The organism is Nocardia cyriacigeorgica, from assembly GCF_010868145.1.
GTDB classification, from domain to species: Bacteria; Actinomycetota; Actinomycetes; order Mycobacteriales; family Mycobacteriaceae; genus Nocardia; species Nocardia cyriacigeorgica_D.
The window spans coordinates 1-55726 of the sequence record NZ_JAAGUY010000031.1; the positions used below are offsets into that span (position 1 = coordinate 1).

Genomic DNA, 55726 nt, shown 5'->3' on the forward strand with positions numbered 1-55726 from the left:
TGCGTTGTTCGACCACGTCCTGGGTGGGGTTCATGATGCGGGTGTAGATGTTGCCGGGCTCGGCCAGCCCGAACAGCGCCGCCGCGTGATCGGTATCGCGGAAGGCATACGAGGTGGTCTGATAGATCGGCAACGCACGCGCGCCGGTGCTGTCGTCGGGCGCCTGACCGGCATGAATCTGCTTGGTCTCGAAAGACCAGGCTGCGGTCGGATCGGGCACTGTGGCGTCGGTCAAGGAAGGCTCCAAAGGTTGTTCGCCGGGATTACTTGGCTATCTGTGCGCGAGCGACAAACAACAACAACACATCTCGGTGACCTCCTACGTGCGCGCTTGCTCCCGGCTCTCGGGAGCCCGGTCCTCACCCGGAGCACCCCACCGCTGCAGGAGGGTTGCCGTCCAGCTAGCCGGGGCTTGGCACTGGCTCTCATGACCTGACCGACATCGTAACCGGCGAGCCCGTCCGGCCCGAACCCCGGCTTCCCATGCCCGGGGTCGGCGGCGGGTGACCTGCGGCGGAATCGGCGGTCGACCGTAATCCGTCTCACACCCGGACCTACCCGCACGGTGAGATCGCCACCAGCAGTACGCTTGTCTTGTTTGCACCAGACGTCTCGCGGACAACACGAGGCGTATACGTTGTCTGTTGAACAGCTGGGGTCCGCTCACAAGCGTGTTCGCCTGGCCGTGCAATGAGGGCACCATCCTAGGAGGACACGAAGATCCATGTCCAAGATCAAGGTTGAAGGCACCGTCGTAGAACTCGACGGCGACGAGATGACCCGGATCATCTGGCAGTTCATCAAGGACAAGCTGATCCACCCGTACCTCGATGTGAACCTCGAGTACTACGACCTCGGCATCGAGTACCGCGACAAGACCGACGACCAGGTCACTGTCGACGCCGCGAACGCCATCAAGAAGCATGGTGTCGGCGTGAAATGTGCCACCATCACCCCCGATGAGGCCCGTGTCGAAGAGTTCGGCCTCAAGAAGATGTGGCGCTCGCCCAACGGCACCATCCGCAACATTCTCGGCGGCACCATCTTCCGCGCGCCGATCATCATCTCCAACGTTCCGCGCCTGGTTCCCGGCTGGACCAAGCCGATCATCATCGGCCGTCACGCCTTCGGTGACCAGTACCGCGCCACCGACTTCAAGGTGTTCCAGGGCGGCACCGTCACGCTGACCTTCACCCCCGAAGACGGCAGCGAGCCGATCGTGCACGAGGTCGTGAAGATGCCCGAGGACGGCGGCGTCGTCATGGGTATGTACAACTTCAAGAAGTCGATCGAGGACTTCGCGCGGGCATCGTTCAACTACGGCCTGCAGCAGAACTACCCGGTCTACATGTCGACGAAGAACACCATCCTGAAGGCCTACGACGGCATGTTCAAGGACACCTTCCAGGAGGTCTTCGACGCCGAGTTCAAGAGCCAGTTCGACGCCGCGGGCCTGACCTACGAGCACCGCCTGATCGACGATATGGTCGCCTCCTCCATGAAGTGGGAGGGCGGCTATGTCTGGGCCTGCAAGAACTATGACGGTGACGTGCAGTCCGACACGGTGGCGCAGGGCTTCGGTTCGCTGGGGCTGATGACCTCGGTGCTGCTGACCCCGGACGGCCGGACCTGTGAGGCCGAGGCCGCGCACGGGACGGTCACCCGGCACTACCGCCAGCACCAGCAGGGCAAGCCGACCTCGACCAACCCGATCGCGTCGATCTTCGCCTGGACCCGCGGCCTCGAGCACCGCGGCAAGCTGGACAACACACCCGAGGTGATCGGTTTCGCGCAGACCCTCGAGGATGTCGTCATCAAGACCGTCGAGGGTGGTCAGATGACCAAGGACCTCGCGCTGCTCGTCGGCGGTGACCAGGGCTACCTGAGCACCGAAGAGTTCCTGGCCGCGCTCGACGCCAACCTGGCGCGCGCCATCCGCTGAGCCGATCCGCTGAGCTGATCTGCCTCGGCAGGACCGCTGCCGGCCGCTGGACGCCCCTACCGAGGCGCCGCGGCCGGCGGACAAGGGTCCGGCTGGATACGGGCACCCCGCACATCACGCGGGGTGCCCGACGTGTTTCTGGGACTCCTTCAGTGAACGCCGACCGGGCGACCGGATGTGAGCAGGCCGGAGACGGCGGTGGTGAAGCTGTCCGCACCGTGACCGAGCTCGGCCTGCTTGTCGAACAGGCGTTGCAGCGGGTCGATGAGTTCGCTGGAGACGCCCTGGTTGTGCGCGGCGGTGCGGATGTTGTCGAGCCCGACACGGTTGGCGGCGAGGTCGGAGAAGTTCACCGGGAACTCCCGTGAGTCGATTTCGGCAGCCAGCGTCGGCAGCAGATCCAGCAGCGAGCGCAGCCACGGGATCAGGTAGTCGGTGGTGAACGTGGTGGCGCCGACGCCCTCGCTGTCCACCATGGCCACCGCTTGGAAGAAGCCACCGAACAGGCCGTACATCCCCGCCAGCACGGCCATATCGTGCAGCCCGGCCAGGCCGGCGTCGGCGCCGAGAAAGTTCACGGTGCCGAGTTCGGCGAGAGTCTCCGAGTGCCGTTGCTCGGCCTCGGGGGAGCCGCTGTAGAGGAAGAGCGTGTCGGTGGTGCCCAGGGTTTGCGGGACGCCGAGGATCGCACCGTCGAGGAAACGCCCGCCGAGTTCGGTGACCAGGCTCGCCAGTTCGCGGGCCTGATCGGGGCGGCCGGTGGCGACATTGAGGATGTCGCGTCCGGCCACCACCTCACCCACTTCGCTCACCAGCGCCGCCGCCGTCGCGGTATCGACGCCGGCGATCACGATCAGCTCGCTCGCGCTGATCGCCTCCTCCGCGGAATTCGCTCGCTGCGCCCCTAGCCCGTCGAGCTGGTCCGCCTTGCCCGGCGTGCGGTTCCACACCGTGGTCGGATGGCCGTTGCGCAGGAACAGCTCGGCGAGCGCGGCGCCGATCCGGCCCAGTCCGAGCACGGTCACCGAAGTGCTGTTGATCGTCATGATGTGACTCCTGTTGCTGGTGATGTCTGTGGGTGGGCCCGACGATGAGTCTTCCGGACTCGGCGGCGTGGGTGTGAGTGGCAGGACTGACGGCCAACGAACGATTACTGCCATAGGCTGATCTCATGACCGCACATGTCGTGGCATTGGCCGTCTCGCCCGGCGAGCTGCACCCCTGGGATCTGTACGAACTCGGCGTGGTTGCCTCGATCTTCGGCACGCCACAACCCGACCTCGCCGACCCTTGGTACGAACTGCGCGTCTGCACGGTGGAATCGCGGCCACGGACCCAGCCGCTCGGCTTCGGTACCTATCTGCGGGCCGAACACGGACGGGAGGAGCTGCTGGCCGCCGACACCGTGATCGTGCCGTCGGTGGCGCACGACTACCTGCGCGACGGCGGCAAGGTCCCGGAGGCGCTGGTCGAGGTGATCGCCGCCGCCCATGACGGGGGAGCGCGCATCGTCGCCCTCTGTGACGGGATCTTCGCGCTGGCCGAGGCGGGCATCCTCACCGGCAGGCGGGTCACCGCGCACTGGGAGCACGCCGCCGCGCTGGCCGAGAGGTATCCGCGGATCGAGGTCGACGATTCGGTGCTGTACGTCGACGATGGCGACGTGCTCACCAGCGCGGGCATGTCGGCGGCGCTGGACCTGTGCCTGCATCTGGTGCGCCGCGACTTCGGCGCGCTGGTCGCCAACCGGCTCGCCCGGCGGATGGTGATCCCGCCGCATCGCTCCGGTGGGCAGGCGCAGTTCGTCGAGTTGTCGGTGCCTCCGTCGGAGTCCGACGACCTCGGTCCGGTACTGCAATGGGCGATGGCCAATCTCGATCAGCCGCTGACGGTCGACACGCTGGCCGCCCGCGCGAATATGAGTCCAAGGACCTTCCATCGGCGGCTCCATCAGTCCAAGGGCGTCACGCCGATGCGCTGGCTGCTCAACCAGCGACTGGCACACGCGCAATCGCTGCTGGAGTCAACGGATTTCGGGATGGAGCGAATCGGCCGGATGTGCGGGCTCGGCACCGCGACGAATCTGCGCAGGCACTTCGTGGCCGTCGTCGGGGTGACCCCTGGCGAGTATCGCCGTACCTTCCGCCGGCGAGATCCGCACGTCGTGGCCGCCTCGTGAACATACCGACCTGAATGTAAAGGTAGAATCGTCCGAATGGCCAGAACCGCACTCTCCAAGCCCGCGCGCCGCACCCAGGAGCAGCGCAGTAGCGAGATGCGGGTCCGGCTGCTCGACGCCACCATCGACTGCCTGGTCGAGTACGGCTATGCGGGCACGACCACGCCGCGTGTCGCCGAACGTGCGGGCGTCACCCGCGGGGCGCAAGTGCACCACTTCGGGTCCAAGAACGACCTGGTTGTCGCGGCCATCAGCCACCTCGCGCAGCGTCGCGCCGAAACCGCGATGCGCGATATGGGCCGGGTGGAGGATGTCGACGATCCGGTCGACGCGGCGCTGGAGTTCCTCTGGGAGCTGCATCAGGGGCCGCTGTTCATCGCCACCGTCGAACTGTGGGTGGCGGGCCGCACCGACCCGGTGCTCGCGGCTGCCATGGAGAAGGTGGAGCCGTTCGTCAACAATGCCGTGCTGCTCGCGGTGGCGCGGTTCGTCCCGGATGAGGTGCGCCGCAAGGATGCCCGCGATTTCGTCTACACCGCGATGGATGCCCTGCGCGGCATCCTGATCTCGAACTTCATCGACCCGGATCCGGATCGGGCGCGCCGCCGCTGGACTCGCGCGAGTGCCCATCTGGGCACGATCGCCGAGGCCGCACTCACCCCGAAGGCGGCTTCGGAGTCGTGAAACGCTGACGCTGCTCTCGGCGGCGGAAGTCGAATGTTATCCGCGGTTGAGCGCGAGCGCTGCCGGCGATTGCGGCTGTCTCGACACCGAGGCAGCTGATTCGCCCTCGGGGTTGGTCCCGGCGGTGTCGGCTGCCGAGATTCGCGCCTGGGCCATTGATGCTCAACGTGGTGGGCGAGCGTGGCGTTGCCTCCGTGTACGTACGTCAGCAGCGCGGTAGTCGGCCTATGTGCCGTCCCGGCGGCGCGGTGGGAATGTTCGGGCACTGCCCTCTACCGGGACCGACGGGCGTTCTTCGGTGGAAAATCAATCGCACCCTTGCGTGCTTACATACACACTCGTATGTTTGTAACTGGTTGAGCCGCGCGGCTGACGCGGTTACCTGCGAGCGGCTCCGAGGACTTCGGGGCGGCACAAGGTGAGGAGTTCGATGGCGAACAAGGTCTACGTCGTCGGTGTCGGGATGACGAAGTTCGAGAAGCCCGGCCGGCGCAAGAACGAAGACGGCAGCGACTGGGATTACCCGGACATGGCACGGGAGTCGGGGACCAAGGCCCTCGCCGACGCCGGAATCGACTACCGCGAAGTGGAACAGGCCTACGTGGGCTACGTCTACGGCGAGTCGACCTCCGGTCAGCGGGCGGTCTATGAGCTGGGCATGACCGGCATCCCGGTGGTGAATGTCAATAACAACTGCTCCACCGGCTCGACAGCGCTCTACCTTGCGGCACAGGCGATTCGGGGCGGCCTGGCCGAGTGCACCCTCGCGCTCGGATTCGAGAAGATGAAGCCGGGTTCGCTGGAATCCACCTGGGACGACCGGGAACAGCCCATGGGCAAGCACATCCTGGCGCTCGCCGAGATCTCCGAAGTGCTGTTTCCGGTGGCGCCGTGGATGTTCGGTGCGGCCGGTCGCGAGCATATGAAGCAGTACGGCAGCACGCCGGAGCATTTCGCGAAGATCGGCTACAAGAACCACAAGCATTCGGTGAACAACCCGTACTCGCAGTTCCAGGACGAGTACACGATGGACGACATCCTCGGCGCGCGGATGATCTACGACCCGCTCACCAAGTTGCAGTGCTCGCCGACCTCCGACGGTTCCGGCGCGGTGATCTTGGCCAGTGAGGCATTCGTGGATTCGCACGATCTGGCCGGACAGGCGGTGGAGATCGTCGGACAATCGATGACCACCGACTACGCCTCGACCTTCGACGGTTCGGCGAAGAACATCATCGGCTACGACATGAACGTGCAGGCCGCGCGCAAGGTCTACGACCAGGCCGGACTGGGCCCGGAGGACTTCCAGGTCATCGAGCTGCACGACTGCTTCTCCGCCAATGAGCTGCTGCTCTACGAGGCGCTGGGCCTGTGCGGTGAGGGTGAGGCCGCCCAGCTGCTCGACGCCGACCAGACCACCTACGGCGGCAAGTGGGTCGTCAACCCGTCGGGCGGACTGATCTCCAAGGGACATCCGCTCGGCGCGACCGGTCTGGCGCAGTGCTCGGAGCTCACCTGGCAGCTGCGCGGCGCGGCCGACAAGCGTCAGGTCGACAACGTCACCGCCGCCTTGCAACACAACATCGGTCTCGGCGGGGCCGCCGTCGTCACCGCCTACCAGCGCGCAGTGCGCTGAAATCCCTGAACCATCCACGAATTCGGACTCGACGAGGAGCACGACCATGGGTCATATCGACGCCACAAAGAATCTGAACGCCGCCCCCGACGCCGTCTGGGCCGTTGTCTCCGATACCGCCACCTGGGACAAGTGGTTCACCATCCACGAGCGCTGGATGGAGGAGCCGCCTGCCGCTCTGACCGCCGGATCCAAGCTGGTCGCCAAGATCTTCATGCTCGGCATGGCCAACAAGATCGAATGGGTGGTCGAGAGCGTCGACGCCCCGAACAAACTGGTGCTCAGCGGTACCGGTATGGCCGGTGTCAAGGTGCGGTTCTCCTTCGAGATCCAGCCGGAGGGCGCGGGCAGCAAGTTCTCCGTCGACGGTGATTTCGAGGGCGCACTGATCAAGGGCGCGCTCGGCAAGGCGGTCGAAAAGGACGGCGCCAAGCAGCTGGACAAGACCCTCGAGCAGCTCGACGCACTGGCGTCGGTCTGAATCCGGGCGCGCACATGACGACCGAAACAGCGGGCAAAAGCGTCGAATTCGACGACTCCGGTCTGAACGTCTGGTCCGATGATGAGCGTTTCGAGGTCACCGCTGAGCGGATCGCCGAATACGCGGCCGCGACCAACGATCCGATCCCCGCCCATCTCGCCGGTGAGGTCGCCTCGCCGGTGTTCGGCATCGTTCCGGTCTTCGAGGCCATGATGATGCCGGTCATCGACGTGGTCCCGATGGACATCTTCGGCCGGGTCGTGCACGGCGAGCAGGATTTCCATTTCCATCGCCCGATCCGTCCCGGTGACAAGCTGGTCTCGCGGGCCAAGGCGATCGGTTACGAGGGGCGCGAGAACGGCACCTCGATCACCATCGTCATCGAATGCCGCACCGAGGATGGTGAACTGGTCAACGAGCAGTACCTGACCGCGTTCTTCCGCAATATCGATGTCGGCGCCAAGGTCGGCGAGTCGGCACCTGCGCACAAGTTCGATCCGGCACTGGCCGAGCAGCCGCCGCTGGTGACGGTCGCCCACCATGTGGATCACGACCAGACCTACCGCTACGCGCCCGCCTCCGGTGACCCGGTCCCGCTGCACCTCGACGAACAGGTGGCCAAGGACGCGGGCCTGCCCGGCATCATCGCGCACGGTCTGTGCACCATGGCGATGTCGTCCTGGGGTGTGCTCACCGAGGTCGCGGGATCGGATGTGCATCGGCTGAAACGGTTCGCGGTGCGGTTCTCGAAGATGGTGTTCCCCGACGACGATCTGGAGACCCAGATCTGGCGGGTAGGTGCCGAGGACGGCGTCACCACCTACGCGTTCCGGACCGCGCGCGGTGCGGATCTGGTGCTCACCGACGGGCTCGCGGTCGTCGCCGACTGATCCGGTCATGGTCGGTGGTCCAGCGACATTACGCGGGGCCTCCGGATCAGGCTCATCGAACACCGACTGATCACTTCGCTGCGGCGCCGGCGCCGACAGTCCGGCGCCGCGGCGTTTCCCCTCAGCTGTGAAGGAGTTTCGAAACATGGGTGCACTCGAAGGACGGGTTGCCGTGATCACCGGCGCGGGCCGGGGGATCGGCCGCGAACACGCACTGCTGTTCGCCGCCGAAGGCGCCGCGGTGGTCGTCAACGACCTCGGTGGAAGCAATGCCGGTGAGGGCTCCGATGTGGGCCCAGCGCAAGAGGTGGCCGACGAGATCGTGGCCGCGGGCGGTCGCGCGGTGGCCAATACCGAGAACATCGCCACCTGGAACGGGGCGAAGAACCTGGTCGATCAGGCAGTCGCCGAGTTCGGCACGCTCGACATCGTCGTCAACAACGCGGGTATCCTGCGCGACGGTTTCGTCGCAGGCCTCGAGGAATCCCAGTGGGACGCCGTGATCGCGGTCCATCTCAAGGGCCACGCCGCGGTGCTGCATCACGCCGCCGCGTACTGGAAGGACCAGAGCAAAGCGGGCAATCAGCCCGATGCCGCGGTGATCAATACGGCCTCCGCGTCCGGTGTCACCATCCCCAACCCTGGCCAGGCCAATTACGGCGCAGCGAAGGCGGGCATCGCGGCATTGACGCTGGTCGCCGCTGACGAGCTCGAACGCTACGGCGTCCGTGTCAACGCCATCGCCCCCATGGCGCGCACCCGACTCACCCTCGCCACCCCTGGCATGGGCGCCATCTTCGCCGCAGAGGTCGAGGAGGGCGAGTTCGATGCGTTCAGCCCGGCCAATATCTCCCCGCTCGTGGCCTATCTGGCCTCGGAGAAATGCCCGATCACGGGGAAGGTGTTCGCGGTCCAGGGCGGCGCCATCTCCGAGCTGGCAGGCTGGCATGACGTGAAGACCATCGAGGCCGACGGGCCGTGGCTGATCGACGATATCGCCGCCCGGCTGCCCTGATATCACCACCGAGCACAGGAGAACGACGATGTTCGAATGGTCCGAGACCGACGAGATGATCCGCGAGGCGGTGCGGACCTTCATCGACAAGGAGGTCCGCCCCAACCTCGATGCCCTCGACAGCGGTGAGATGACGCCCTACCCGATCCTGCGGAAGTTGTTCGCGGACTTCGGGATCGAGGCGATGGGTGCCGAGGCCGTCGGCAAGCTGCTGGCCAAACAGCGCACACGCGAGGAAGCCCTGGCGGCGGGGGAGGAGCTGCCGGAGAAGAAGTCCTCGGGCGGTTCGAGTCCGTTCGCCGGCCAGGAATCGCTGATGGCGGTGCTGATCGGGGAGCTGTCCGGGGTGTGTATGGGTCTGGTGACGGCGCTCGGTGTGAGCATCGGGCTCGGCGCGACCACGATCATGTCCCGCGGCACGCTCGCGCAGAAGGAGCGCTGGCTCGCCGATATCGTCACCTTGAAGAAGGTGGCCTCCTGGGCGATCACCGAGCCGGATTCCGGGTCCGACGCGTTCGGCGGGATGAAGACCTACGTCAAACGCGACGGGGAGGACTACATCCTCAACGGCCAGAAGACCTTCATCACCAACGGCCCCTTCGCCGACGTGATGATCGTCTACGCCAAGCTCGACGAGGGCGACGCGAACATCGACAAGCGCGATCGCAAGGTGCTCACCTTCGTGCTCGACAAGGGTATGGAGGGCCTCACCCAGGGCAAACCCTTCAAGAAGATGGGTCTGCATTCCTCGCCGACCGGTGAGCTGTTCTTCGACAACGTCCGAGTGGGTCGCGACCGGCTGCTGGGTGAGACCGAAGAACACAAGGGTGGCGACGGACGCGACAGCGCACGTTCCAGCTTCACCGCCGAACGCGTCGGGGTGGCGTTCATGGCGCTCGGCATCATCAACGAATGCCATCGGCTCTGCATCGACTACGCCAAGAACCGCAAGCTGTGGGGTCAGGAGATCGGCCGCTTCCAGCTGGTCCAGCTCAAGCTGGCCACGATGGAGGTCGCGCGGATCAACGTGCAGAACATGGTGTTCAGCATCCTCGAGCGCGGTCGCGCCGGTAAGCCGCCGACGCTGGCGGAGGCCTCGGCGATGAAGCTGTACGCGTCCGAGGCCGCTACCGAGGTCGCGATGGAGGCGGTGCAGTTGTTCGGCGGCAACGGCTATATGACCGAGTATCGAGTCGAACAGCTGGCGCGGGATGCCAAGTCGCTGATGATCTATGCGGGCAGCAACGAGATTCAGGTGACGCATGTCGCCAAGGGGCTGCTGGCATAAGACGGTGGTGTGAACGCCGCCCACCCGCAGCAGGTGGGCGGCGTTTCGGCTCTCTCAGCTGAGAGCGCCGTCGTAATCGGGAAGCTTGAAGGTCGTCTCGGCATGTCCACCCGCGAGGTCGGAGGGGCTGTTGCCGATATTGGCGACGATCGTGTAGCCGTCGGACTCGATATCTCTGCGGGCGCCGGTCTTGTACTGCTCCAGCCCTGTGGATCCGGCTGAGAGCGTAGTCAGCGGACTGCCGTAGAGACCGTCGACCGGGTAACCGACGGCGGAGAGGTTGTGCTGGGTGTAGATGTTCACCAGTTCGGGCCGCCCGGTGACGAATATGATCGCCGCGCCCTGCCCCTTGGCCCAGGTGGCCAGCCGCAGGATCGGGTCCATGGCGGGGATGATGACGCCCGGGTTGTATTGAGTCTCCAGCGAGGTGTTGTCGATATCGAGAACGATGGCGGGGCGGGTGGCGCCGGGTAGCCGCTGCGCGAGCTCGGCCTGTGCCTGGTCGGCCACCGTCTGTACCTCGCCGATCCACTGCTCATATGAGGGGAGCGCGCCGCCGGAGCCGGAGGGTGTGCCGGAATCGGCGGAGTCCGTGGGGGTTTCGGTACCACCGGAGTGTGGGCGGGAATTGGGAGTGCGCGAGGGCGATTCGGTGTCGTCATCGGTCCTCGACGACGATCCGGTGTCGTCGTCGGAGCGCGAGGATGAACCGGTGTCGTCGTCCGACGATGAGCCGGAATCGCGGGATCCCGATGACGAGCCGGATTTACCCGATCCCGACGCGGAACCGGACTTCCCCGAACCCGACGATGATCCGGACTTTGCCGACCCTGACGCCGACCCCGACTTCGCCGACCCCGTGGCCGACCCGGATTTCGCGGACCCCGACGACGAACCGGTATCACCGGGCAGAATGGACGAACCGGTATCGGCCAGTGCAGGCAGCGGAATGATGAGAGTGACGGCGACGCCGAGAGCAACGCCTGCGATGGAGCGCTTCATGATCGGAAGTTAGCGCCCGGCTAGCATGAAGCGTGGGCGTTTCACAATGCTGAGACGAGCCCGTGATCTCGCGCCCCGCGCCGTCGAGCGCCATCACTGGCTCGGGCGAGCGCGGCAACCGCAGGCCGACCCCGGTGACGAGTCGCACACCGTGGCACTGCTCGGCTCGGCTGATCGGCCGAATGGCCGGGCAGACGCCTTCGCCGCGCCGGCCCGCAGCTCAGCGGGCTATCAGGGTCGGCCGTTAAGCTCGGGCGAATGACGGCACTACCCGGCACGTTGATCACGGTTGTCGATGATCTGGACGCGGTGACCACGCGTGGACCCGAGGACGAACCGACGGCGGCGGGGCTGACGCGCGGGGACGTCGAGACGGTCTGGGCGTCGGTGCAGGACTGGTATCGGATGGGGACCACGCCCGCGATTCAGGTCTGCGTGCGGCGGCACGGTGCGATCGTGTTGAACCGGACCATCGGGCACGGCTGGGGGAACGGGCCGGGTGACGGTCCTGATGCGGAGAAGGTCCTCGCCACACCGGATACGCCGTTCTGCGGGTTCTCCACCGCCAAAGGTGTCGCCGGAACCCTCATGTTCATGCTCGTCGAGCAGGGTGCGTTCGGTGTGAACGACCCTGTCTGCGAGTACATTCCGGAGTTCGCGGCCCATGGCAAAGAATCGATCACCATCGGCGATGTGCTGTCGCATTCGGCGGGCGTGCCGTTCATGACGCCGCCGTACCGTGCCATCGACGTGGTGGTCGACGAGGATCTCGCGGTGCAGGCGCTCGCGGACCTCGTGCCGAGCTGGCGGCCGGGCCGTTTCCGGGTGTATCACGCGCTGACCGGAGGTTTGATCCAACGCCTGCTGGTGCGCCGGGCGACCGGAAAACCGATGCGTGAACATCTTGCCGAGCAGGTCCTCGATCCGCTCGGCTTCCGATGGAACAACTTCGGCGTGCGCCCCGAGGACGTCGACAAGGTCGTGCCGAGTGTGAAAACCGGGCCAGGACCGTCGCGGGTCTCGAAGTTTCTCGCGCGCAAGGCACTCGGCGGCGGAATGGGTGGCGCGGCAGTGTCCAAGGAGGCCAACGCGGCCTTCCTCACCGCCGAACTCCCCTCCGGCAACCTCGTCACCACCGCCTTCGAACTGTCGCGTTTCTACGAAATCCTCGCCCGCGGCGGTGAACTCGACGGCATCCGCATCATCGACCCCGCCACCCTGCACGCTGCCGTCCGGCCCGCCTACCGCATGCCGGGAGCCGCGGGCCGAGTCTCCTGCGCTGGATTCGAACTGGGCGCTGGCCGCTCCAAATTCGGCCGCAACACCCAGTCCCATTTCGGCCGTAGTGGTTTGACCACCCAATACGGCTGGGCCGACCCCGCCCGCGCCCTCTCCGGCGCCATCCTCACCAGCGGCAAAGCCACCACCGACACGACCCGCCCCTGGCAGCTGGTCGCCCAGATCTCCGACCTCACCGGTTAGCCGCAGCCAACCCGGGGCGGAGGTTGCGCCGATGAACTGTAAGGTCAGCGGCGTGGGGTGGAATTCACATGGCTCGGCGGCGAAGCTCGTCATGGTGATCGCGGCTGCCGCGATGATCGCCGCATCGCTGACCGGCTGCGCACAACGAATCACCGGTGACGCGAACGCCGCCGGAACCGCGGCGACCTACCGTCAAGGTCTGTCCGCAGAGCAGCGAGCGGCACTGCGAGTGTCCGATCAGATCAGGCGCCTCGATCCGTGCGGGTTCATCAACGATGCGGCGATCGCAACCCTCGGCACACCTGCGTACTTCGGTGGCAGTCAAGGGTTCGACGAATGTCATATCGCGTTTCGGCCGAAAATCGGAGCCGCCGGGATCACCGGGGTGGGGTCGACCTGAGCCATCACTCCGTGAATGCGCCGAACGACACGATCGACGGAACGCCGGTTCACTTCGAGCGGGGATCCATTAACTCGACACAGAAAACGCTCGGTCTGCTCGACTACGCCCAGTCCGAGGGTGAAGCCGTCACTGTCTCAGGGGTCCGTGCGGTGCGCAAGTCCAACAGCTGCACCATGGACCTGTACCTGGGTGAAAATGATCCGCGGACAGTGGACATAGGTGCCGACGGCCCTCCGCCCGCGAACCAAGGGCGAGCCGATACCTGGGCCGATGTCGTCGAACTCACCGGCAGCCGTGGGTGCCCAGGCCTGATGCGGGTTGCCGAGGCCGTGGTCTCCGCGTACAAATCCGCCTGAGCAGCCGCCGACTCACACCGCGCGTAGGTGATTGCGGCTGGCGTAGATGTGTTCGGCGATGAGGGTGGCGATACGGTCGGGGGCTTCGAGCATGGGGACGTGGCCGACGCCGTTGACCAGGATGCGGTCGGCGGATTCGGGGAGTTCGCGCAGGTAGCGGCGGGCGTAGACGCGGTTGGGGATGATGCGGTCGGTTTCGGCGAGCAACAGGCGTACCGGGGTCGTCAGGTCCGACACGTTGTCCATGACCGATGCCCGCAGGCTGCCGAGGATCATCGGAACCATCGCCGGGCAGTGCAGTGCCGCTGTGATCTGGGCAGCGAGGTCGCGGCGGGGTACCGCGCTGATGTTCTTGCTCAGCAGGAGCCCGACGGCCAGCTGGATGATCCGGTTGTTCGCCGGGAATCCGCCCAGCCGCTTGCCCAGCTGTACCAGCGGAATCAGCGACGCGAACTTCATGCCCACCCGGATCTGGGTGAACGAGGGCGAATTCCAGCCACCGGCCGGTGCGATCGCGGTCAGGGTGCGGGCTCGGCCGCGGCGCGCCAGTTCGAAACCGACCCAGGCGCCCAGCGAATTGCCGGCGATATGGCAGGTGCGCCAACCGAGTTCGTCCAGCTGCGCCTCGATCTGATCGGCGAAATCGCGGAACTCGAGGGTCCGCCCGGTGAACTCGGGTCCGCCCCAGTGTCCGATGAACGCGGGGGCGAATACTTCGCAGTGCGAGGACAATCGGGTCGCGACCTGCTCCCAGCAATGCGGTGAGAGCATGAATCCGTGCAACAGCAGCACCGGGTCACCGGACCCGACGTGCAGCGCCTTGATCGGCACGAGTGGGGAAGTGGGCTTGGAGGTGCCTGACGTCATCGTCATCACCCCTTCCTGGCGCGATGGTCCTCGGGGAGTGTCGGTGCATTGCATTGTACGGTCGTCGGGTGCCCCACATCATCTCGACAGTGAACGTCAACGGCGTGCGCGCGGCTGCGGGCAAAGGGATGCTCGCCTGGCTCGCCGCCACCGAAGCCGACATCATCTGTCTACAGGAGACCCGCGCGACCGACGAGCAGGTCGCGGCCGCGCTGGCGCCCGCGCTGGAGCGGGGCTGGCAACTCTCGCACGCAGAACCGGACGCCAAGGGCAGGGCAGGGGTGGGGGTGCTGTCGCGGCGGGCGCCGCTGTCGGTACGCACCGCGATCACCCCGGACAGCGAATTCGCGGCGACCGGCCGTTTCATCGAGGTCGAGTTCGATGAGGTGACGGTGGCGAGTGTGTACGTGCACACCGGCGAGGCTGGCACCGAGCGTCAGGAGGCGAAGTACCGGTTCCTGGCCGAGATCGGTGCGCATCTGAGCACCGTGACCGGCGACTACGTCATCGCGGGAGACTGGAACATCGCCCACACCGAGCGTGACATCAGGAACTGGAAGGGCAACCTGAAGAAGTCGGGCTTCCTCCCGGAGGAGCGCGCCTGGCTCGACGTGCAGCTGGCGGCGGGTTATGTCGACGTGGTGCGGTCACTGCATCCCGAGGACGACGGACCGTACAGCTGGTGGTCCTACCGTGGCCGCGCCTTCGACAACGACGCGGGCTGGCGCATCGACTATCACCTGGCCACCCCCGGACTGGCCGAGCGGGCAAAGCAGGCGATCGTCGAACGCGCCGACGACTACCACCAGCGCTGGTCCGACCACGCGCCGGTCACCGTGCAGTACCGCTGACCCCGCGGTCGCGAGCAACACCGCCGAACGTGCAGTAACGAAGAAAGCAGGAGCTGTGAAAGCCAAGGTCATCCGTGTCCTGTCGGCGGTGGGCACGGTGGTGCTCGCCGTACTCGTCGCGCTGCTGGCGACCAAGGGCGGTGACGATACGAGCACCGACGCGTCGACCACGTCTACCCGGACGGCCGTCACCAGCGCCGCGTCACCAGCCGACATGCCGCGCGACACCGGGAAGGGCTCCACAGCACCGGTGGCGTCCAAGGCGCCCGGCGTCCCCGACCGCGCGTATACGACGTTGCGGGAGATCGACGCGGGTCGCTGGCCCGGCTCGGCGAACTCGCCGGGCACCAAGGGCGGCGACCGGTTCTACAACCGTGGTGGCGACCTGCCTGCCAAGGACTCCGACGGTAAGGCGATCACATATCAGGAATGGGACGTCAATCCCAAGCAACCCGGACGCTCACGCGACGCCGAACGCATCGTTACCGGAAGTGACGGTTCGGCGTGGTACACCGGTGACCACTACGAAACCTTCACGAGGATGCGCTGATGACCATCGCGTTATCGCAGTTCCTGACCCCGGACCTGTCGTCGGCTCCGGTCGCACGCAAGCCGGCGCCGGTCTTCGGGGTGCTCGATGTGGGGGCGCCCGAGTTCAGTGGCGTCCGGTATCAGGCGCCGTCGGGATACCGGGTGCGCGAACTCCGCGGAAAGAAGATGCGCACGGTGGCGGGCGTCCTCGACGAGTTCGCGGCCGCGCTCCAGTTCCCCTACTACTTCGGCAACAACAAAGACGCCTTCGACGACTGCCTTCGTGACCTCGACGACTGGCTCGGATCGGCCGAGGGATATGTCGTCGTGGTGCGTGACGGTGGTCAGCTCCTTGCCGACGCCCCGGCCGACCGTGCGTGGCTCGCCTCGGCGCTGCACGCCGGGGCGGACTATTGGGCGCACCGGGAGGTCGTGTTCCGGGTGGTCGTGCAGGGTGAGCCGGCGGGGTTGCCCGCGGTCGGGCTACACCTCTGAGCCGGGCTCGTCCTGCTGCTCGACGCTGCCCCGCAGCGCCGATTCGCCGAGCCTGTGGGCCAGATCCTCGCCGAGCAGCACGAACACATCGGTGGTGTAGTCGATCAGTTCGTCCCGGCTGATCGGCAGATCGCCGCGCAGCCAGCCGGTCAACGTCTGGACCAGGCCACCGACCAGGTAGGTGGCCCGGAAATCGATCACCGGATCCGGCTCGGGGTCGGTGATGCCGTAGAACTCGACACCCTCCGTGGCGACCAGGCGCGCGAATACCCGCACCGTTTCGGTGGTGCGCGCCCGCAGCTCGGGGGTCGCCATGCCGGCAACCAACGCCACCTCCGCCTTACGCGGGTCGTCGGTGAGCAGGTGGATCCCCGCGGTGATCGCCGCATGCGCTTTCGCCCTGGTATCCGCTGGCGCGGTGTGTAGTGACGCGACGATCACCGTGGCCAGTTCCTCGGCGATGCCGTCGATCAGTGCGGTCAGCACGGCGTCGCGGCTGTCGAAGCTTTCGTAGTAGTACCGTTCGTTGAGCCCGGCACGGGTGCACAGCCCGGAGACGGTGAGCTTGGCCAAGCCCTGGGTGCCGATGATCTCGAGCGCCGCCTCCAGCAGCGCGCGACGCCGCTGCGCCCGGCGCGCGTCGGCAGAGATCCCCCCATAGGTCCGCTGCGCAGTCACGGGTTCGATTCTGACACGGATGCCATGCGAAGATCGGGGGCATGTCCAGTCCTGCCTCCAGCCCGGTCGCCGCCGGTGAACGCAAACAGCGGGTCCTGTCCGGGATCCAGCCGACCAGCTCCTCGTTCCATCTCGGCAACTACCTCGGTGCGCTTCAGTACTGGGTGACCATGCAGGACGACTACGACGCGCTGTACTTCATCCCGAACATGCATGCCATCACTGTGCCGCAGGAGCCCAAGGAGCTGCGCCTGCGTACGCGCAGGTCGGTCGCCCAGCTGCTGGCCATCGGCATCGATCCCGAGCGGTCGACGCTGTTCGTGCAGAGCCAGGTGCCCGAGCACGCCGAGCTGACCTGGGTCCTGAGCTGCCTCACCGGATTCGGCGAGGCGAGCCGGATGACGCAGTTCAAGGACAAGTCGGTCAAACAGGGAGCGGAGAACGCGACCGTCGGCCTGTTCACCTATCCGGTGCTGATGGCCGCCGACATCCTGCTCTACCGGCCGCATCAGGTGCCCGTCGGTGAGGATCAGCGTCAGCATCTGGAACTGACCCGGAATCTGGCCCAGCGGTTCAACACTCGGTTCAAGAAGACCTTCGTCGTGCCGGAGCCGCATATCGTCAAGGGCACCGCCAAGATCTACGACCTGCAGGATCCGACGGCGAAGATGAGCAAATCGGCCAATACCGACGCCGGTCTGATCAACCTGCTCGACGATCCGAAGGTGACGGCCAAGAAGATTCGCTCCGCGGTCACCGACACCGAACGCGAGATCCGCTACGACCCCGACGCCAAGCCTGGTGTCAGCAATCTGCTGGTGATCCTCGGCTCGCTCACCGACACCCCGATCGTCACTCTGGAAAAGGAGTACGAGGGCAAGGGCTACGGCGATCTGAAATCCGACGTCGCCGACGCGCTGGTCGAATTTGTCACGCCCTTGCAGGCGAAGGTGGAAGAGTACATGGCGGATCAGGGCGAACTCGACCGCATCCTCGCCGCGGGCGCGGAGCGTGCACGAGAGATCGCCGGCAACACCCTCGCACAGGTTTATGACCGGGTGGGTTTCCTGACCCGCTAGACCCGTTCTCGCCGGCTGCGAGGTCCGTCTGAGGGGCTGACAGTGCAGTTGATCGACAACGTCAAAGCGGCGGTCTCACGGAAGGTCGGGGCGCGGCCGTGGCTCGACCATCTGGTGCGCGCCGGTGGCCGGTATCATGGTCAGCGCGGTGACTATTTCGCCGCCGGAATCACCTACTTCACGGTGCTGTCGCTGTTTCCGCTGCTGATGGTGGCTTTCGCGGCAGCCGGTTTCGTGCTGGCGGGTAATCCGGAGCTGCTCCAAGAGATCCAGGATCGGGTGGTCGAGAACATTCCCGGTGAATTGGGCACCCAGCTCAACGATCTGATCGACCAGGCCATCAGATCCCGCACCGCCGTCGGTGTCCTCGGACTGCTGACCGGTCTGTACACCGGCCTCGGCTGGATGGCGAATCTGCGTGCCGCGCTGACCGAACAGTGGGAGCAGAAGACCGAGGACGGCAACTGGATCATCACCAAGATCAACGATCTCGGTGCGCTGATCGGTCTCGCCCTGGCTTTCGTGGTGTCGCTTGGCTTGTCGGGTCTGGCCTCCAGCGGTGTCGGTGCGCCGCTGCTGGAACAGCTCGGTCTGCGTGATGCGCCCGGTGCGCGAATCGTGTTGTGGGCGTTGTCGACTCTGCTGGCACTGCTCGCATCCTGGGCGGTGTTCGCGTGGATGATCGCGCGGTTGCCGAGGGAGCCGGTCACTCTGGCCAGTGCGGCCAAGGCAGCCGCGTTGGCCGCCATCGCCTTCGAAGTGTTCAAGGTGATCGGCTCGGTGTATCTGCAATCGGTGATGAGCAGCCCGGCCGGTGCCGCATTCGGTTCGGTGATCGGTCTGATGGTGTTCAGCTACATCACCTACCGGATCATCTTGTTCGCCACCGCGTGGGCCGCGACGGCCGCGGAGAACGAGCAGGAAGCCGAGGTCCCGGTGCCAGGGCCCGCGGTGATCCGCCCGCGCATGCAGGACGCCGGGCGCTTCGGGAGTGGGGCGACCTACTTCGGGGCGGGTGCTGTTGCCGCATTGGGTCTTTCGCTGCTGCGGCGACGGAGGGACTGATCAGCGCCGCTTGACGATTCGCCGGGCGCCGGCGAGCAGCACGAGCACCATGATGCCGCCGCCGGCCACCAGTACCCACCGCAGATCATCCCGGTCCGGGCCGCCCTGCGATTGCGCCAGATGTCCGACCTCCGAACCCTGTGGCGGCGCCGCCAGCGCGACCGCGGTGGGCTCGGCCTCGGTGTCCGGGCCGGGTAGTGCGCCGACCGAGGCGTCGGCGTCGAGGGCGAACCCGTAGTCCAGCAGCCGCGCCGCCTGCTCCCACGGCCGGATCGGCAGCACGTCCGCCTTGAGCAGGGTGACGATGAGCGTGCGACCGCCGCGCTCGGCCGCCGCGACGAAGGTTTGCCTGGCATCATCGGTGAACCCGGTCTTGCCACCCAGCGCGCCTTCGTAGTTGTAGAGCAGGTGATTGTCGTTGCCCACCGGGAAACCGGGATGGTCCTTGTCGTCCGGAATCCGCGGATCGGCCGGGTAGCCGGGAAAATCGATCTGTTCGGTGTGGATCAGCTCGGCGAACAGCGGGATCGTCATCGCCTCGCGGAACAGCAGTGAGAGGTCGTAGGCCGACGTGCTCATTCCTGGGCCGTCGAGACCGGACGGCGTCGCCGCGCGGGTGTCGAGCGCGTGCAACGACCGCGCCAGCTCGTTCATCTTCGCCACAGCGCCGTCGTCCCCACCGAGCTGGGCGGCGATCGCGTGCGCGGCATCGTTGCCGGAGGCCATGATCAGCGCCTGCATCAGCTGGCGGTTGGTATAGCGACCACCGGGGCCGATACCGACCCGGGTGCCGTCCACGTCGGCGTCGGTCTGGGTGCCGGTCACCACCGTGTCCAGGTTCAGGGTGCGCAATGCCACCGTCGCCAGCAGCACCTTGATCGTGCTCGCCGGCCGATAACGCCCATGCGGATCCTTCGCGGCCAGCACCTGGCCGGTCGCCATATCCGAGACCATCCACGACGTCGCCGAGATCTCCTCAGGCACCGGCGGCGCCCCCTTCGGCACGACCACCCCGCACTCGCCCAACCGCTTCCCGCCGATCGGCGGATCCGGCACCGGCAGCGGCTTGGGCGTCGGCTGGCCGGGCTTCGGCACCTCCGATAGGTCGATCGGCGGCGGCGGCAACGTCTGCTGCGGGCAGCGATCGGTATTCGGCGTGGTGAAAGGCGTCGTCGTCGGGCCCGTACTCGCAGGCTCGGCGATCGCGGGCGCGCCGGCCGCGACCGTGCCGATAGCCAGCAGTGCCGCCAGCGCCACCGCGGCCCGGCAGCGAAGATCCCGGATATTCATCGGGCGTGAGCCTAGCGGGCGCGGTGGGGTTCGCCGCGGTTGGCGGGTCAGCGAGCTGTGGCCAACCGCATCGGTGTCTCGTCGTCCATGTCGGCGAAGAATCCGCCGATCACGTCTTCGATCTCACCGATCGACTCCGCGCAGTACAGAATCGGCTGGTAGTGGGTGATGTCGTAGGCGGCAGTGCCCATGGCGGCGACGTCGAGTGGGCGCAGTTCCGCATGCCGGAACTCGTCGATCTCGCCGTAGGAAGACAGCAGACCCGCGCCGTAGCAACGGATTTCGCCGTGCTCACGGACCACGCCGAACTCCATCGAGAACCAGAAAACATCGGCGAGGAACTTCAGCGCGTGCTCGGTCTCCAATCGTGCGACCGCCGCGCCGACCGTCTCGTAGACAGCGGCGAAGCGCGGGCTGGCGACCTGGTTGGCATGCCCGATCACCTCGTGGATGGCATCGGGCTCCGGGGTGTAGAGCGGTGCCGAATGATGCCGGATGTATTGGGTGGCATGGAAGATCCGGTCGGCGAAAGAACCGAAGAACTCGCGCAACGGCACCAGGCCGGCCGCGGGGACGTAGCGGAATCCGGTCAGCGGTTCGAGCGCCGCCGACACCTCGTCGAGCTGCGGGATGTGGTCGGTGGGCAGTGCCAGCCGCGCCGCGGCTTCCAACACCTCGGTGCAGGCGTAGGTGCGGTGTTTGCGGGCCAGCTCCGCCGAGACGATCCGCCAGACCTGCTGCTCCTCATCGGTGTAGTCGACCCGGGGTAGGGGGCCGCCGGGACGGTAGTCGAGTGCGAGCGCCGCAATGGCATTGCGTCGGGCCCGGTAGTCCGGGTCGTGCACGCCGGGGTGCTCATCGCTCAGATGCACCGTCACGTCACCGTCATCGGTGCGCGTCACCGGCGAATAGAGCTGTGCTTCGGTGAACATACTTCGATGCAAGCACCGCGATGGCAAACTGACAACAAACACACGCTCAACTGCGCAAACTGTCTACTATTCGTGCGTATCGAGAGGTTGCGCGGTCGTCTGAGGCCGCGTGCCCGCTGTCTCGGCGGCGCCATTCACCGCACATCGGCGCGGTTCATGGCGCAAGATGGCGAAAGTACGAAGGAGGACGCATGCGGACCGTGCGAATCGATCTCGACCAGAAACTGCTCGCCGCGGCGGGGACCATCATGGGTACCTCGACGAGCGCGGCGACCATCAACGAGGCGCTGCGCCGCATAGTCGTGCACGAACGACAGCTTCGGCACCTCGAGAAGCTCGCTTCCGGTGTTCGTGCGCGCGGCGAGCTGGCAGTGGTCGACGGATAGGCCCACTTTCCAGGGCAGTCCGATAGGTCGGCGCGGGTGCCGATGACGCACGCCGTTGCGCGGACGCGACATTCGACGCGCTGATCTGTCGGTGGGTGCTGGCATCATCCGAGCTGTCCAACAATCGCGGCAGGGCCGCACCGAGGGGGGAACGATGTCGGTACCCATCGCCGATCTGCCCGATAGCCAGCGTCCACGGGAACGGTTGGCCGCGCTCGGTCCGGCCGCCCTCACCGATGGCGAACTCTTGGCGCTGCTGTTGCGTCACGGCAGGCGTGGCGAGAGTGCGCTGGAAATGGCGGCGGAACTGCTTGCCGAACACGGCGGTCTCGCCGGGCTGGCGGTGGCGCGCCCGGAGGAGCTCGCCATGCGTTCTGGTGTCGGTGCCGCCAAGGCGGCCTCGATCATCGCCGCATTCCATCTGGCCACCCGGGCCCGCCGTGACACGGTCACCGCCAGCGGCCTGTGTGGCGCCGCCGATGTCGCGCGGGTCGCGCAGCCGCTGTTCGCCGGCGCACGGGTGGAACGACTACTCGTGCTCGTGTGCGATGCGCGAAACCGGTTGCGGCGGCCGGTATTCGTGGCCGAAGGTGCGATCGACCAGGTGGCCGTCCCGGTCCGCGAGATCTTGAATACGGTGTTGCGGCACGACGGACGTGCCTTCGCCATCGCGCACAATCATCCCTCCGGCGATCCGAGCCCGAGCGTCGACGACAGGCGAGCCAGCACCATGCTCATCGAAGCGGCCCGCACCGTCGGCCTGCGATTTCTGGATCACGTGGTGATCGCGGGGGAACAATGGCGCAGCGCGCCGCCACTGGGCGGTTAGGTATTCGCCAGGACGTTCGCGGACCGTCGGCGTGCGGCGGCCAGCCGTGCGCCGATCACACCATGGCGTGGCGCGAACAAATACACCAGCGCGAATGCGACACCCTGGGCCACGACGATCATGCCGCCGGAAGCGGTATCGAGGTGGTAGCTCAGGTACAGGCCGATCACGGCGCAGGCGGCCGAAACCGTTGGCGCGATGACGAGCATCCGCCCGAACCGATCGGTCAGCAGATATGCGGTCGCACCCGGAATGATCAGCATCGCCACCACCAGGATCACCCCGACCGCCTGCAGCGCGACCACCGACGTCAAAGCCAGCAGTCCGAGCAGAGCGGCCCCGAGCAGACGTGGGCTCATCCCGATCGCGTGGGCGTGGGTGGGATCGAAGGCGTAGAGGGTGAAGTCGCGCCGTTTGAGGATCAGCGCCGCGAACACGATCGCGGCCAGGATGGCGATCTGCAGCAGATCCGAGCGGCTCACACCGAGCAGATTGCCGAAAATTATGTGGTTGAGGTCGGTTTGGCTCGGCGTCACCGACACCAGCACCAAGCCGAACGCGAACAAGGTGGTGAACACGATGCCGATAGCCGCATCTTCCTTCACCCGGCTGGTATCACGGACCACCCCGATCAACGCCACCGCGAGGAAACCGAAGATCACCGCGCCCACCGCGAACGGCGCACCGACGATATAGGCGAGCACCACCCCCGGCAACACCGCATGCGATACCGCATCGCCCATCAACGACCAGCCGATCAGCACCAGCCAGCACGACAGCACCGCGCACACGACGGCCGCGATCACGCTGGTCGCCAGCGCGCGCACCATGAATTCGTACCGCAACGGGTCGACGAAGAAATCGATGATGTTCATCGTGCTCACCGCTGGCCCATCACATCGAGACCGAAAGCGAGAGCCAGGCTTTCGGGTCGCAATGCCTCGTCGGGGTCGCCGTGCATCAGGACCTTTCGCATGAGCAGGATCGCCTCGTCGGCGAGCCCGGGCAGCGCGTGCAGATCGTGGGTCGACACCAGCACCGTCGCCCCGTCGGCGGCCAGTTCCCGCAGCAGACCGGTAATGGTGGCTTCCGAGCGCTTGTCGACTCCGGCGAACGGTTCGTCCAGCAGTAGAACGGTGGCGCCCTGGGCGATTCCGCGAGCGACGAAGGCACGTTTGCGCTGGCCGCCGGAGAGCTGGCCGATCTGCCGGTCGGCGAGCTCGGTGAGTTCGACGCGCTCGAGCGCATGGTCGACCGCATCGCGATCGCTGCGGCGTGCCCGGCGGGTGAATCCCATCCGGCCGTAGCGACCGGTGGTCACGACCTCGCGTACGGACAGCGGAAACGACCAGTCGACGTCCTCGCTCTGCGGGACGTACCCCACGACGCCCGCTTTCCTGGCGGACGTCGGCGTCCCGCCGCCGATCCGAACGGTGCCGCGGTCGGGGGTGACCAGGCCCATGATCGTTTTGAACAGCGTCGATTTACCGGAGCCGTTCATCCCGATGAGCCCGCACACCCGACCGGATTCGACGGTCAGGTCGACCGCGTCGAGTGCGAGCACCGAGCCGTAATGGACGGTGACGTCGCGTACCTCGATGGCTGACGTATCGCTCATGGTGTGCTCCCGGTCAGTGCCGTGCCGATCAGATCGGCGTCGTGGCGAATGAGCTCCAGGTAGGTCGGGACGGGGCCGTCTTGTTCGGACAGCGAGTCCACGTACAGCACGCCGCCGAACGCCGCACCGGTGGCCTCGACGACGCGGCGCATCGGGGCGTCGGAGACGGTGGATTCGCAGAACACCGCTGGCACCTGATTCGCGCGGACGAATTCGATCGCGGAGGTGATCTGCTGCGGTGTGGCCTGCTGTTCGGCATTGACCGGCCAGATGTACTTCTCGGTCAGGCCTGCGTCCCGAGCCAGGTAGGAGAACGCGCCTTCGCAGGAGACCAGAGCCCGCTGATGCTGCGGCAGCACCCTCAGGTCGGCGACGAGCTCATCGTTCACCCGCTGCAACTCGGCTTTGTACTTGTCGCCGTTCGCGCGGAAGTCGGCCGCATGATCCGGGTCGAGCTCACTGAACGCGGTGACCATGTTGTCGATGTAGGTCCGCACGTTCAGCGGCGACATCCAGGCATGCGGATTGGGTTTGCCCTGGTAGGCGTCCTCGGTGATGCTCATCGGCGCGACACCTTCGCTGACGGTCACATGCGCGGCCTCGGAGTCCTCGACGAACTGCCCGAACCAGGCTTCCAGATTCATCCCGTTGTCCAGGATCAGATCGGCCTTGGCCGCCTTTTTGATGTCCCCCGGGGTGGGCTCATAGCCGTGGATCTCCGCACCGACCTTGGTGATCGACTCGACCGTCAGATGTTCACCCGCGACGTTCGACGCGATATCGGCCAGCACTGTGAAAGTCGTCAACACCGTCGGTTTCCCGTCCTCGGCCTCGATCGCACCGCATCCGGTCGCCCCCAGCGCGACCGCACACGCGACGACAAACGCCCCGATCCCTGCACAACGACGAAAACCAGGCCCGGAACGCAATCTATCCACTACCAAATAGTAATGTTCGGGTACCCGAAACTTCAAGTTCGGATGGTGTCTCAACCTCGGGCGAAACGGCGAAGGCCGCCTTCCCGAATGGGGAAGGCGGCCTTCGTGTACCAGCCGGGTGTATCCGGTGGGATCCCACAACCTCAGCGGGTGAACAGCAGCGCGCGCTTGACTTCCTGGATGGCCTTGGTGACCTCGATGCCGCGGGGGCAGGCGTCGGTGCAGTTGAAGGTGGTGCGGCAGCGCCAGACACCTTCGACGTCGTTGAGGATGTCGAGGCGTTCGCGGGCGCCTTCGTCGCGGCTGTCGAAGATGAAGCGGTGGGCGTTCACGATCGCGGCCGGGCCGAAGTAGCTGCCGTCGCTCCAGTACACGGGGCAGGAGGTGGTGCAGCAGGCGCACAGGATGCACTTGGTGGTGTCGTCGAACCGGGCGCGGTCGGCCTGGCTCTGGATGCGCTCGTAGGTGGGCTCGTTACCGGTGGTGATCAGGTACGGCTTCACCGCGCGGAACGCGTCGAAGAACGGCTCCATGTCGACGACGAGGTCCTTCTCCACGGGCAGGCCGCGGATCGGCTCGACGGAGACGGTGATGGACTTGCCGTTCTTGGGCAGCATGTCCTTCATCAGCACCTTGCAGGCCAGCCGGTTCACACCGTTGATCCGCATGGCATCGGAACCACACACACCGTGGGCGCAGGAACGCCGGAAGGTGAGGGTGCCGTCCAGGTAGGACTTGATGTAGATGAGCACGTTCAGGAAGCGGTCGGTCGGCAGGACCGGCACCTGGAACGACTCCCAGTGCGCGCCCTTGTCGTCCTCCGGGTTGAACCGGGCCACCTTGACGGTGATCATCACCGAGCCCTCGGGGACGGGAGCGGGCTTCTGCGAAGAGGGTGCTTCGGCAACAGCAGTCATCAGTACTTACGCTCCATCGGCTCGTAACGGGTCTGCACCACCGGCTTGAAGTCGAGGCGGATATCGGACAGCAGGTCCGCACCCTCCTTGTAGGCCATGGTGTGGCGCATGAAGTTCACGTCGTCGCGATCCGGGTAGTCCTCGCGGGCGTGTCCGCCGCGCGATTCCTTGCGGTTGAGCGCGCCGACGACGGTGACCTCTGCCAGCTCCAGCAGGAAGCCGAGCTCGACGGCCTCGAGCAGATCGCTGTTGTAGCGCTTGCCCTTGTCCTGCACCGTGATCCGCGAGTACCGCTCCTTGAGCGCGTGGATATCGGTGAGGGCCTGCTTGAGCGTGTCCTCGGTGCGGAACACCGAGGCGTTGTTGTCCATAGACCGCTGCAGTTCGGTGCGGATGTCGGCGACGCGCTCGTTGCCGTGGTCGGACAGGATCAACGCGAGCCAGTCCTGCACCATCTGCGCCGGGTTCTCCGGCATCTCGACGAACTCGGTGCGCTCGGCGTACTCGGCGGCGGCGATACCGGCGCGCCGGCCGAAGACGTTGATGTCGAGCAGCGAGTTGGTGCCGAGGCGGTTGGCGCCGTGCACCGACACGCAGGCGCATTCGCCGGCGGCGTACAGGCCGGGGACGACGTCGGTGTTGTTGCGCAGCACCTCGCCGCGGATACGGGTCGGGATACCGCCCATCACGTAGTGACAGGTCGGGAACACCGGCACCAGTTCCTTCACCGGGTCCACACCGAGGTAGGTGCGGGAGAACTCGGTGATGTCGGGCAGCTTCTCTTCGAGCACGTCCTCGCCGAGATGGGTCACGTCGATGTAGACGTAATCCTTGTTCGGTCCCGCGCCGCGGCCTTCGAGCACCTCGAGCACCATCGAACGGGCGACGATGTCGCGGGGCGCGAGGTCCTTGATGGTGGGGGCATAGCGTTCCATGAAGCGCTCGCCGTCGGCATTGCGCAGGATGCCACCCTCACCACGGACCGCCTCGGAGATGAGGATGCCGAGGCCGGCCAGGCCTGTCGGGTGGAACTGGTGGAACTCCATGTCCTCGAGCGGCAGGCCCTTGCGGAACACGATGGCCATACCGTCACCGGTCAGCGTGTGCGCGTTCGAGGTGGTCTTGTACATCCGGCCCGAGCCGCCGGTGGCGAACACGATCGACTTGGCATGGAAGACGTGCAGCTGCCCGGTGGCCAGCTCGTAGGCGACGATGCCGGTGGCGACCGGACCGCGATCGGTCTCGGTGAGCACCAGGTCGAGGGCGTAGAACTCGTTGAAGAACTCGACGTCGTGCTTGACGCAGTTCTGGTACAGCGTCTGCAGGATCATGTGGCCGGTGCGGTCGGCGGCGTAGCAGGCCCGGCGGACCGGGGCCTTGCCGTGATCGCGGGTGTGGCCACCGAAACGACGCTGGTCGATCTTGCCCTCGGGGGTGCGGTTGAACGGCAGACCCATCTTCTCCAGGTCGAGCACCGCGTCGATGGCCTCCTTGGCCATGATCTCGGCGGCGTCCTGGTCGACGATGTAGTCACCACCCTTGACGGTGTCGAAGGTGTGCCACTCCCAGTTGTCCTCTTCGACGTTGGCCAGCGCCGCGCACATGCCGCCCTGCGCCGCGCCGGTGTGGCTGCGGGTGGGGTACAGCTTGGTCAGTACCGCGGTGCGCGCCCGGGGCCCGGCCTCGATCGCCGCACGCATCCCCGCGCCACCGGCGCCGACGATGACGACGTCGTAGCGGTGCTCCTGAATCCGGGATTCACTCATCGGAGGTGGCCTGTTCCTAACTGATGTTGGGGTCGAAGGTGAAGATGACGTAGGTGCCGACGCCCATGACCAGGATCATCGACAGCACCAGCAGCGTGTTCAGCCAGAAGCGGGTCGAGTCCTTGCGGGAGTAGTCCGCGATCACGGTGCGCAGCCCGTTGCCGCCGTGCAGCTGGGCCAGCCACAGCATGGATAGGTCCCAGATCTGCCAGAACGGGCTGGACCAGCGGCCGGCCACGAAGGCGAAGTTCAGTCGCTTCACGCCGCCGTCGAGCAGCAGCATGATCGACATGTGGCCGAGGACGAGCACGATCAGTGCCAGGCCGGAGAAGCGCATGAACAGCCATGCGTACTTCTCGAAGTTGCCGTTGGCGCGAGCACGCGGGGAGCGGGGCAGATCCAGGCTCGCCGGGCGGTCATAAGACTTGCCGAGTACAGGTGCGCTCATATTTATCAGTGCTCCGTGAACAGTAGGTAGAACATCCGACCGACGGCGGGCACGAGTAGCACGACAACCAGGCCGATGATGCCCCAGAGCATCTGGCGCTGGTACCGGGGGCCCTTGGACCAGAAGTCCACCAGGATCACTCGCACACCGTTGAGCGCGTGGAACAGCACGCAGAAGACCAGGCCCATCTCCATGAGCGCCACGATCGGAGTCTTGTAGGTCTCGATCGCGTCGTCGTAGACGGCGGGGCTGACGCGCACCAGCGCGGTGTCCAGAACGTGGACGAAGAGGAAGAAGAAAACGGTGACGCCGGTGATCCGGTGCAGCGCCCAGGACCACATTCCGGGGTCGCCTCGGTACAGCGTCTTCCGCTTCGGCTGTGCCGGAGCTTCTATCGTGGTCATAGAGTGCGGTGCCTCCAACGTCGTTGATGGACCCGGTCGCAGATCCGACGCCGGCGCTTCGAGCCGGAAATCCGGTGGAAACCAGCTCGCGGCCACCAGGCGTTTTATCGCTTGTGGCTGCGCTCCGGCCCGCCGCCGGGAACCTGAACCGATCTGTTGTGGACTCTAATCCTCTCCGAATCGCGGAACTAATTCGGAGTGCCGCGCGTTGCGTGCATTTCCGCTAGGTTAGGGTTACCTTTCTCCGTGGGTGAGGGGTTGTGCGGTGGTCCGCCCATGCCCTGGTGCGGCCGGTTCGAGGGGAGCTCGGGATGACCGAAATCGACTGGAAACTCCTGCGTGACAAAGCAATTGGAGTAATGCGCAATGCGTATGCGCCATACTCGCGGTTTCCGGTCGGCGCCGCGGCTCTCTGTGCCGACGGTCGAATTGTGAGCGGTTGCAATGTGGAAAATGTCTCATACGGGCTCGGCCTTTGTGCCGAATGTGTACTCGTCGGTAACTTTCAGAGCGGCGGCGGGGGCCGCTTACTGGCCGTCTCGGTCACCGATTCCCGCGGCGAAATCCTGATGCCGTGTGGGCGGTGCCGCCAGGTGCTGTACGAGTTCGGCGGGGCGGAGCTACTGGTGGATCATCCGCGGGGGCCGATTCGACTTGGTGAGCTCTTGCCGGACGCGTTCGGCCCGGATGATCTCGATGCGGTGCAGGGGCCACGGTCGCCGTAGGCCGATCGAACCGATCGTGTTCGCTGTGCCGTACCTCTGTCTACCCGCCCGAACCGACGGGCCGGACACTCCTGACAAGAGGTTCGCATGAGCAGTACCGATCTCCCCACCACCACCGACACCGGACTGCCCGGTGCCGAGACCGACGGGCGCGGGCAGGCCCTCGCCGAACGCCTGTTCGCCGACATGCTGTCCGGGCTCGAACTACTGACGGTGGAGCTCGGCCGCCGCCTCGGGCTCTATCGCGCACTCCACGACGCCGGGCCGACGACCGCCGACCGATTCGCCGACCGCGCGGCCATCGCACAGCGCTATGCCCGCGAATGGCTCGAGCAGCAGGCCGCCGCGGGCATCATCGACGTAGTGACGGCGGGCAGCACCACCGACCGTGAATACGCGCTGCCCGCGGCGCACGTCGGCGTGCTGCTCGACGAGACCGATCCGCTGCACCTGGCAGGCGGGGCAATGGGCGTGGAAGGGATTGCCTTGACGCTGCCCGAGGTCGCCGCCGCGTACCGCACGGGGACAGGTGTCGGCTACGAACGATTCGGCGACGAGATCCGCCGCGGTATCGCTTCCCTCAATCGGCCGATGTTCACCCATGAGCTTGCCGGCTGGGTCCGCGCCCTGCCCGATGTCGCCGCTCGCCTCGACAGCGGTGGCGTGGTGCTGGATGCCGGGTGTGGTTCCGGTTGGTCGTCGGTCGCGTTGGCGAAGGCTTTCCCGGCCGCGCGAGTAGTCGGCGTCGATCTGGATACCGCGTCGGTCGCTGAGGCTCGCCGCAACGTCGAGTCCGAAGGGCTGTCGGACCGGGTCCGGGTGGTGGAGGCCAACAGTGCGGACGGGCGCGCACTTCAGGCCGCGGCCGGCGCCAGATGTCAGCTCGTCACTGTGTTCGAGGCCCTGCACGATATGGGTGAGCCGGTCCGCGCGCTGGCTGCGTTCGCCGAGGTACTCGCTCCCGGCGGCGCGGTTCTGGTGGCCGACGAGCGGGTGGGTGCCGAGTTCACCGCGCCCGCCGACGAGCTGGACCGGCTCAACTACGCATTCAGCGTGTTGCACTGCCTGCCGGCCACGATGGCGGAATCCACCCATATCGCCAACGGCACCGTGCTGCGTCCGGACACTGTGCGGAGCTGGGCGCAGGCCGCCGGGTTCGACCGCATCGAGGAGCTGCCGATCGACAACGAGCTCTGGCGGTTCTACCGGCTGTCGGAGTAATCCCCTGGACATCGTTCTGCCGGACACGTCCGGCTCGGCGGACCTGGACGCTCGCCGGCGCAACGCATGGTGGCGTCCGCGCCGCAGGCGGCGTGCTGCACCCCGGCCTGCCGACTGCGAGACTGACGGTTGTGACGGCACTGGACGCGGTTTCCATCATCACTGCCAAACGCGATGGCGGGCAGCTCACCGATCAGCAGATCGACTGGGTGATAGACGCCTTCACCCGTGGCGCGGTGGCCGACGAGCAGATGTCGGCGCTGGCCATGGCGGTGCTGTGGCGGGGGATGACACGACGGGAGACAGCGCGCTGGACCGCCGCCATGATCGATTCGGGCAGCCGCCTCGACTTCACCGACCTGCCCCGCCCGGCGGTGGACAAACATTCCACCGGAGGCGTCGGCGACAAGATCACCCTGCCGTTGGCGCCGCTGGTCGCGGCCTGCGGTGCGGCGGTACCGCAGTTGGCCGGGCGTGGGCTCGGTTACACCGGTGGGACGCTGGACAAACTCGAATCCATCCCCGGCTGGCAGGCCGACATCACGGTGTCACGGATGCGGGAAATTCTCGCCGACCCGGCTGCTGGTGCGGTGGTGTGCGCGGCGGGTGCGGATCTGGCGCCTGCCGATAAACGGCTCTACGCATTGCGTGATGTCACCGGCACGGTCGAGTCCATTCCGTTGATCGCCAGCTCGATCATGAGCAAGAAGATCGCCGAGGGCACCGGCGGGCTGGTGCTGGATGTGAAGGTGGGCTCGGGTGCCTTCATGAAGAACATCGAGGACGCTCGGGAGCTGGCCACCACGATGGTCGAGCTGGGCGAGGACGCCGGCGTGCGCACCGCCGCACTGCTGACCGGCATGGACACGCCACTCGGGCGCACCGCGGGCAATGCGCTCGAGGTCGCCGAGGCCGTCGAGGTATTGGCCGGAGGTGGGCCCGCCGACGTCGTCGAGCTGACCTTGGCGCTGGCGAGGGAGATGATCGAGCTGGCCGGGCTGGATGCCGACCCCGCTGCCGCGCTCGCCGACGGCCGGGCCATGGACCACTGGAAGGCGATGATCCGCGCCCAGGGCGGCGACCCCGATGCTCCGCTGCCGAAGGCCAACCACACCGAGACCATCCACGCCGGCAGCGACGGCGTGATCACCCGCCTCGATGCCATGGGTGTCGGCCTCGCGGCCTGGCGCCTCGGGGCGGGCCGCGCAAGGCAGGGTTATCCGGTGCAGGCCGGAGCGGGGGTGGAACTCCATGCGCGCGTGGGTGATTCGGTGCGCGTCGGGAGCCCACTGTGCACTTTGCACACCGATACACCGGAGGCTCTTCGTGGCGCGGTGGCTGCCGTGTCCGGAGCCGTCACCATCGACGACAGCGTCGGTACGGCGAGCGCGCCCGCCTTGATCCTCGATCGAATCGGGGCCTGAACCACGACCGCGCCCGTGGTCGTGCCGCAACGAGATCGTCACCACGCCTCGACTCCGCTGCCGATTCGGCCCGGTGCGGCTACCGTCAGGACATGACTGGACCGATGCCATTGACCCTTGCCTCGATCCGCCAAGCGCCCAAAGCGTTGCTGCACGACCACCTCGACGGTGGCCTGCGCCCCGCCACGGTGCTCGAACTCGCCGCCGACTGCGGCTACGACCAGCTACCCGCCGCCGACGCCGACGCGTTGGCCGTCTGGTTCCGCGAGGCCGCCGACAGCGGTTCGCTTGAACGCTATCTGGAAACCTTCACCCACACCGTCGCCGTGATGCAGACCCCGGAGGGGCTGCGCCGGGTCGCTCGTGAATGCGTTGCGGACCTGGCTGCGGACGGCGTCGTCTACGCCGAGGTGCGGTTCGCGCCCGAACAGCATCTGGAACGCGGCCTGACCCTCGACGAGGTGGTCGAGCACACGCTGGCCGGATTCCGTGAGGGTGAGGCGGCGGCCGCCGAGGCGGGCACACCGATCGTGGTGATCTGCCTGTTGACGGCGATGCGGCATGCGGCGCGTTCCCGTGAGATCGCCGAACTGGCGGTGCGGTTCCGCCACCTCGGCGTCGGTGGGTTCGATATCGCGGGCGCCGAGGCCGGCTACCCGCCCACCAGGCATCTGGACGCGTTCGAATATCTGCGCGTCAACCATGCCCACTTCACCATTCACGCGGGTGAGGCGTTCGGTCTGCCGTCCATCCACGAGGCGCTGGCGTTCTGCGGGTGCGATCGGCTCGGCCACGGCGTGCGGATCACCGACGACATCCACGTGCCGGGCGCGATCGAGGAGGCGAAGCTGGGGCTGGTCGCCAATTATGTCCGCGATATGCGGATCCCGCTGGAGTTGTGTCCGTCGTCGAATGTGCAGACCGGGGCGGTGCCCTCACTCGACAAGCATCCGTTCGACCTGCTGGCGAGGCTGCGTTTCCGCGTCACCGTCAATACCGACAATCGCCTGATGAGCGACACCACCATGAGTGCGGAGATGCTCAAACTGGTCGACACCTTCGGCTACGGCTGGAGCGACCTCGAACGCTTCACGATCAATGCGATGAAGTCGGCGTTCATCCCGTTCCCGGACCGGCTGCGCATCATCGACAACATCATCAAGCCCGGCTACGCGGTGCTACTGGGTTAGAGCGACGTGGTCAGCCCGCCCGGGAACCTTCGGTGGCTTGGACGGCTTTCGGCACCGCGTCACCGTTGCTTCGGCGCGACAGTAGATAGAGAACCCACATCACGATCGGCAAGAGGATGTCGGTCCACAGCGGGATCCCGATGTTGTACGGCTTCGTATTGTCTTCGGCCACCCAGAAGTAGATGTGCCCGGCCGCGTCGCCCCAGTACTGAATGGTCAAAACGACGATCGTGCACAACCAGAAGTGACCCCGGAACCAATACGCCATGATGCCGACCACACCGATGGCCAGATCGCCCATCGCGTTCTCCCATTGGAAGCCGCCGTCACCACGGGTGTAGCCGATCTGCTCGGCAACGTTCGCGCCGTCGAAGATATGTGCGGCCGCGCCGAGCACGGATGCGACGCCGACAACAGCCACCATCCACCACACCATGTATATATCGGCCACCGGACGGTCGCGCTGTCGTCGGCTCTGCACGAACGCTCCGATGAGGGCGATCAGAACTGCGATGATGGTAGGCACAAGAGGGTCTCCTTGCGTCCAGTCGATCACTGTGTGCAGTTGCCTCTGACGAGCTTAATTCGCGAGGGGTCGCCAGGGAACCGTCGACAGGGGCGAACGGCGGGGCGAATGGCGCCGGTTAGGTTGGAGTCGTGACGGATTTGCGGATTGCTCGCCGGTTCAATGGCCCCGCCGACTCGGGGAACGGTGGATATGTCGCGGGCCTGGTCGCGGCGCACGTGCACGGGACGCCGCCGCGGCAGGTTCGGGTGATGCTGCGCGCCCCCGCGCCGCTCGATGTGCCGCTGGTCCTGCGCGAGGGCAGCCTCTACGACGGTGACACCGTCATCGCCGAAACCTCGGAAGGGACATTCGACCGCGAGGCGCCGGACGCGGTATCGCTCGACGATGCCAGGACGGCGGCCGCGGCCTACGAGAACGACAGCGAGATGTTCCGGTACTGCTTCGTGTGCGGAACGGCCCGCCCGGACGGTCTGCGGATCGCGCCTGGTGCGGTGCGTGACGGTGTCGTAGCCGCGCCGTGGATGCCGACGGATTCGGTGCCGATCGACGAGACGCTGCTGTGGGCGGCGATGGACTGTCCCGGCGGCTGGGCGTTGCCGGGAATGCTGGAGCGGCCCGCACTGCTCGGTTCGATGACGGCGCACGTTCTCGACCTACCGGCCGTGGGGGAGCAGTGTGTCGTGGTCGGCGCAGACCAGGGCGAACAGGGGCGCAAAGCGTTCGCGTCCACTGCGGTCTACGGCGCCAACGGTCGTCTGCTCGGACGGGCCGAGCAGATCTGGATCCGGCTGAACCGGGCATCGAACTGACGCCCGGTCCGGCCGGAGCCGCTCACTTCTGGTTCAAGCGCGCCTCGAAGTTGCGTTCCAGCTCCCGCCAAGCCTGCGCCTCGGCGGTGAACGGCGGGTTCGGGGCCATCCGGGACGGGTCCGGGTTCAGCAGGTACGAGACATACCAGCCGAGCGGCGTGGACTGGGCAAGACCCTGCTCCACCGCGTCGTCGTCGGCGTAGTCGGCGGCGTCGGTGAACAGCTCGACCGCCAGATCGAGCTGTTCGATATCGACGGACTCGGGCCCGTCGCCGAGGTCATCGGCCAGGCCGGGCAGCACGTAGACGTTCTCGTCGGTGACCTCGACCTCGAGCGAGCCGTCCACGGCCGCGGTCTGTACCTCACTGAAAGTGCTGACCCGTGCGAGGTCGTGTTCGTGATCGTCGGCCAGGTAGCGAGCCAGCGCACGTTCGGTGCCGAAGACCGCGATCGCGCCCTTCGTGCCGAGGAAGATCGGCTCGTCGTCGAGGTAACACCGCAACGTGAAGTAGGTGCCTTCGCCGGTGACGATCTTGATCGGGTCGATACCGACCTCATGCCACAGCGAGTCGTCCTCGACGTCGTCCTCTTCGTCCTCTTCGTCCTCATTGCTGTCGTCGGTGAGGTCGACCGGCTCGTAGTCGCTGTCACTGTCGGTGTCGGCCGCGTCGTCGGCATCGATGACGTTCTCCTCCGCCGCGAGCAGTTCGGCCTCGGCCACCGACACCGCTTCCGCATCGACGTCAGGGGTCTGCACCACCGAGTCGATGGCGTCGACGACGGCATCCCAGTCCTTGGCGACGGCGGCACCGATTTGATCCCAGAGCTCTTCACCATCACGTCCGATGAAGGCGTTGACGCCGCCGGGCAAGGCGCCGAGCACCGGATGCGAGCCGAAGAACTTGGTCACCACCTCCAGCTCGCACACCTCGCCGATATTGCGGACCATCGCGAGGGTGTCCTCGAGTTCGGCGACCGTTTCGGCGTCCGGATCGCTCGCGACCAGCTCGGGAACCCCGATCAGGTCGAAGGTGAAGTTCTCCTCCGGCTCCAGTTCCACCGCCGATAGACCGGCTACGACCTTCCACGCGGGATGGTCGACCAGATCGTTATCGGAATCGGTCCGGATGAACGCGGCCAGTTCCGCGACCGACTCGAAACCGTAGAGGGCGTCCTCGTGGCCGAGGAACGCCTCCCACTCGTCGTCACCGTCACGCCAGCGCGGTGCCCACAGGGTGACGAGATCGCCGTCGGTCAGGCCGAGTTCGATCGGGACGATGTCTCCAGAAGCCATGTGCCGAAGCCTATCGAGCTTCTGGCTCAGGCACTATCCGGGCTGCCCCCAACGGCACCCGTGGCGGCCCGCGGCTCGGGCGCGAACGACTCGTTCAGTGCGGCAACGACGTTCGAGCGCTGCCCGCCCGCGTCCTCCGCGGCCTGCCTGCAGGCCCAGATGATGAGCTGGGCGACCTCGGCCGGCGGCAGTGACGTGGCGGTTTCGGCCAGGTTCAGCGCGACCAGCGCGCCGTCGCTGTTCACCTCGGCACTGACCATGCCGTCTTCGGTCGTGAACTGCCCGCGCACCTGCTCGAGGCCGTACAGCGCGGCCTCGAGCGCCTCGAGTTTCTGCGTGGCCCCGGCGACCAGGGCATCCATCTCCGCACTCATGCCAGCACCTCGCTCGGCGCCGGCATGACCGCCCGGGCAGCTGTGCTCATGGTTCGCTCGCTCATACCGGCCTCATCCAGCTCGTCTGTCCAGTGTCTGCGTCATCGATCCGGTCCAGCTCGTCGACGGCCTGCTGGCGCGTGGGCAGGCCGAGCCGGTCGAGGATGTCGTCGGGCATGCCCGATTCGGCGAGCACCTCACGCCTGCGCGCCTTGGCGGCGACGGTGGAGCGCTGGGTCAGGCGCAGGATCTCCGCGGCGAGAGCTTGGGCGCCGTAACGGTATTCGCTGCGCTCGAACTTGATCTCCACCGGCATCCCCTGGTCGGTGGCCCGGACCGAGATGGTGCCCGATCGGTTGCTGCTGGCCGCCACGGTGACGTTGGGGACGGCGGCGCCCTGCTGTTCGCTCATTCGGTAGGCCTGTAGAAGCCGTAGAACTCCATGTCCAAGTTCTCCGTTCGGATCGAGCTGATGGAGACCGGGTCACCGGCCTCGACGAGTTGACCATTTCCGACGACCATGGCGACGTGGCCGTCCCATACCGCCAGGTCGCCGGGCTGAAGGTCGCCCGGTGACACCTGGGGGTGTCCGATGTGTTGTTCCTGCGCCAGCCGTGGCAGCTCGACTCCGGCCTCGCCGTAGGCGTACTTGGTCAGGCCACTGCAGTCGATGCCCGAGCCGGGAGTGTTTCCGCCCCAGACGTAGGGCGTGCCGACCGCGCCGATCGCGGACTTCACGGCGGTCGCGGCCTTTTCGTTGGGCGCTTCGACCTGGCTGCCGTCGGGCAGGGTGATCATGACGCCATCGCCGGTGGCCTTACCGCTGGTAGTGGTGCCGGAGCCGGACTTGGAGGCCGTGCTCGTGGACGTGCGGCTGCCCGAAGAGTTGCTGCTCGTGCCCGAGCTGGTGGACGACGAGCCCATCACCGAGCTGATCATCGAACCGGCGGTGCCCATGACGCCGGAGGCCATCGAGCCAAGTCCCGAGGTCGCTGCGCTGATCGGCGCCGCCACGCTCGCGGTGGAGGTGGACGGCGGCGGGGAGAGCTGCTCCATCGACGCGGTATGGGTGGTGAGCTCGTTCTGCACCCGGCCGACCACGCCGAGCGCCTGGCCGAGATGGTCGATGGCCGAGCTGACGAGCACGGTCAATCCCACCGGCGTGCCAAGCGTTGGGCCCGCGGCCACGGCGGAGTCGACGAAGGACTGGGCGATGGAGGTGAGATCCTTCTGCCCGGTCTCGACCTCGGCCGCGGCCTGTCCGACGACTGTCGACATCTCGTTGCCGCGGTCGGAGATGGTGGCGGCACTGGTCTGCACCCGCAGCGCCTTCGAGGTCGCGGCGTCGGCGCCCTTGCCGTCCCACACGCTGTTCATCTGGTTGATGCTCGACCGGCCCAGCTCGTGCACCTGGTCGATCGCGGTCGAGGTGGTGCGCAGCGCGTCGCCGGGACCGCCGACGGCGAGCACACCGGTACCGAAGCTGGCCAGCAGATCGAAGATCGGCTTCGCCAGCACATTGATGTCGATCACCGGTTCACCCTTCTGCGGACGTGGTCCGCAGCGAGTCGGCGATATCGATATCGGTGCCTGCGTAGTTGGTCGCCGCGCCAACCGCGGCTGTGCTCATGCTCGACACCACGGCGGACAGCTGGCCGATCGCGGCGACGTGGCCTGCGTGCGTGGCGGCGTAGGCGGTCATGAAATCACCACCGATCAGGCCGAAGATCGGGCCGAGTAGGGCCGGACCCGCACCGGCGGCACCCGCACCCGCCGCGGCTAGTTCACCCGCCATCACCCCGGCGGTGGCACCGTACGCGGCGATGCCCTCGGTATCCGCTGAGATCCTCTTCATCAGAGCTTCCCCCATCGTCTTCGTTTCCGGGCAGAGTATGTCATCTACCTGATTCGACGCACGGATCCGCCGATCGGTTCCAGATCGTCGGAAAAAGTTTTCGGCGACTGCGGCGGCGAACCCGGATTCGACTTTATCGTTCCTACATGCGTACGCACACTGTGGATCATCCGCTGGCCGCGGCTCTGCTGACCATCCTTCGGGATGAGCGCACCACGAACTCGGCGTTTCGTTCGGCGTTGCGCGATCTGACGGGTCTACTGATCTATGAGGCGCTGCGTGACGCGCCGCTGACCCGGTTCGACATCAACACGCCGATCACCGTCACCGACGGGGCGCGTTTGGCGAAGCCGCCGCTGCTGGTGCCGGTGCTGCGGGCCGGGCTCGGAATGGTCGATGCCGCTTCCGCACTCATACCCGACGCACGGGTCGGCTTCGTCGGAATCGCGCGCGACGAAACGTCCCATCAGCCGGTGCCATACCTGGAATCGCTGCCCGCCGACCTGTCCGATATGCCGGTGTTCGTGCTGGATCCGATGCTGGCCACCGGTGGCTCCATGCGGTACACGCTGGAACTGCTGGCCGATCGCGGCGCCACCGATATCACCGCGCTGTGCGTCGTCTCGGCCCCGGAAGGAGTTGCGGCGCTGGAAGAATCGGGTCTGCCGGTGCAGCTGATCACCGCGGCCATCGATACCGGTCTCAATGCCGACGCCTACATCGTCCCCGGTCTCGGCGATGCGGGCGACCGGCAATTCGGTCCGCGCTGACGGGAAGCTCGGCGGCGGGGTTATTCGCCAGAATGATCGGCGAATAGTTCGATGTGCGCGCACGAGGTACACCGAAAGGCGGCGATATGGAATCGGGGCCGCTGCCCGAGGACCGCACCCCGCCAGCCAGGATCGGCGGCGGCATCGGCCCAGTTCACCCCGGCGCGGCCGGTTTCGAGCGAGCCCACGCGCAGATCGGTACCACCGCAATGGGTGCAGTGCCGGTGGTTCACGCCCGGTCTCCTAACGCGGTGCAGAACGCGCTGAGCGCGGAGAGCTGTTGTGCGGCAGCGATTCTTGCGGTGGCAAGTTCGCTCGAACCGGCTACCGGCAGTATCACCTCCAGATAGCACTTGAGCTTGGGTTCGGTTCCGGACGGGCGAATGACCAAGCGCGCCGAATCCCCATCGAAGATCAGTGCATCGGTGCGCATTCGTCCACGCACCGTGCCCATATCGGTGACCCGCATCGGCATATCGGCGATGGCGGCAGGTGGATTCGAACGCAGCCGGTCGAGTACCGCTGCCGCGGTGGCCTGATCGGAGAGCCGTAGCGAGACCTGCTCGCCCGCGTGCAGGCCGAATTCGACCGCATAGTCGTCGAGTTCGTCGAGCAACGAACGTCCGGCCGCTTTCAGCCGTGCGACGAGGTCGGCGGCCAGCACGGCAGCGGAGATGCCGTCCTTGTCGCGCACCGCGACAGGATCGGCGCAGTGCCCGATCGCTTCCTCGTACGCGTAGACCAGCCCGTCGCCCGCGCGGGCGAGCCATTTGAAGCCGGTCAGCGTCTCCGCATAGCGTGCGCCGCGGGCCGCTGCGAGTCGCGACAGCAGCCGCGAGGAGACGATCGTGGTCGCGACCAAGGCGTCTGCGGGGGCGGTGCGCAAGACGCAATCGGCCAGCAGCACGCCGGTTTCGTCGCCGCGCAGCATCCGAACCTTGCCGGCCGGGCCGGGCACACCGACCGCGCACCGGTCGGCATCGGGGTCGAGCGCGATCGCGATATCGGCCCCGACCCGTTCGGCCAGCGCGATGAGCAGATCCGTTGCCCCCGGCTCCTCCGGATTCGGGAACGCGACGGTCGGGAAATCCGGATCGGGAGCGAACTGCTCATCCACGACGTGTACATCGGTGAATCCGGCCGCGGTGAGCGCCGCACGTGCGGTCGCGCCACCGACACCGTGCAGCGGGGTGAGCGCGATCCTGATGCCCGCGCGCTCGCCAGGTCCGCCGATGAGTTTCGGCAGCGCACCGACTCGGTCGAGATAGCGACGCACCAGATCGGCGCCGGAGAAGTCCACCGGTGTGCGCGCGATCGGTTCGGTCACCGCCTCGATCCGGTCTTCGATCTCGGTGTCGGCCGGTGCCAGTAGTTGGGCGCCCCCGTCGAGGTAGACCTTGTAGCCGTTGTCGGTAGCCGGATTATGCGAGGCGGTGATCTGGACTCCCGCAACCGCACCCAGCTCGCGCACGGCGAAGGCGGTGACCGGAGTCGGCAGCGGTTCGGGCAGCAGCGTCACCGGGAAACCGGCGGCGGCGAAGATCTCCGCTGTCGCGGTGGCGAATTCGGCCGAACCGTGGCGCGCATCGCGTCCGACGACCACGCGGCCGCCACCGAGGCAGCGGTCCCGCAGCCAGTCGGCGATGCCTGCGGTCGCGCGGCCGACCGTGGTCACATTCATCCCGTCGGGGCCCTCGCGTAGCGGCCCGCGCAGCCCTGCCGTCCCGAATCGCAGCATCTACAGCAGCTCCAGCACACCGCGCAGCAGCTTGCCGAGGCGCGGCGCCGCCGCCCGGCCCTCGGCCAGGACCTCGGCGTGCGAGAGCGCCTCCCCGGTGACACCGGCGGCCAGATTGGTGACCAGGGAAATACCGAGCACCCGCACGTCCAGCGCGCGGCACGCGATGGCCTCCAGCACCGTCGACATGCCGACCAGGTCGGCGCCGAGGGTCCCGAGCATCCGGATCTCGGCCGGTGTTTCGTACTGCGGGCCGGTCAGGCCCGCGTAGACGCCCTCGGTGAGGGATGGATCCACCTGGCGGGCCACCGCGCGCAGTGCGGGATCCCACGCGTCGACCATGTTGACGAATGTCGCGCCGGACAGCGGGGTCCGGCCGGTGAGGTTGAGGTGGTCGCTGATCAGCACCGGCTCACCGACGTGCAGCCCGGGCCGGATACCACCCGCGGCATTGGTGAGCAGCACGGTGCGCGCGCCCGCTGCGACGGCGGCGCGGACCGGGCGCACCACGTCATCGGGGGAGTGGCCCTCGTAGAGATGCTGGCGCCCCATGAGCACGAGGACCGGTGTATCGCCGACCGGTATCGAATGCACCATCCCGACGTGCCCGAGCGCGGTGGGTACCGAGATGCCGGGTAGCTCCGACATCGATACCGACGCGGTGGGTGTCCCGATCTCCGAGGCGGCGTCCTGCCAACCCGATCCGAGCACCACCGCGACTGGATGGCACGGCACTCCTGTCCGCTCGGCGATCGCTTCGGCGGCCTGTTCGGCAAGCATGACGGCAACTGTATCGGCCCGGGTGCACAGCGGCCGGGACTCGGCGGTGACCGACCACACTCAACTCCTTGCTACCCGCGAGTAGGATTTGCTCGCCGATACCGATACGCTGCACGCATGCCGTATCTGGAACGTGATGGGGATGTGTTCGTGCTCTACCTCGGCAACGAGGGCCAGACCGACAGCGAGAACCGCTTCCACCCGGACTGGATCGCCGAGATCCACGCCCATCTCGACACCGTCGAGGCCTCCGAGGGCCCGGCCGCGCTGGTGAGTACCGCCTCCGGCAAGTTCTACAGCAACGGCCTCGACACCGACTGGCTGTTCGGCAACCTGGATCAGATGCACGGCTACCTCGACAAGGTGCATTCGATCTACACCCGGCTGCTGACCTTCCCGATGCCGACCGTCGCGGCCGTCAATGGACACGCCTTCGGCGCGGGCGCCATGCTGGCCACCTCGCACGACTTCCGCCTGATGCGCGCCGATCGCGGCTTCTACAGCCTGCCCGAGGTGCACCTGGGTATGCCGTTCACCATCGGGATGAACGCCCTGCTGACCGAGCGGCTGACCAACCAGGTCGCGGTCAAGGCCATGACGACCGGGCATCGCTTCCCGGCCGATGAGGCCATCGCCGCAGGCATCGTCGACGGTAAGGCCGAAGCCGACGCGCTGGTCGCCGCCGCGGTCGCGCAGGCGGCGGCGCTGGCCGGTAACCGCAAACCGAACCTGCCGGTGATCAAGCGCGCCCTGCACGCCAACGCTCTGGCCGGGCTCGCCGTGCCGACCACACCGGAGAACCTGGCGTTCGCCGCCGGATAGCCACCCGGCGACTCCGCTCGGCCACGGCGGCGTGCGCGGGCGTCGGTCCCCAGTGCGACACTGAATGCCATGTCACCCCCGCGCAGCGGTCAGTCCGATCAGCGCAGCGCCGACACCGCCCGGCGCGGCGTCGGTGATTCGCGTCACGACGACGGCGCTGCTCGCGGAGGTCTCGTCCCGCACTCGGAAGTCGCGCGCGCCGCTATCGCCGCGGCCTCGGATGAGCTGATCGCGCTCTCGCACTCCATCCATGCCGAACCGGAGCTGGCCTTCGAGGAGACCCGCAGCGTCGCCAAGGTGATCGCGCCGCTGGCCGCCCGCGGGTTCGACATCGAGACCGGTGTGGCCGAGCTGCCCACCGCTTTCCGCGCCACCTACGGCAGCGGTGAACTCACCGTCGGGCTGTGCGCCGAATACGACGCACTGCCCGAACTCGGACATGCCTGCGGGCACAACATCATCGCCGCGAGCACCGCAGGTGCGGCACTCGGCCTGGCCGAGGTCGCCGACGCGCTCGGCATCACCGTCGTCGTGCTCGGTACGCCTGCCGAGGAGAGCGGCGGCGGCAAGGTACTGATGCTCGAACGCGGCGTCTTCGACGACATCGCGATGGCATTGATGGCGCATCCCGGCCCGTACGACATCGTCGGTGCGCGTTCGCTGGCGCTTGCCGACCTGTCGGTGGTCTTCCACGGCCGTGAAGCGCATGCCAGCGCCGCGCCGGAAGAGGGTCGCAACGCGGGTGATGCGGTCACCGTCGCGCAGGTCGCCATCGGCTTGCTGCGCCAGCATCTGCGGCCGGGCCAGCAGCTGCACGGTATAGTCGGCGACGGTGGCGTAGCCCCCAACATTGTGCCCGGACGTGCGGAACTGCTGTATTACCTGCGAGCAGCCGACTCCGCATCCCTCGGCGAACTGATGCGGCGAGCATCCGATTGCTTCGAGGCGGGCGCCCTCGCGACCGGCTGCACCCACGACATACGGACGCTCGCGCCCACCTATACCGAGCTCACCCCTGATCCGGCACTACTGTCTGCCTATCGAGAGCAGATCGCCGGTTTGGGACGGACGCCGATCGCGCCCGAGCTCGAAGCGCAGCGACCGCTCGGGAGCACGGACATGGGCAACGTCACCAACGTCATCCCGGGGATACACCCGGTCATCGGCATCGATGCCGATGGCGCGGTGACGCATCAGCCCGGTTTCGCCGCGGCCAGCGTCAACGCCTCGGCCGACCGAGCGGTGATCGATGCGGCCACGGCGCTCGCGCGTACCGCGATCGTGGTGGCAAGCGATGCACTACACAGAGACAGGTTGTTGCAACGGCTCGTTCAGCGACAGGAGGAGTTTCGGTGAGTAGTTCGGTACGTACCGGACAGGAAGTGGTCGACGCGTGGCTGGCCGAGCACACGGTCGATCTCGTCCACTGGCGGCGCCACATCCACGCCAACCCGGAACTATCGCGTACCGAGTTCGGCACCACCGAATTCGTCGCCACCTGGCTCATCAAGGCCGGGCTCACGCCCAAGGTGCTGCCCGGCGGCACGGGTCTGATCTGTGACATCGGCCCCGAGAGCCCGCGGATCGCGCTGCGCGCCGATATGGACGCGCTGCCGATGCAGGAGTTCACCGGGCTGAGCTTCGCCTCCACCGTGCCCGGTGTCTCCCATGCCTGCGGTCACGATGCGCACACCACCATCCTGCTCGGGACCGCGCTCGCGCTGGCCGAGGCGGACCTGCCGGTCGGCGTGCGGTTCGTGTTCCAGCCCGCCGAAGAGGTGATGCCCGGTGGTGCCCTGGATGCGGTCGCCGCGGGCGCCATGGAGGGTGTGGACCGGATCTTCGCGTTGCATTGCGATCCGCGGCTCGAGGTCGGCCGGGTCGGTATCCGGGTCGGTGCGATCACCTCGGCTGCCGACACCGTCGAACTGGTCCTCGATTCGCCGGGCGGGCATACCTCACGGCCCCATCTGACCAGCGATCTGGTCTACGCCATCGGCACCATCATCACCGGTCTGCCCGGTCTGCTCAGCCGCCGCATCGATCCGCGCACCAGCACGGTGATGGTGTGGGGTGCGGTCAGCGCGGGCAAGGCACCCAATGCGATTCCACAGACCGGCATGCTCACCGGCACCGTGCGCACCGGCGATCACGCCACCTGGTCGCTGCTCGAGCCGATGGTGCACGAGATCGTCGACGGCCTGCTGGCCCCGACGGGCGTGCGGTACCAGCTCAACTACCGTCGCGGCGTGCCGCCGGTCGTCAACGACGAGCACTCCACCCGGATGTTCGAGCAGGCGATCCGTGCCGTCGGCCCCGATGCCCTGGCCGACACCCCGCAATCCGGCGGCGGCGAGGACTTCTCGTGGTACCTGGAAGAGGTTCCCGGTGCCATGGCACGCCTCGGCGTGTGGTCCGGAGAGGGCGATCAGCTCGATCTGCACCAGCCCACCTTCGACATCGACGAACGTGCACTCGCCGTGGGCGTGCGGGTGCTGAGCAACATCGTTCTACAGGCCGGCTGATAACCCTGGCGCGGGGCCGCGGCGGGGGCAGGACCTGCCGTTGCAGCAATACACCGGCCGGCAAAGCCTCACATTTCGAGCGAAGCGAGACCGAACACGCGGTGCCGAAGGCGCCGCAAATCAAGCACTGAAGTTTCCCGGGCCGACGTTGCGGCTGTTGCGGGTGCGCAGGGCGTGGACGTAGTCCTCGGGGGCGCCCGCCTTCTCCGCGGCGTCGGCCATCACGCCGAGGTAGCGCGCCGAAGGCAGTCCGCCTTCGTAGGCGTCGAGGACGTAGAGCCAGGCCAGGATCGGTTCGGTGCCGCTCCCCGGGCTCGGGGTGACGCGCAACCGGATCTTGCGATGGATGCCGAAATCCGAACCCTCCCAGCGGTCCAGCCGCTGCTCGTCCTCGGGTGAGACGTCGTAGAGCACGACGAACACCCGGGAGCCGGGCTCCTCGACGACAGTGGCCAGCGGGCCTTCCCAGCCGATGTCGTCGCCGCTGAAGGTGAGTCGCCAGCCCTCCAGCCACCCCGTTCCGGACATGGGGGAGTGCGGACAGCGCTCGAGCATCTGGGACGAGTCCATGTTGGACCCGTAGGCGGCGTAGATCGGCACCAAGAAAGGGTAACCGGTGTTGGATTTGCCGCGCTTGCGGCGCGGCATACCGCGTCGATCCGGCGCGGGCCTGGCCGGATAACGTTGACGAGAACCGGAGATCCCGGTCCAACTGCTCGAGCGGAGGTATCCATGACCCGCATTGCGATCATCGGTGGCGGACCGGCCGGATACGAGGCGGCGCTGGTGGCGGCCCAGCACGGTGCCGAGGTCACGCTGCTCGATTCCGACGGTATCGGCGGGGCGTGCGTGCTGTGGGACTGCGTGCCGTCGAAAACCTTCATCGCCTCCACCGGCGTGCGCACCGATCTGCGCCGCGCCCGTGATCTCGGCATCACCCTCGATCCGAGTCAGGCCATGGTGCGTTTGCCCGAGGTGAACTCGCGAGTGAAGGCGCTGGCGCTGGCCCAGTCCTCCGATATCCGCTCCAAGCTGCAGACCGTCGGCGTGACGGTGCTGGCCGGTCGCGGGCAGTTGATCGATCGTGCCACCGGCCTGGCCGCGCATCGAGTGCGCGCGATCCTCGATGACGGCACCGAGGAGGTCATCGAGGCCGAGGTGGTGCTCATCGCCACCGGGGCGAGCCCGCGTGTGCTGCCCGGTGCCGAACCCGATGGTGAGCGCATCCTCAACTGGCGTCAGCTCTACGACCTGACCGAACTGCCGGAAACCCTTGTGGTGGTCGGTTCCGGTGTCACCGGCGCCGAATTCGTCTCCGCGTACACCGAAATGGGAGTGCGGGTGAAGCTGGTGTCCAGCCGCGACCGGGTCCTGCCCGGCGAGGACGCGGACGCGGCCCTCGTCTTGGAGGAGGCGCTGGCCGAGCGCGGTGTCGAGCTCGTCAAGCACGCACGCGCCGATGCTGTGGAGCGCACGGCGGAGGGCATCGTGGTGAAGCTGGCCGACGGGCGCACCGTCTCCGGATCGCATGCATTGATGACTGTCGGTTCGACGCCCAATACCGCTGATCTCGGTCTCGACCGTGTCGGCATCGAACTCGACCGCGGCGGATACCTGCGTGTCGATCGCGTTTCGCGCACCTCGGTGCCAGGCATCTACGCCGCGGGCGACTGCACAGGTCTGCTGCCGCTGGCGTCGGTGGCGGCCATGCAGGGCCGGATCGCGATGTACCACGCGCTGGGCGAGGGCGTGAACCCGATCCGGCTCAAGACCGTTGCCTCCGCGGTGTTCACCCGGCCCGAGATCGCCACCGTCGGTGTCAGCCAAACCGCCATCGATAATGGTGAGGTCCCCGCCCGGACGGTGATGCTGCCGCTGAACACCAACCCGCGCGCGAAGATGTCGGGGCTGCGGCGCGGCTTCGTCAAGATCTTCTGCCGCCCGGCCACCGGTGTGGTCATCGGTGGTGTCGTGGTGGCGCCGATCGCCTCGGAGCTGATCCTGCCGATCGCCCTTGCAGTACAGAACAACCTGACCGTCACCGATCTGGCACAGACCTTCTCGGTGTATCCCTCACTGACCGGGTCGGTGACCGAAGCCGCTCGTCTGCTCATGCGTCACGACGATCTGGACTGAGCGACCCCTGCGCGGAACCGGGACGAGTGTTCCTGCGAGTGGGTAGGTTTCGTCACGTTGCCTGCACGGCACAGTTGTGGTTCACTTCCCGCAGAGATGCGATCGATGGGTGGTCGTGAGGTTTGGTGTCGGGGGGTTTCCTTTCCTGACGCGAACGACGGGCAGCCCTGGGCTGCTGTCAGTCCGAGCGTCTCACCAAAGACAGCTGAGTGCGATCCCTACGGGACCGCACCCGGGAAAGGGATTGGGCGAAAAGTGAAACATCGTAAGCCGAGTCGGGCGCAGCGAGCGATGGCGAGTACTTCGTTGCCGTTGGCCACCGCGGCGGCCGTAGCCACTCTGTTCGCATCGCCGGCGGGGGCCGTTCCGAACGAACAGCCGGATAATCCGGCGCCGACGCAGGACGAGTCGCCGAGCCAGCCGGGCACCACACAGCCGGAGCAGTCGCAGTCGCCGACGCAGCCGGGTGTCACCGACCCCGCGCAGCCGGAGAACCCGCAGGGCAACGCCACTCCGAGCCAGCCGGGTGTCACCACCCCGAACACCGACAACGACCAGAAGGACCCGAAGCTGGCCGCGCCGCGTCAGCCCGGTGTCACCGCACCGCGTGTTGCGCCGCTGCCGGTGCCCGGCCAGGGCCCCGTCCAGCCGGTGGTCGTGCCGGAGCAGAAGCCCGGCGAGGTCGACCCGAACCGTCCCGGTGTCGTCGATCCGCGCGCCGAGGGTGTCGTCACACCCGAGGGCGGCAGCGAGGCCGAGCCTGCCATCGACGGCGACCGTGCGCGCGCCATCGAGCCGGGGTCCGAGTCGGAGACCCAGACCCTGGTGCAGCCGCAGTGGGAGGCCCCGCGCCTCGACGCCGCTCCTGCCGCTCCGGTCGTGCAGATGACCGGCCCGCACGCCGAGGTCGGCGCCACCATCGATGCCGGTGGCCTGCTGCCCGGCCATCTGGCCAACACTCATCACTTCACCAATGAGGCCGGCTACGTCGGCACCGTCGGATACAGCACGCCGACCGGTCGTGGTGACGCGGGTATCGCGTGGGAGTACCTGGACCAGAACCACATCAAGGTGAACACCTTCACCGGTGGCGCCGGCCTGGCCGACAACAAGTTCGAGACCGTGCTCGACACCACGCAGCTCAACGCCGCGAAGGCGACCGTCGAGCAGTGGATCGCGCAGCAGCCGGGCGGCGTGGCCGCGCTCGAGGCGGCGTCGCAGGTTAAACTGCCGACTATCGTGCAACCGGGCAACTTGGAACCGCAGACGATCAATGTCGCTGGTGTCACCACCCAGTGGGGTGGCTCGCTCCAGTACTGACATGTGCTGAATCGGCGGGTGGGGCGGTCGTTCGCGGCCGCCCCACACGTGTGTCCAGGGGAAAGGATTGGGTGTGTCCGGCGACGGCGAAGGCAAGGACAGCGGGTCCGGCGGATCGGATTTCGGCCCACCGGTAGGAGACTTCGGGCCTCCGGTGTCGGATTTCGGCCCGCCCCTCAGCGATTTCGGCCCGCCGACCACCGGCGGCCCCGATGTGGGGTGGAAGGCGGAATCGGCGCCCGAGAAACCAGGTCTGACCTGGCGCCCGGCCGGTGAGCCCGCACCGGAGCCGCCGCCGAGCGTGCCCGCACCGCCGCCACAGTTCCGCGCGCCCGACAGCTCCGCCTTCCTGGACAATCAGCCGCGCGCGCCCCGCCCCGAACCCGCGGATATGGGCGAGGACCGCACCGTCCGTCTGTCGACCACCGATGATGAGACCTGGTGGAATCAGCCGACCAAATCCGGTGAGCCGCCCGCACCGCCTGCCGAGCCCGCGCAGGAACCCGGCCTGTCCTGGGCTGACGATCCGATCGCCAAGCGCCTGACACCGCAGTCGGTGAGCGAAGCGCTGGCGCGTCCGACCAAGCCGAAGCGCCCGATGGGCCCGATCATCGCCGGATCGGCGGCGGTCGTCGCCGTGCTGGTCGCGCTCACCCTGACCATCGTGCTGATGACCGGTGACGACAGCGACGCCGAATCCGCCCAGGCGCCCGCCACGACCAGTGCCGCACTGAGTTGCCCGGCCAGCAAGGACGGCAATGTCACCGTCGGCAACGGTCCGGGCGATACCGCGAGCGGAGCTGGAGCCATCCTCGGCTACCAGCACGCGTTCTATGCCACCCGCGATGGCGCGAAGGCGCACAGCTTTGCGGCGCCGGGCGCGAACTTGTTGCCCGTCGCGGATCTGCAGCAAGTGATCGACGGGGAGATTCCGCAGGGCACCACCTACTGCCTGCGCATGACCGAGCGGGAGTCGGCCGTCTTCGACGTCGATCTGACCGAGCATCGCCCCGACGGCACGACGTTTGTTTACCGGCAGACCGTGCAGACAGTCGACCAGGGTGGCAAGCATCTGATCCTCGCCATCCTGGATCGGTGAGCCGTCCGAACGCTGGCTCGATCTGAAAGCCTCGCGATGCGAGGGTTCACGAAAGCTGCATGGGTGCAACGATTTTCGCAGAGTTTGTGCGACGATTGCCATTGCTTTGCGGGGAATCTCTCCGGTAGTGTTCGGGACGCAATCTAGGGAGGGAGTACCCATGTTGAAGAAGTCGTTCGCCGGTGCCGTGATCGTGGTCGGCCTGCTGTCTGCCGGGGCGACCGTTGCGCCCGCTATCGCGGTGGCCGGTCCTTGCCAGCCGGGTGTCAGCACGGACTGTAAGGACACCAAGAAGCAGCCTCCGTGCCAGCCGGGCGTGACGAAGGACTGCAAGGGCAAGAAGCCTGAACGGCGATAGTCTTCGAAGGTGAACGTCACGGCCTCATCCCGATCTCGGGGTGGGGCCGTTCCGTTTCCCCACACTTTCCGTATCTCAAACTATGGGATGATGATTTCACGATATGGTCATTGATATGCGACAGTGAACAAGGCGCACCTCGCGTAATCTCTGGAGGTTCCATGTCGCAGCACCTTCCGCCCCTGGCCGGACGACTGAGCGGCCTGACCAGCTCGGCCATCCGTGACCTGCTCAAACTCACCACCCGCGCGGAGATCATCAGCCTCGCCGGCGGTTTACCCGACGCGGCGCTGATGCCGCGTGAGCGGATCGCGGTAGCCGCCGACGCCGCACTACGCGACGCCGCATCCCTTCAATACACCGAATCGCCAGGATGGGGGCCGCTGCGCGCCCTGCTGGCCGAACGTGAGACCGCCCGGCTCGGCCGCACCGTCCCGCTCGACGAGGTGTTCGTGACCCACGGCTCCCAGCAGGCGTTGTCGCTGCTGTCGGAGGTGCTGCTCGATCCGGGCGCACTGGTCGTTGTCGAAGATCCGGCCTACGTCGGGGCACTACAGGTGTTCCGGGCGGCAGGCGCGCGGATCGTGGCGCTGCCCCTGGATGCCGACGGCATGCGGACGGACCTGCTCGGTGAGCTGCTCGCCCGAGGTGAACGTCCCGCCGTCGTGCATACGGTGAGCAACTTCCACAATCCGGGTGGGGTCACCATGAGTCCGGCACGACGGCGCGAACTGGCTGCGCTCGCCGACCGGTACGGCTTCTGGGTGATCGAGGACGACCCCTACGGTGAGCTCTGGTTCGACAAGCCCGCCCCGGACCCGGTCGCGACGTATTCGCCGAAGGTGATCCGGCTGTCGAGTGCATCCAAGATCCTGGCGCCGACCCTGCGGGTGGGCTGGATGGTCGCACCGGATCCGGTGTGCCGCGCGGTGGAGCTGCTCAAACAGGGCGCCGATCTGTGCGGTTCGGCGCTGACGCAGCAGATCGCCACCGACCTGCTGGCGGACACCCACTGGCTCGCCGGGCATATCGATACCGTCCGCACCGCATACGCCGAACGTGCGACCGCACTCGTCACCGCACTTCGTGACCGCTTCGGCGATCGCATCACCAGCACCGATGCCGCAGGCGGCATGTTCGTGTGGGCAGATTTCACCGACGGCACCGACACGACGGCGCTACTTCCACACGCCCTCGACGCGGGCGTCGCCTATGTTCCCGGACAGGCGTTCTCGGTGAGCACTCCGCGACCGCAGTCGCTGCGCATGTGCTTCACAACAGCCGCGCCTGACACCCTCGCCGAGGCAGTGGACCGGCTCGACCGCGCCGTTGCCACGCAGGAGGCGCCGGTTCAGTCGGCCCAGTTGTAGGTGCGCTCGACCGCCTTGTTCCACGCGTCCAGACGACCCTGTCGATCGTCGTCGGTCATGGTGGGCTCCCAGGTCTTGTCCGCTGCCCAGTTGGTCTGAATGTCGTCGGTACCCGCCCAGTACCCGACGGCCAGGCCGGCGGCATACGCGGCGCCGAGCGCGGTGGTCTCGTTGACGACCGGTCGTACCACCGGGACACCGAGAATGTCGGCCTGGAACTGCATCAGCAGCTCGTTGCTCACCATGCCGCCGTCCACCTTGAGGGTGGTCAACTCCAGTCGCAGCTGCTGGGATTCGGCGTCGGCACGCATCGCATCGGTGACCTCGCGGGTCTGGAACGCGGTGGATTCGAGCACCGCCCTGGCCAGGTGGGCCTTGTTCACGAAACGAGTCAGCCCGGTGATGACGCCCGCGCGCGTCCGGCCGCCAGCGCGGGGCGAACAAGCCGGAGAACGCGGGCACGATGTAGGCACCCCCGTTGTCGTCGACGCTGCGTGCCAGCGGCTCGATCTCGGCGGCCGAGGAAATGATGCCCAGATTGTCGCGGAACCATTGCACCAGCGAACCGGTGACGGCGATCGAACCCTCGAGCGCGTAGACCGGCGCTTGCTCGCCGAGGCGATAGCAGACTGTGGTGAGCAGACCGTGTTTGCTGAATACCGGCGTCGTTCCGGTATTGAGCAACATGAAATTGCCGGTGCCGTACGTGTTCTTGGCGTCCCCGGGGGACAGGCAGGCCTGGCCGAAGGTGGCGGCCTGCTGGTCGCCGAGGATGCCGCCCACCGGAACACCCGCGAGCGGGCCGGAGCTGATCTCCGCATACACCTCCGACGAGCTGCGGATCTGCGGCAGCATCGCCGTCGGCACACCGAATTCGGCGCAGATCCGGCCGTCCCATTGCAGCGTGCGCAGATCCATCAGCATGGTGCGGGAGGCGTTGGTGACATCGGTCAGGTGCTGACCGGTCAGGTTCCACAGCACCCAGCTGTCGATGGTGCCGAAGCACAGCTCACCCGCTTCGGCGCGTTCGCGCGCACCCTCAACGTGATCGAGAATCCAGCGCAGCTTGGGGCCGGAGAAGTACGTCGACAGCGGCAGACCGGTGCGGTCCTGGTACCTGGTCCGGCCGACCTCGCCCGCCAGCTCGGTGCACAGCGCCTCGGTGCGGGTGTCCTGCCAGACGATCGCGTTGTGGATCGGTTTGCCGGTGGTGCGGTCCCACACGACGGTGGTCTCCCGCTGATTGGTAATGCCCACCGCCGCGATATCGGCGGCGGTGATGCCGGTGGCCGTCAGCGCTTCGCCGAGCACCGCTTCGGTGTTGTGCCAGATCGCCTCGGCATCGTGTTCCACCCAGCCGGGACGCGGGAACAGCTGTTCGTGCTCGCGTTGAGCGATGCCCGCGACGCGCCCAGCGCGGTCGAAAACGATGCACCGACTCGACGTCGTTCCCTGATCGATGGCGGCCACATAGCGTCGCATTGGTGCAGGCTACCGGAACCCGCGGCCGGTCACGGCGGGCTCGGGGCAACCAGGAAACCCAGGCGCACAAGGGCGTCGCACACCTGGGGTGAAGCTGCGGCGATAGGGTGTAGTCGAAGCTCGAACGCGCCCGATCACAGACCACAACGTCGACCTCCGACGCTTGCGTCGGTTGGAGGAGCCGAGCAATGACCAAGAAGCCCGAATCGCAGTTCCTCGGTCCGCAGCAGCGCCTGGACGCCTGGGGCCGGCTGGGCAAGGACCATTTCGACGTGGTGGTCGTCGGCGGTGGGGTGGTCGGCGCAGGCATCGCGCTCGACGCCGCGACGCGGGGACTGCGGGTCGCGCTGGTGGAGGCGCGCGATCTCGCCTCTGGGACGTCGAGCCGCTCGTCGAAGATGTTCCACGGCGGGCTGCGGTATCTGGAGCAGCTCGAGTTCGGCCTGGTTCGCGAGGCGCTGGCCGAACGCGAACTATCCATGTCGATGTTGGCGCCGCATCTGGTGAAGCCGCTGCGATTCCTCTATCCACTGACCCGCCGGGTGTGGGAACGGCCCTATGTGGCCTCCGGTCTGCTGCTCTACGACACCATGGGCGGCGCGAAATCCGTTCCCGGACAGCGCCACCTGAGCAGGCACGGTGCGCTGCGGCTGGCCCCTGGACTGCGCCGCGACTCGATGATCGGCGGGATCAGCTACTACGACACCGTCGTCGACGACGCCCGCCACACGATGACCGTGGCCCGCACCGCCGCCCACTACGGCGCGGCGATCCGCACCTCGACCCAGGTCGTCGGCTTCCTGCGCGAGGCCGATCGAGTGGTCGGGGTCAAGCTGCGCGACAGCGAGGACGGGCGAACCACCGAGACCCGCGCGCATGTGGTGATCAATGCGACCGGCGTCTGGACCGATGAGATCCAGGCCCTGTCCCATCAGCGCGGGCGCTTCCATGTGCGTGCGTCCAAGGGCGTGCACATTGTGGTCCCGCGCGATCGGATCGTCAGCGATGCGGCGATCATCCTGCGCACCAAGACGTCGGTGCTGTTCGTGATCCCGTGGGGCAGTCACTGGATCATCGGCACCACCGACACCGACTGGAATCTCGACCTCGCGCATCCGGCCGCGACGAAAGCCGATATCGACTACCTGCTCGAGCACGTCAACCGGGTGCTGGTCACCCCGCTCACCCCGGACGATATCGACGGTGTGTACGCCGGTCTGCGGCCGTTGCTCGCCGGGGAGAGCGACGACACCTCGAAGCTCTCACGCGAACACGCCGTGGCCAGGATCGCGCCCGGCCTGGTCGCCATCGCGGGAGGGAAGTACACCACCTACCGGGTGATGGCCTATGACGCGGTCGATGAGGCGGCGCAGGACATTCCGGCCCGGGTGTCACCCTCCATCACCGAGAAGGTGCCGCTGCTCGGCGCCGACGGCTACTTCGCGCTGGTCAATCAGACCGTGCAGCTGGCCGAGGACTATGGCGTGCACCCCTATCGGATCAAGCATCTGCTCGACCGCTACGGCTCACTGATCGACGAGGTCATGGCCGTGGCCGATGGTAAGCCCGAACTGCTGCAACCGCTGACCGACGCACCGTCCTACCTGCAGGTCGAGGTGGTCTACGCCGCCGCCGCCGAAGGCGCGCTGCACCTGGACGACATTCTGGCCCGGCGCACCCGCATCTCCATCGAGTACTCCCATCGCGGTGCGGACTGTGCCGAGCAGGTGGCGAGGCTGGTAGCACCGGTATTGGGCTGGGATGACGACGATGTCGACCGGGAGGTCGGCCTCTATCTGGCCCGGGTCGAGGCCGAGATCTGTTCCCAGACCCAGCCCGACGACGCAGGCGCCGACGCGTTGCGGGTGGCCGCTCCGGAGCCTCGTCCAGAGATTCTGGAGCCGGTCCCGCTGGATCGGTGAGCTCCGCGAGGAGCCGCCGCCAGCGGACTCAGACCGTTGCGGTCTGCATCGTTCGCAGCTCACCGGCATGGTGAGCGCAGAAGACTCGGACATCGTCGCCCTTGGTGGCGATCAGCTCGCGCAGTCGCTGCTGGTTGTCGATCCTGGATTCGGCCACCGTCTGCACGAGGCGTTCGAAGACGGTGATGCCCAACGGCTGATGCGGATGAGTGGCGTCGAGGGTGCCGGGGTCGAAGTAGGCGTCACCGGCGCTGAGCAGCCAGCCGTCGCCGGTATCGACGGCCACACCCGCATGTCCTCTGGTGTGCCCGGCCAGTGGAATCAGCAGGATCTCCGGCGGTAGTCCGGCCAGTTCACGCACTGCCTCGAACCCGAACCACGGCTCGCCCTGTTCGTCGTGCACCTGCCAGTTCGGGCCGTGCTCGAATTGGATCGCGCGGTAGCGGAACCGTTCCCTTGGTCCGTATTTACCTTCCAGTGCCTGCATTTCCTCCGAGTAGACATGGACGCGGGCGTGCGGGAAGTCGGCAAGGCCGCCCGCGTGATCGAGATCAAGGTGGGTCAGCACGATGTCGCGGACGTCCTCGCGCCGATATCCGAGCTGTTCCACCTGCGCGACCGCCGTCCGCGCCGGATCGAGGACGGGCCTGGTCATCTGAATGAACTGGCTGCCAAGCCATTCGGCGGGACGGCGCACGGCTTGTTCGCCGATACCGGTCTCCACCAGCACCAGGCCGGTGTCGTGCTCGATGAGCAGGCAGTGGCAGACCATCTCGCCGCGGTGCAGCAGTCCGCCGGTTCCGGTGAGCAGGCGGCCGCCGAAGGGGCGCATCGTTCCGCCGTCGAGGTGATGGATCTTCATCGGGACAACTCCTGGTCCAAGAGGGTGCGGAGGTGGTCGGCGACCGCGCGCAGCGGCGCTATATCGCGGGTGGTCTTGGCGAGTAGCAGTGCGCCCTCGAGCATGGCGAGCGCGACGGTGGACAGGTGTTCGGTGCGTTCGGCGTCGATGCCCTTGGCGCGGAGGAAATCCGCGATGGTGATTCGCCAGGATTCGAAGCCATCTGCGCAGGCGGTGCGGATCGGTTCGCTGTCGGTGGCATCGAGCGCCACCGAGGCCAGCGGGCAGGCGCGTTCGAAACCGGATTCGGTGAGTGTGGTTGCCAGCAGGTCGAAGACGGCGTCGATATCGCCGTGTTCGAGCGCGGCCGCCAAGATCGCGTTCAGCTTTCTGCTCGACTGGCCGAGCGCCTCGGCAGCGAGTTGTTCCTTGCCGCCGGGGAAGTGGAAATACAGCGAGCCCTTGGGCGCTCCGCCCGCGCTGACCAGCTGGTTGAGTCCGGTGGCGTGATAGCCCCTGGTGTGGAACAGGTCGGCGGCGGCATCGATGAAGCGCTGCCGCGAGTCCGTACGTGGTGTCACGACGGAGACGTTACGCCAACTATGACGACCGGTCTAGTGAGCGATGGACCCAGCCGCGCGTCACCGCGCGCGTGGTGCTGGCCACCGCGGACGTGGAGGCGGTCGGATT

The 55726-nt window shown here is 66.9% G+C and carries 59 protein-coding genes, 1 pseudogene and 1 riboswitch; of the genes and pseudogenes, 34 read left to right on the forward strand and 26 right to left on the reverse strand.

The window, feature by feature from the left end; genetic code table 11:
• On the reverse strand, window positions 1-235 hold a 235-nt coding region (locus GV792_RS25290; RefSeq protein WP_175584785.1), incomplete at its 3' end, for a PLP-dependent transferase.
• Between the two features lie 87 nt (window positions 236-322).
• A riboswitch (SAM riboswitch) is annotated at window positions 323-433 on the reverse strand.
• Window positions 434-724: 291 nt separating this feature from the next.
• On the opposite strand from GV792_RS25290, the gene GV792_RS25295 reads away from it, so the two are divergent.
• Entirely contained in the window at window positions 725-1942 is a 1218-nt protein-coding gene (locus GV792_RS25295) for an NADP-dependent isocitrate dehydrogenase (protein ID WP_163827143.1), read from the forward strand.
• Between the two features lie 149 nt (window positions 1943-2091).
• Here GV792_RS25295 and GV792_RS25300 read toward each other — a convergent pair whose 3' ends face one another.
• Window positions 2092-3012, reverse strand: coding sequence for an NAD(P)-dependent oxidoreductase (locus tag GV792_RS25300; RefSeq protein WP_375154353.1), 921 nt, complete (start codon window positions 3010-3012; stop codon window positions 2092-2094).
• Between the two features lie 101 nt (window positions 3013-3113).
• Between GV792_RS25300 and GV792_RS25305 the strand changes: the two genes are divergently transcribed.
• From GV792_RS25305 to GV792_RS25335, 7 genes are all read left to right on the forward strand, one after another.
• Entirely contained in the window at window positions 3114-4121 is a 1008-nt protein-coding gene (locus GV792_RS25305; RefSeq protein ID WP_163827147.1) for a helix-turn-helix domain-containing protein, read from the forward strand.
• A 36-nt stretch (window positions 4122-4157) separates the two neighbouring features.
• Window positions 4158-4805: a TetR/AcrR family transcriptional regulator gene (locus tag GV792_RS25310; protein WP_163827149.1), complete on the forward strand. Its 648-nt coding sequence runs from the start codon at window positions 4158-4160 to the stop codon at window positions 4803-4805.
• Window positions 4806-5235: 430 nt separating this feature from the next.
• Window positions 5236-6441, forward strand: coding sequence for a lipid-transfer protein (locus tag GV792_RS25315; protein WP_163827151.1), 1206 nt, complete (start codon window positions 5236-5238; stop codon window positions 6439-6441).
• Between the two features lie 46 nt (window positions 6442-6487).
• The gene (locus GV792_RS25320; RefSeq protein ID WP_163827153.1) at window positions 6488-6922 is read left to right on the forward strand and encodes a type II toxin-antitoxin system Rv0910 family toxin; all 435 of its coding nucleotides are present in this window, start codon (window positions 6488-6490) and stop codon (window positions 6920-6922) included.
• A gap of 14 nt (window positions 6923-6936) precedes the next feature.
• On the forward strand, window positions 6937-7812 hold the full coding sequence (locus tag GV792_RS25325) for a MaoC/PaaZ C-terminal domain-containing protein (protein WP_163827155.1): 876 nt from the start codon (window positions 6937-6939) through the stop codon (window positions 7810-7812).
• A gap of 145 nt (window positions 7813-7957) precedes the next feature.
• Entirely contained in the window at window positions 7958-8827 is an 870-nt protein-coding gene (locus GV792_RS25330; protein WP_163827157.1) for an SDR family oxidoreductase, read from the forward strand.
• A gap of 28 nt (window positions 8828-8855) precedes the next feature.
• The gene (locus tag GV792_RS25335) at window positions 8856-10115 is read left to right on the forward strand and encodes an acyl-CoA dehydrogenase family protein (RefSeq protein WP_163827159.1); all 1260 of its coding nucleotides are present in this window, start codon (window positions 8856-8858) and stop codon (window positions 10113-10115) included.
• 54 nt (window positions 10116-10169) lie between these two features.
• On the opposite strand, the gene GV792_RS30260 is transcribed toward GV792_RS25335, so the two are convergent.
• A complete protein-coding gene (locus GV792_RS30260) occupies window positions 10170-10625 on the reverse strand; it encodes an HAD family acid phosphatase (RefSeq protein ID WP_163827161.1) in 456 nt (151 codons plus the stop codon).
• 124 nt (window positions 10626-10749) lie between these two features.
• On the opposite strand from GV792_RS30260, the gene GV792_RS30265 reads away from it, so the two are divergent.
• The 4 genes from GV792_RS30265 (at window position 10750) to GV792_RS25360 (ending at window position 13358) form a co-directional block, all read left to right on the forward strand.
• Window positions 10750-11130, forward strand: coding sequence for a hypothetical protein (locus GV792_RS30265; protein WP_163827163.1), 381 nt, complete (start codon window positions 10750-10752; stop codon window positions 11128-11130).
• 245 nt (window positions 11131-11375) lie between these two features.
• On the forward strand, window positions 11376-12599 hold the full coding sequence (locus tag GV792_RS25350) for a serine hydrolase (protein ID WP_163827165.1): 1224 nt from the start codon (window positions 11376-11378) through the stop codon (window positions 12597-12599).
• Between the two features lie 31 nt (window positions 12600-12630).
• The gene (locus GV792_RS25355) at window positions 12631-12999 is read left to right on the forward strand and encodes a hypothetical protein (protein WP_163827167.1); all 369 of its coding nucleotides are present in this window, start codon (window positions 12631-12633) and stop codon (window positions 12997-12999) included.
• 11 nt (window positions 13000-13010) lie between these two features.
• A complete protein-coding gene (locus GV792_RS25360; RefSeq protein ID WP_163827169.1) occupies window positions 13011-13358 on the forward strand; it encodes a hypothetical protein in 348 nt (115 codons plus the stop codon).
• A 12-nt stretch (window positions 13359-13370) separates the two neighbouring features.
• Here GV792_RS25360 and GV792_RS25365 read toward each other — a convergent pair whose 3' ends face one another.
• The gene (locus tag GV792_RS25365; protein ID WP_256668298.1) at window positions 13371-14231 is read right to left on the reverse strand and encodes an alpha/beta fold hydrolase; all 861 of its coding nucleotides are present in this window, start codon (window positions 14229-14231) and stop codon (window positions 13371-13373) included.
• Window positions 14232-14248: 17 nt separating this feature from the next.
• Between GV792_RS25365 and GV792_RS25370 the strand changes: the two genes are divergently transcribed.
• The 3 genes from GV792_RS25370 to GV792_RS25380 are packed head-to-tail and all read left to right on the forward strand — an operon-like array spanning window position 14249 to window position 16102.
• Complete coding sequence (locus tag GV792_RS25370; RefSeq protein WP_163827171.1) at window positions 14249-15076, forward strand: exodeoxyribonuclease III; 828 nt, start codon at window positions 14249-14251, stop codon at window positions 15074-15076.
• 55 nt (window positions 15077-15131) lie between these two features.
• Window positions 15132-15626 carry a ribonuclease domain-containing protein gene (locus GV792_RS25375; protein ID WP_163827173.1) on the forward strand — a complete coding sequence of 165 codons (495 nt, stop codon included), beginning with the start codon at window positions 15132-15134 and terminating at the stop codon, window positions 15624-15626.
• A complete protein-coding gene (locus GV792_RS25380) occupies window positions 15626-16102 on the forward strand; it encodes a barstar family protein (protein ID WP_163827175.1) in 477 nt (158 codons plus the stop codon). The genes GV792_RS25375 and GV792_RS25380 overlap by 1 nt, the downstream gene beginning before the upstream one ends.
• Here GV792_RS25380 and GV792_RS25385 read toward each other — a convergent pair.
• Window positions 16091-16780 (reverse strand): TetR/AcrR family transcriptional regulator, encoded by a 690-nt coding sequence (locus tag GV792_RS25385; protein WP_163827177.1) that lies wholly within the window; start codon window positions 16778-16780, stop codon window positions 16091-16093. The genes GV792_RS25380 and GV792_RS25385 overlap by 12 nt on opposite strands.
• 41 nt (window positions 16781-16821) lie before the next feature.
• Between GV792_RS25385 and trpS the strand changes: the two genes are divergently transcribed.
• Together trpS and yhjD are read left to right on the forward strand one after the other, a co-directional pair.
• Window positions 16822-17859 (forward strand): tryptophan--tRNA ligase, encoded by a 1038-nt coding sequence (gene trpS, locus GV792_RS25390; protein WP_163827179.1) that lies wholly within the window; start codon window positions 16822-16824, stop codon window positions 17857-17859.
• Window positions 17860-17901: 42 nt separating this feature from the next.
• Complete coding sequence (gene yhjD, locus GV792_RS25395) at window positions 17902-18924, forward strand: inner membrane protein YhjD (RefSeq protein WP_163827181.1); 1023 nt, start codon at window positions 17902-17904, stop codon at window positions 18922-18924.
• Here the strand turns inward: yhjD and GV792_RS25400 are convergent, their stop codons facing one another.
• On the reverse strand, window positions 18925-20214 hold the full coding sequence (locus GV792_RS25400; RefSeq protein WP_163827183.1) for a D-alanyl-D-alanine carboxypeptidase family protein: 1290 nt from the start codon (window positions 20212-20214) through the stop codon (window positions 18925-18927).
• A gap of 47 nt (window positions 20215-20261) precedes the next feature.
• On the reverse strand, window positions 20262-21146 hold the full coding sequence (locus GV792_RS25405; RefSeq protein ID WP_163827185.1) for a phenylalanine 4-monooxygenase: 885 nt from the start codon (window positions 21144-21146) through the stop codon (window positions 20262-20264).
• 191 nt (window positions 21147-21337) lie between these two features.
• On the opposite strand from GV792_RS25405, the gene GV792_RS25410 reads away from it, so the two are divergent.
• Window positions 21338-21532 (forward strand): type II toxin-antitoxin system VapB family antitoxin, encoded by a 195-nt coding sequence (locus GV792_RS25410; RefSeq protein ID WP_163827187.1) that lies wholly within the window; start codon window positions 21338-21340, stop codon window positions 21530-21532.
• Window positions 21533-21686: 154 nt separating this feature from the next.
• Window positions 21687-22361: a JAB domain-containing protein gene (locus tag GV792_RS25415; RefSeq protein WP_163827189.1), complete on the forward strand. Its 675-nt coding sequence runs from the start codon at window positions 21687-21689 to the stop codon at window positions 22359-22361.
• Here GV792_RS25415 and GV792_RS25420 read toward each other — a convergent pair.
• From GV792_RS25420 to sdhC, 7 genes are all read right to left on the reverse strand, one after another.
• Window positions 22358-23236 carry a metal ABC transporter permease gene (locus GV792_RS25420; protein WP_163827191.1) on the reverse strand — a complete coding sequence of 293 codons (879 nt, stop codon included), beginning with the start codon at window positions 23234-23236 and terminating at the stop codon, window positions 22358-22360. The genes GV792_RS25415 and GV792_RS25420 overlap by 4 nt on opposite strands.
• 5 nt (window positions 23237-23241) lie before the next feature.
• Window positions 23242-23979, reverse strand: coding sequence for a metal ABC transporter ATP-binding protein (locus GV792_RS25425; protein WP_163827194.1), 738 nt, complete (start codon window positions 23977-23979; stop codon window positions 23242-23244).
• Window positions 23976-24908 carry a metal ABC transporter substrate-binding protein gene (locus tag GV792_RS25430; protein WP_175584790.1) on the reverse strand — a complete coding sequence of 311 codons (933 nt, stop codon included), beginning with the start codon at window positions 24906-24908 and terminating at the stop codon, window positions 23976-23978. The genes GV792_RS25425 and GV792_RS25430 overlap by 4 nt, the downstream gene beginning before the upstream one ends.
• 152 nt (window positions 24909-25060) lie before the next feature.
• Window positions 25061-25834 (reverse strand): succinate dehydrogenase iron-sulfur subunit, encoded by a 774-nt coding sequence (locus GV792_RS25435; protein WP_163827196.1) that lies wholly within the window; start codon window positions 25832-25834, stop codon window positions 25061-25063.
• Window positions 25834-27600: a succinate dehydrogenase flavoprotein subunit gene (gene sdhA, locus GV792_RS25440; protein WP_175583154.1), complete on the reverse strand. Its 1767-nt coding sequence runs from the start codon at window positions 27598-27600 to the stop codon at window positions 25834-25836. Before sdhA ends, GV792_RS25435 begins: the two co-directional genes overlap by 1 nt.
• 16 nt (window positions 27601-27616) lie before the next feature.
• Window positions 27617-28048, reverse strand: coding sequence for a succinate dehydrogenase hydrophobic membrane anchor subunit (locus GV792_RS25445; RefSeq protein ID WP_163827198.1), 432 nt, complete (start codon window positions 28046-28048; stop codon window positions 27617-27619).
• 5 nt (window positions 28049-28053) lie between these two features.
• Window positions 28054-28452 carry a succinate dehydrogenase, cytochrome b556 subunit gene (sdhC, locus tag GV792_RS25450; RefSeq protein WP_163827200.1) on the reverse strand — a complete coding sequence of 133 codons (399 nt, stop codon included), beginning with the start codon at window positions 28450-28452 and terminating at the stop codon, window positions 28054-28056.
• Between the two features lie 311 nt (window positions 28453-28763).
• Between sdhC and GV792_RS25455 the strand changes: the two genes are divergently transcribed.
• The 4 genes from GV792_RS25455 (at window position 28764) to GV792_RS25470 (ending at window position 33012) form a co-directional block, all read left to right on the forward strand.
• Window positions 28764-29177 (forward strand): cytidine deaminase, encoded by a 414-nt coding sequence (locus GV792_RS25455; RefSeq protein ID WP_163827202.1) that lies wholly within the window; start codon window positions 28764-28766, stop codon window positions 29175-29177.
• A gap of 87 nt (window positions 29178-29264) precedes the next feature.
• Entirely contained in the window at window positions 29265-30398 is a 1134-nt protein-coding gene (locus tag GV792_RS25460; protein WP_163827204.1) for a class I SAM-dependent methyltransferase, read from the forward strand.
• A 131-nt stretch (window positions 30399-30529) separates the two neighbouring features.
• Window positions 30530-31822 carry a thymidine phosphorylase gene (locus tag GV792_RS25465; protein ID WP_175583153.1) on the forward strand — a complete coding sequence of 431 codons (1293 nt, stop codon included), beginning with the start codon at window positions 30530-30532 and terminating at the stop codon, window positions 31820-31822.
• 92 nt (window positions 31823-31914) lie between these two features.
• Window positions 31915-33012, forward strand: a complete 1098-nt coding sequence (locus GV792_RS25470) for an adenosine deaminase (RefSeq protein WP_163827207.1) — start codon at window positions 31915-31917, stop codon at window positions 33010-33012.
• A 10-nt stretch (window positions 33013-33022) separates the two neighbouring features.
• Here GV792_RS25470 and GV792_RS25475 read toward each other — a convergent pair whose 3' ends face one another.
• Entirely contained in the window at window positions 33023-33538 is a 516-nt protein-coding gene (locus tag GV792_RS25475) for a DUF6790 family protein (protein WP_163827209.1), read from the reverse strand.
• A gap of 131 nt (window positions 33539-33669) precedes the next feature.
• Here GV792_RS25475 and GV792_RS25480 point away from each other — a divergent pair, with 131 nt between their 5' ends.
• Window positions 33670-34350 carry a hypothetical protein gene (locus GV792_RS25480; protein WP_178124442.1) on the forward strand — a complete coding sequence of 227 codons (681 nt, stop codon included), beginning with the start codon at window positions 33670-33672 and terminating at the stop codon, window positions 34348-34350.
• A 22-nt stretch (window positions 34351-34372) separates the two neighbouring features.
• Here GV792_RS25480 and GV792_RS25485 read toward each other — a convergent pair whose 3' ends face one another.
• The 5 genes from GV792_RS25485 to GV792_RS25505 all read right to left on the reverse strand — a co-directional run bounded on the left by GV792_RS25485 (window position 34373) and on the right by GV792_RS25505 (window position 37873).
• Window positions 34373-35644 carry a primosomal protein gene (locus tag GV792_RS25485; protein ID WP_163827211.1) on the reverse strand — a complete coding sequence of 424 codons (1272 nt, stop codon included), beginning with the start codon at window positions 35642-35644 and terminating at the stop codon, window positions 34373-34375.
• 26 nt (window positions 35645-35670) lie between these two features.
• A complete protein-coding gene (locus GV792_RS25490; RefSeq protein ID WP_163827213.1) occupies window positions 35671-36018 on the reverse strand; it encodes a YbaB/EbfC family nucleoid-associated protein in 348 nt (115 codons plus the stop codon).
• Window positions 36019-36079: 61 nt separating this feature from the next.
• Entirely contained in the window at window positions 36080-36430 is a 351-nt protein-coding gene (locus tag GV792_RS25495; RefSeq protein WP_163827215.1) for a hypothetical protein, read from the reverse strand.
• The gene (locus tag GV792_RS25500; protein ID WP_163827217.1) at window positions 36427-37551 is read right to left on the reverse strand and encodes an NlpC/P60 family protein; all 1125 of its coding nucleotides are present in this window, start codon (window positions 37549-37551) and stop codon (window positions 36427-36429) included. The genes GV792_RS25495 and GV792_RS25500 overlap by 4 nt, the downstream gene beginning before the upstream one ends.
• 4 nt (window positions 37552-37555) lie before the next feature.
• Window positions 37556-37873 carry a type VII secretion target gene (locus GV792_RS25505; protein WP_163827219.1) on the reverse strand — a complete coding sequence of 106 codons (318 nt, stop codon included), beginning with the start codon at window positions 37871-37873 and terminating at the stop codon, window positions 37556-37558.
• 146 nt (window positions 37874-38019) lie between these two features.
• Between GV792_RS25505 and upp the strand changes: the two genes are divergently transcribed.
• Window positions 38020-38643, forward strand: coding sequence for a uracil phosphoribosyltransferase (gene upp / locus GV792_RS25510; protein ID WP_163827221.1), 624 nt, complete (start codon window positions 38020-38022; stop codon window positions 38641-38643).
• Window positions 38644-38872: 229 nt separating this feature from the next.
• On the opposite strand, the gene GV792_RS25515 is transcribed toward upp, so the two are convergent.
• On the reverse strand, window positions 38873-40381 hold the full coding sequence (locus GV792_RS25515) for a phospho-sugar mutase (RefSeq protein WP_163827222.1): 1509 nt from the start codon (window positions 40379-40381) through the stop codon (window positions 38873-38875).
• The gene (locus tag GV792_RS25520) at window positions 40382-41161 is read right to left on the reverse strand and encodes a purine-nucleoside phosphorylase (protein WP_163827225.1); all 780 of its coding nucleotides are present in this window, start codon (window positions 41159-41161) and stop codon (window positions 40382-40384) included. It lies immediately after the preceding gene.
• Window positions 41162-41278: 117 nt separating this feature from the next.
• Between GV792_RS25520 and GV792_RS25525 the strand changes: the two genes are divergently transcribed.
• From GV792_RS25525 to GV792_RS25535, 3 genes are all read left to right on the forward strand, one after another.
• Window positions 41279-41983 (forward strand): enoyl-CoA hydratase-related protein, encoded by a 705-nt coding sequence (locus GV792_RS25525; protein ID WP_163827227.1) that lies wholly within the window; start codon window positions 41279-41281, stop codon window positions 41981-41983.
• A gap of 69 nt (window positions 41984-42052) precedes the next feature.
• On the forward strand, window positions 42053-43339 hold the full coding sequence (locus tag GV792_RS25530; RefSeq protein ID WP_256668299.1) for a M20 family metallopeptidase: 1287 nt from the start codon (window positions 42053-42055) through the stop codon (window positions 43337-43339).
• Entirely contained in the window at window positions 43336-44508 is a 1173-nt protein-coding gene (locus GV792_RS25535; RefSeq protein WP_309138642.1) for a M20 family metallopeptidase, read from the forward strand. Before GV792_RS25530 ends, GV792_RS25535 begins: the two co-directional genes overlap by 4 nt.
• Window positions 44509-44628: 120 nt before the next feature.
• On the opposite strand, the gene GV792_RS25540 is transcribed toward GV792_RS25535, so the two are convergent.
• Window positions 44629-45108, reverse strand: a complete 480-nt coding sequence (locus GV792_RS25540; protein WP_163827229.1) for a gamma-glutamylcyclotransferase — start codon at window positions 45106-45108, stop codon at window positions 44629-44631.
• 132 nt (window positions 45109-45240) lie between these two features.
• Between GV792_RS25540 and GV792_RS25545 the strand changes: the two genes are divergently transcribed.
• The 5 genes from GV792_RS25545 (at window position 45241) to GV792_RS25565 (ending at window position 50791) form a co-directional block, all read left to right on the forward strand.
• Window positions 45241-46644, forward strand: coding sequence for an NAD(P)H-quinone dehydrogenase (locus GV792_RS25545; RefSeq protein ID WP_163827231.1), 1404 nt, complete (start codon window positions 45241-45243; stop codon window positions 46642-46644).
• Between the two features lie 291 nt (window positions 46645-46935).
• Entirely contained in the window at window positions 46936-47964 is a 1029-nt protein-coding gene (locus tag GV792_RS25550) for a hypothetical protein (protein ID WP_256668300.1), read from the forward strand.
• Window positions 47965-48037: 73 nt separating this feature from the next.
• On the forward strand, window positions 48038-49063 hold the full coding sequence (locus GV792_RS25555) for a hypothetical protein (RefSeq protein WP_256668301.1): 1026 nt from the start codon (window positions 48038-48040) through the stop codon (window positions 49061-49063).
• A gap of 160 nt (window positions 49064-49223) precedes the next feature.
• A complete protein-coding gene (locus GV792_RS25560) occupies window positions 49224-49421 on the forward strand; it encodes a hypothetical protein (protein ID WP_163827236.1) in 198 nt (65 codons plus the stop codon).
• 161 nt (window positions 49422-49582) lie between these two features.
• Window positions 49583-50791, forward strand: a complete 1209-nt coding sequence (locus GV792_RS25565; RefSeq protein WP_163827237.1) for an aminotransferase-like domain-containing protein — start codon at window positions 49583-49585, stop codon at window positions 50789-50791.
• Here GV792_RS25565 and glpK read toward each other — a convergent pair.
• Window positions 50773-52273, reverse strand: a pseudogene (gene glpK / locus GV792_RS25570) (glycerol kinase GlpK). The gene GV792_RS25565 and the pseudogene glpK overlap by 19 nt on opposite strands.
• A gap of 188 nt (window positions 52274-52461) precedes the next feature.
• Between glpK and glpD the strand changes: the two are divergent.
• Entirely contained in the window at window positions 52462-54195 is a 1734-nt protein-coding gene (gene glpD / locus GV792_RS25575) for a glycerol-3-phosphate dehydrogenase (RefSeq protein ID WP_163827238.1), read from the forward strand.
• A gap of 28 nt (window positions 54196-54223) precedes the next feature.
• Here glpD and GV792_RS25580 read toward each other — a convergent pair whose 3' ends face one another.
• Both GV792_RS25580 and GV792_RS25585 read right to left on the reverse strand, forming a co-directional pair.
• Entirely contained in the window at window positions 54224-55057 is an 834-nt protein-coding gene (locus GV792_RS25580; protein ID WP_163827240.1) for an MBL fold metallo-hydrolase, read from the reverse strand.
• Window positions 55054-55617 carry a TetR/AcrR family transcriptional regulator gene (locus GV792_RS25585; RefSeq protein WP_163827242.1) on the reverse strand — a complete coding sequence of 188 codons (564 nt, stop codon included), beginning with the start codon at window positions 55615-55617 and terminating at the stop codon, window positions 55054-55056. The genes GV792_RS25580 and GV792_RS25585 overlap by 4 nt, the downstream gene beginning before the upstream one ends.
• Between the last annotated feature and the right edge of the window lie 109 nt (window positions 55618-55726).

Excerpts from the sequence above, each read along its gene's own strand:
- GV792_RS25565 (WP_163827237.1), top strand. The coding sequence starts at position 49,583 with ATGTCGCAGCACCTTCCGCCCCTGGCCGGACGACTGAGCGGCCTGACC.
- GV792_RS25410 (WP_163827187.1), top strand. The coding sequence starts at position 21,338 with ATGCGGACCGTGCGAATCGATCTCGACCAGAAACTGCTCGCCGCGGCG.
- GV792_RS25560 (WP_163827236.1), top strand. The coding sequence starts at position 49,224 with ATGTTGAAGAAGTCGTTCGCCGGTGCCGTGATCGTGGTCGGCCTGCTG.
- GV792_RS25470 (WP_163827207.1), top strand. The coding sequence starts at position 31,915 with ATGACTGGACCGATGCCATTGACCCTTGCCTCGATCCGCCAAGCGCCC.
- GV792_RS25455 (WP_163827202.1), top strand. The coding sequence starts at position 28,764 with ATGACCGAAATCGACTGGAAACTCCTGCGTGACAAAGCAATTGGAGTA.
- GV792_RS25295 (WP_163827143.1), top strand. The coding sequence starts at position 725 with ATGTCCAAGATCAAGGTTGAAGGCACCGTCGTAGAACTCGACGGCGAC.
- GV792_RS25495 (WP_163827215.1), bottom strand. The coding sequence starts at position 36,430 with ATGAGCGAACAGCAGGGCGCCGCCGTCCCCAACGTCACCGTGGCGGCC.
- sdhA (WP_175583154.1), bottom strand. The coding sequence starts at position 27,600 with ATGAGTGAATCCCGGATTCAGGAGCACCGCTACGACGTCGTCATCGTC.
- GV792_RS25305 (WP_163827147.1), top strand. The coding sequence starts at position 3,114 with ATGACCGCACATGTCGTGGCATTGGCCGTCTCGCCCGGCGAGCTGCAC.
- GV792_RS25370 (WP_163827171.1), top strand. The coding sequence starts at position 14,249 with ATGGTCCTCGGGGAGTGTCGGTGCATTGCATTGTACGGTCGTCGGGTG.
- GV792_RS25405 (WP_163827185.1), bottom strand. The coding sequence starts at position 21,146 with ATGTTCACCGAAGCACAGCTCTATTCGCCGGTGACGCGCACCGATGAC.
- GV792_RS25445 (WP_163827198.1), bottom strand. The coding sequence starts at position 28,048 with ATGAGCGCACCTGTACTCGGCAAGTCTTATGACCGCCCGGCGAGCCTG.
- GV792_RS25425 (WP_163827194.1), bottom strand. The coding sequence starts at position 23,979 with ATGAGCGATACGTCAGCCATCGAGGTACGCGACGTCACCGTCCATTAC.
- GV792_RS25545 (WP_163827231.1), top strand. The coding sequence starts at position 45,241 with ATGACCCGCATTGCGATCATCGGTGGCGGACCGGCCGGATACGAGGCG.
- GV792_RS25415 (WP_163827189.1), top strand. The coding sequence starts at position 21,687 with ATGTCGGTACCCATCGCCGATCTGCCCGATAGCCAGCGTCCACGGGAA.
- GV792_RS25520 (WP_163827225.1), bottom strand. The coding sequence starts at position 41,161 with ATGCTTGCCGAACAGGCCGCCGAAGCGATCGCCGAGCGGACAGGAGTG.
- GV792_RS25315 (WP_163827151.1), top strand. The coding sequence starts at position 5,236 with ATGGCGAACAAGGTCTACGTCGTCGGTGTCGGGATGACGAAGTTCGAG.
- GV792_RS25400 (WP_163827183.1), bottom strand. The coding sequence starts at position 20,214 with ATGAATATCCGGGATCTTCGCTGCCGGGCCGCGGTGGCGCTGGCGGCA.
- GV792_RS25460 (WP_163827204.1), top strand. The coding sequence starts at position 29,265 with ATGAGCAGTACCGATCTCCCCACCACCACCGACACCGGACTGCCCGGT.
- glpD (WP_163827238.1), top strand. The coding sequence starts at position 52,462 with ATGACCAAGAAGCCCGAATCGCAGTTCCTCGGTCCGCAGCAGCGCCTG.
- sdhC (WP_163827200.1), bottom strand. The coding sequence starts at position 28,452 with ATGACCACGATAGAAGCTCCGGCACAGCCGAAGCGGAAGACGCTGTAC.
- trpS (WP_163827179.1), top strand. The coding sequence starts at position 16,822 with ATGTCCAGTCCTGCCTCCAGCCCGGTCGCCGCCGGTGAACGCAAACAG.
- GV792_RS25550 (WP_256668300.1), top strand. The coding sequence starts at position 46,936 with ATGGCGAGTACTTCGTTGCCGTTGGCCACCGCGGCGGCCGTAGCCACT.
- upp (WP_163827221.1), top strand. The coding sequence starts at position 38,020 with ATGCGTACGCACACTGTGGATCATCCGCTGGCCGCGGCTCTGCTGACC.
- GV792_RS25525 (WP_163827227.1), top strand. The coding sequence starts at position 41,279 with ATGCCGTATCTGGAACGTGATGGGGATGTGTTCGTGCTCTACCTCGGC.
- GV792_RS25435 (WP_163827196.1), bottom strand. The coding sequence starts at position 25,834 with ATGACTGCTGTTGCCGAAGCACCCTCTTCGCAGAAGCCCGCTCCCGTC.
- GV792_RS25355 (WP_163827167.1), top strand. The coding sequence starts at position 12,631 with ATGAACTGTAAGGTCAGCGGCGTGGGGTGGAATTCACATGGCTCGGCG.
- GV792_RS25515 (WP_163827222.1), bottom strand. The coding sequence starts at position 40,381 with ATGCTGCGATTCGGGACGGCAGGGCTGCGCGGGCCGCTACGCGAGGGC.
- GV792_RS25350 (WP_163827165.1), top strand. The coding sequence starts at position 11,376 with ATGACGGCACTACCCGGCACGTTGATCACGGTTGTCGATGATCTGGAC.
- GV792_RS25320 (WP_163827153.1), top strand. The coding sequence starts at position 6,488 with ATGGGTCATATCGACGCCACAAAGAATCTGAACGCCGCCCCCGACGCC.
- GV792_RS25580 (WP_163827240.1), bottom strand. The coding sequence starts at position 55,057 with ATGAAGATCCATCACCTCGACGGCGGAACGATGCGCCCCTTCGGCGGC.
- GV792_RS25420 (WP_163827191.1), bottom strand. The coding sequence starts at position 23,236 with ATGAACATCATCGATTTCTTCGTCGACCCGTTGCGGTACGAATTCATG.
- GV792_RS25325 (WP_163827155.1), top strand. The coding sequence starts at position 6,937 with ATGACGACCGAAACAGCGGGCAAAAGCGTCGAATTCGACGACTCCGGT.
- GV792_RS25530 (WP_256668299.1), top strand. The coding sequence starts at position 42,053 with ATGTCACCCCCGCGCAGCGGTCAGTCCGATCAGCGCAGCGCCGACACC.
- GV792_RS25490 (WP_163827213.1), bottom strand. The coding sequence starts at position 36,018 with ATGAGTGCGGAGATGGATGCCCTGGTCGCCGGGGCCACGCAGAAACTC.
- GV792_RS25485 (WP_163827211.1), bottom strand. The coding sequence starts at position 35,644 with ATGGCTTCTGGAGACATCGTCCCGATCGAACTCGGCCTGACCGACGGC.
- GV792_RS25365 (WP_256668298.1), bottom strand. The coding sequence starts at position 14,231 with ATGACGATGACGTCAGGCACCTCCAAGCCCACTTCCCCACTCGTGCCG.
- GV792_RS25310 (WP_163827149.1), top strand. The coding sequence starts at position 4,158 with ATGGCCAGAACCGCACTCTCCAAGCCCGCGCGCCGCACCCAGGAGCAG.
- GV792_RS25330 (WP_163827157.1), top strand. The coding sequence starts at position 7,958 with ATGGGTGCACTCGAAGGACGGGTTGCCGTGATCACCGGCGCGGGCCGG.
- GV792_RS25380 (WP_163827175.1), top strand. The coding sequence starts at position 15,626 with ATGACCATCGCGTTATCGCAGTTCCTGACCCCGGACCTGTCGTCGGCT.
- GV792_RS25335 (WP_163827159.1), top strand. The coding sequence starts at position 8,856 with ATGTTCGAATGGTCCGAGACCGACGAGATGATCCGCGAGGCGGTGCGG.
- GV792_RS25505 (WP_163827219.1), bottom strand. The coding sequence starts at position 37,873 with ATGAAGAGGATCTCAGCGGATACCGAGGGCATCGCCGCGTACGGTGCC.